Source organism: Streptomyces aureus (assembly GCF_001418135.1).
Taxonomy (GTDB): domain Bacteria; phylum Actinomycetota; class Actinomycetes; order Streptomycetales; family Streptomycetaceae; genus Streptomyces; species Streptomyces aureus_A.
On the sequence record NZ_LIPQ01000075.1, the window covers coordinates 1 to 49345 of the forward strand.

44 protein-coding genes, 1 tRNA gene and 5 pseudogenes are annotated in these 49345 nt (G+C 69.2%); 34 read left to right on the forward strand and 16 right to left on the reverse strand.

All coding sequences use genetic code 11. The features are described 5' to 3' along the window. A pseudogene (locus AOK00_RS08070) lies at window positions 1–208 on the reverse strand (hypothetical protein); the annotation flags it as partial. Window positions 209–1101: 893 nt separating this feature from the next. On the opposite strand from AOK00_RS08070, the gene AOK00_RS40060 reads away from it, so the two are divergent. The 4 genes from AOK00_RS40060 to AOK00_RS08090 all read left to right on the forward strand — a co-directional run bounded on the left by AOK00_RS40060 (window position 1102) and on the right by AOK00_RS08090 (window position 3357). Then, window positions 1102–1413, forward strand: coding sequence for a TrkA C-terminal domain-containing protein (locus tag AOK00_RS40060; protein WP_254047278.1), 312 nt, complete (start codon window positions 1102–1104; stop codon window positions 1411–1413). A 75-nt stretch (window positions 1414–1488) separates the two neighbouring features. Continuing rightward, window positions 1489–1785 (forward strand): hypothetical protein, encoded by a 297-nt coding sequence (locus AOK00_RS08080; RefSeq protein ID WP_055599631.1) that lies wholly within the window; start codon window positions 1489–1491, stop codon window positions 1783–1785. Beyond that, on the forward strand, window positions 1782–2093 hold the full coding sequence (locus AOK00_RS08085; RefSeq protein WP_055599632.1) for a hypothetical protein: 312 nt from the start codon (window positions 1782–1784) through the stop codon (window positions 2091–2093). Before AOK00_RS08080 ends, AOK00_RS08085 begins: the two co-directional genes overlap by 4 nt. Before the next feature lie 805 nt (window positions 2094–2898). After that, window positions 2899–3357 (forward strand): Imm21 family immunity protein, encoded by a 459-nt coding sequence (locus tag AOK00_RS08090; RefSeq protein ID WP_055599633.1) that lies wholly within the window; start codon window positions 2899–2901, stop codon window positions 3355–3357. 83 nt (window positions 3358–3440) lie between these two features. Here the strand turns inward: AOK00_RS08090 and AOK00_RS08095 are convergent, their stop codons facing one another. Beyond that, complete coding sequence (locus tag AOK00_RS08095) at window positions 3441–4502, reverse strand: PucR family transcriptional regulator (protein WP_055599634.1); 1062 nt, start codon at window positions 4500–4502, stop codon at window positions 3441–3443. Window positions 4503–4729: 227 nt separating this feature from the next. On the opposite strand from AOK00_RS08095, the gene AOK00_RS08100 reads away from it, so the two are divergent. From AOK00_RS08100 to nhaA, 8 genes are all read left to right on the forward strand, one after another. Next, on the forward strand, window positions 4730–5203 hold the full coding sequence (locus AOK00_RS08100) for a hypothetical protein (RefSeq protein ID WP_055599635.1): 474 nt from the start codon (window positions 4730–4732) through the stop codon (window positions 5201–5203). Between the two features lie 97 nt (window positions 5204–5300). Further along, window positions 5301–7325, forward strand: a complete 2025-nt coding sequence (locus AOK00_RS08105; RefSeq protein ID WP_079041892.1) for a hypothetical protein — start codon at window positions 5301–5303, stop codon at window positions 7323–7325. A gap of 97 nt (window positions 7326–7422) precedes the next feature. Continuing rightward, window positions 7423–12279, forward strand: a complete 4857-nt coding sequence (locus tag AOK00_RS08110) for a DNA repair ATPase (protein WP_055599636.1) — start codon at window positions 7423–7425, stop codon at window positions 12277–12279. Window positions 12280–12300: 21 nt separating this feature from the next. After that, the gene (locus AOK00_RS08115; RefSeq protein WP_055599637.1) at window positions 12301–12531 is read left to right on the forward strand and encodes a hypothetical protein; all 231 of its coding nucleotides are present in this window, start codon (window positions 12301–12303) and stop codon (window positions 12529–12531) included. Between the two features lie 104 nt (window positions 12532–12635). Further along, on the forward strand, window positions 12636–13067 hold the full coding sequence (locus tag AOK00_RS08120) for an NfeD family protein (RefSeq protein WP_055599638.1): 432 nt from the start codon (window positions 12636–12638) through the stop codon (window positions 13065–13067). 3 nt (window positions 13068–13070) lie between these two features. Further along, entirely contained in the window at window positions 13071–14129 is a 1059-nt protein-coding gene (locus AOK00_RS08125) for an SPFH domain-containing protein (RefSeq protein ID WP_055599639.1), read from the forward strand. 418 nt (window positions 14130–14547) lie between these two features. Continuing rightward, window positions 14548–16092: an alanine/glycine:cation symporter family protein gene (locus tag AOK00_RS08130; protein WP_055599640.1), complete on the forward strand. Its 1545-nt coding sequence runs from the start codon at window positions 14548–14550 to the stop codon at window positions 16090–16092. A 233-nt stretch (window positions 16093–16325) separates the two neighbouring features. Further along, window positions 16326–17624, forward strand: a complete 1299-nt coding sequence (nhaA, locus tag AOK00_RS08135) for a Na+/H+ antiporter NhaA (protein WP_055599641.1) — start codon at window positions 16326–16328, stop codon at window positions 17622–17624. Window positions 17625–18240: 616 nt separating this feature from the next. Here nhaA and AOK00_RS41335 read toward each other — a convergent pair. Further along, window positions 18241–18732 (reverse strand): STAS domain-containing protein, encoded by a 492-nt coding sequence (locus AOK00_RS41335; RefSeq protein ID WP_107097334.1) that lies wholly within the window; start codon window positions 18730–18732, stop codon window positions 18241–18243. 144 nt (window positions 18733–18876) lie between these two features. Here AOK00_RS41335 and AOK00_RS08150 point away from each other — a divergent pair, with 144 nt between their 5' ends. Both AOK00_RS08150 and AOK00_RS08155 read left to right on the forward strand, forming a co-directional pair. Next, on the forward strand, window positions 18877–20196 hold the full coding sequence (locus AOK00_RS08150; RefSeq protein ID WP_055599644.1) for a cation:proton antiporter: 1320 nt from the start codon (window positions 18877–18879) through the stop codon (window positions 20194–20196). Window positions 20197–20218: 22 nt separating this feature from the next. Continuing rightward, window positions 20219–20560 carry a hypothetical protein gene (locus AOK00_RS08155; protein WP_159041698.1) on the forward strand — a complete coding sequence of 114 codons (342 nt, stop codon included), beginning with the start codon at window positions 20219–20221 and terminating at the stop codon, window positions 20558–20560. A gap of 185 nt (window positions 20561–20745) precedes the next feature. Here AOK00_RS08155 and AOK00_RS40065 read toward each other — a convergent pair. Both AOK00_RS40065 and AOK00_RS08165 read right to left on the reverse strand, forming a co-directional pair. After that, window positions 20746–20847 (reverse strand): annotated as a pseudogene (locus AOK00_RS40065) (GlsB/YeaQ/YmgE family stress response membrane protein); the annotation flags it as partial. A 125-nt stretch (window positions 20848–20972) separates the two neighbouring features. Continuing rightward, window positions 20973–21383, reverse strand: a complete 411-nt coding sequence (locus AOK00_RS08165; protein WP_055599647.1) for an Imm10 family immunity protein — start codon at window positions 21381–21383, stop codon at window positions 20973–20975. A gap of 180 nt (window positions 21384–21563) precedes the next feature. Between AOK00_RS08165 and AOK00_RS08170 the strand changes: the two genes are divergently transcribed. The 3 genes from AOK00_RS08170 to AOK00_RS08180 all read left to right on the forward strand — a co-directional run bounded on the left by AOK00_RS08170 (window position 21564) and on the right by AOK00_RS08180 (window position 24127). Beyond that, entirely contained in the window at window positions 21564–23144 is a 1581-nt protein-coding gene (locus AOK00_RS08170) for an ISL3 family transposase (RefSeq protein WP_437441401.1), read from the forward strand. 184 nt (window positions 23145–23328) lie between these two features. Then, window positions 23329–23667 (forward strand): DUF6233 domain-containing protein, encoded by a 339-nt coding sequence (locus AOK00_RS08175; protein WP_055599648.1) that lies wholly within the window; start codon window positions 23329–23331, stop codon window positions 23665–23667. An 85-nt stretch (window positions 23668–23752) separates the two neighbouring features. After that, on the forward strand, window positions 23753–24127 hold the full coding sequence (locus AOK00_RS08180; RefSeq protein ID WP_063886558.1) for a hypothetical protein: 375 nt from the start codon (window positions 23753–23755) through the stop codon (window positions 24125–24127). 28 nt (window positions 24128–24155) lie between these two features. On the opposite strand, the gene AOK00_RS38940 is transcribed toward AOK00_RS08180, so the two are convergent. Further along, the gene (locus AOK00_RS38940) at window positions 24156–24347 is read right to left on the reverse strand and encodes a hypothetical protein (protein ID WP_159041699.1); all 192 of its coding nucleotides are present in this window, start codon (window positions 24345–24347) and stop codon (window positions 24156–24158) included. Window positions 24348–24862: 515 nt separating this feature from the next. On the opposite strand from AOK00_RS38940, the gene AOK00_RS08190 reads away from it, so the two are divergent. Beyond that, window positions 24863–24939: transfer RNA gene (locus tag AOK00_RS08190), tRNA-Met, on the forward strand. Window positions 24940–25037: 98 nt separating this feature from the next. Here the strand turns inward: AOK00_RS08190 and AOK00_RS38945 are convergent. Beyond that, on the reverse strand, window positions 25038–25865 hold the full coding sequence (locus tag AOK00_RS38945) for a hypothetical protein (protein ID WP_159041700.1): 828 nt from the start codon (window positions 25863–25865) through the stop codon (window positions 25038–25040). 455 nt (window positions 25866–26320) lie between these two features. Between AOK00_RS38945 and AOK00_RS08200 the strand changes: the two genes are divergently transcribed. Next, window positions 26321–26653: a DUF6233 domain-containing protein gene (locus AOK00_RS08200; protein WP_055599651.1), complete on the forward strand. Its 333-nt coding sequence runs from the start codon at window positions 26321–26323 to the stop codon at window positions 26651–26653. Here the strand turns inward: AOK00_RS08200 and AOK00_RS08205 are convergent. The 3 genes from AOK00_RS08205 to AOK00_RS36810 form a co-directional block, all read right to left on the reverse strand. After that, window positions 26650–26841 (reverse strand): hypothetical protein, encoded by a 192-nt coding sequence (locus tag AOK00_RS08205; protein ID WP_055599652.1) that lies wholly within the window; start codon window positions 26839–26841, stop codon window positions 26650–26652. The two genes, AOK00_RS08200 and AOK00_RS08205, sit on opposite strands and share 4 nt — an antisense overlap. Window positions 26842–26905: 64 nt before the next feature. Beyond that, window positions 26906–27823, reverse strand: a complete 918-nt coding sequence (locus tag AOK00_RS08210; protein WP_055599653.1) for a Ku protein — start codon at window positions 27821–27823, stop codon at window positions 26906–26908. Between the two features lie 411 nt (window positions 27824–28234). After that, window positions 28235–28411 carry a CsbD family protein gene (locus tag AOK00_RS36810; RefSeq protein ID WP_079041890.1) on the reverse strand — a complete coding sequence of 59 codons (177 nt, stop codon included), beginning with the start codon at window positions 28409–28411 and terminating at the stop codon, window positions 28235–28237. Between the two features lie 280 nt (window positions 28412–28691). On the opposite strand from AOK00_RS36810, the gene AOK00_RS08215 reads away from it, so the two are divergent. From AOK00_RS08215 to AOK00_RS08250, 8 genes and pseudogenes are all read left to right on the forward strand, one after another. Continuing rightward, complete coding sequence (locus tag AOK00_RS08215) at window positions 28692–28853, forward strand: hypothetical protein (RefSeq protein ID WP_055599654.1); 162 nt, start codon at window positions 28692–28694, stop codon at window positions 28851–28853. A 499-nt stretch (window positions 28854–29352) separates the two neighbouring features. Then, on the forward strand, window positions 29353–29565 hold the full coding sequence (locus tag AOK00_RS08220) for a hypothetical protein (RefSeq protein WP_055599655.1): 213 nt from the start codon (window positions 29353–29355) through the stop codon (window positions 29563–29565). Next, window positions 29565–29819 (forward strand): hypothetical protein, encoded by a 255-nt coding sequence (locus AOK00_RS08225; RefSeq protein ID WP_055599656.1) that lies wholly within the window; start codon window positions 29565–29567, stop codon window positions 29817–29819. Before AOK00_RS08220 ends, AOK00_RS08225 begins: the two co-directional genes overlap by 1 nt. 370 nt (window positions 29820–30189) lie before the next feature. Then, a pseudogene (locus AOK00_RS41340) lies at window positions 30190–30962 on the forward strand (IS5 family transposase); the annotation flags it as partial. Between the two features lie 505 nt (window positions 30963–31467). Next, the gene (locus AOK00_RS08235; protein ID WP_254047280.1) at window positions 31468–32385 is read left to right on the forward strand and encodes a helix-turn-helix transcriptional regulator; all 918 of its coding nucleotides are present in this window, start codon (window positions 31468–31470) and stop codon (window positions 32383–32385) included. A gap of 132 nt (window positions 32386–32517) precedes the next feature. Continuing rightward, window positions 32518–32886, forward strand: coding sequence for a hypothetical protein (locus AOK00_RS08240; RefSeq protein WP_030326431.1), 369 nt, complete (start codon window positions 32518–32520; stop codon window positions 32884–32886). Window positions 32887–33166: 280 nt separating this feature from the next. Beyond that, window positions 33167–33844: an ABC transporter ATP-binding protein gene (locus AOK00_RS08245; protein ID WP_437441400.1), complete on the forward strand. Its 678-nt coding sequence runs from the start codon at window positions 33167–33169 to the stop codon at window positions 33842–33844. Continuing rightward, complete coding sequence (locus AOK00_RS08250; RefSeq protein WP_055599658.1) at window positions 33841–36021, forward strand: hypothetical protein; 2181 nt, start codon at window positions 33841–33843, stop codon at window positions 36019–36021. Before AOK00_RS08245 ends, AOK00_RS08250 begins: the two co-directional genes overlap by 4 nt. Window positions 36022–36420: 399 nt before the next feature. Here AOK00_RS08250 and AOK00_RS08255 read toward each other — a convergent pair whose 3' ends face one another. After that, complete coding sequence (locus AOK00_RS08255; protein ID WP_079041891.1) at window positions 36421–36819, reverse strand: transposase; 399 nt, start codon at window positions 36817–36819, stop codon at window positions 36421–36423. A gap of 270 nt (window positions 36820–37089) precedes the next feature. Between AOK00_RS08255 and AOK00_RS08260 the strand changes: the two are divergent. From AOK00_RS08260 to AOK00_RS08285, 7 genes and pseudogenes are all read left to right on the forward strand, one after another. After that, window positions 37090–37383: pseudogene (locus tag AOK00_RS08260) on the forward strand (ATP-binding protein); the annotation flags it as partial. Between the two features lie 252 nt (window positions 37384–37635). Next, entirely contained in the window at window positions 37636–37953 is a 318-nt protein-coding gene (locus AOK00_RS40080; RefSeq protein WP_107097336.1) for a hypothetical protein, read from the forward strand. A gap of 141 nt (window positions 37954–38094) precedes the next feature. Then, window positions 38095–38310 (forward strand): hypothetical protein, encoded by a 216-nt coding sequence (locus AOK00_RS08265; RefSeq protein ID WP_159041701.1) that lies wholly within the window; start codon window positions 38095–38097, stop codon window positions 38308–38310. Beyond that, complete coding sequence (locus AOK00_RS08270; RefSeq protein ID WP_055599661.1) at window positions 38307–38828, forward strand: RNA polymerase sigma factor; 522 nt, start codon at window positions 38307–38309, stop codon at window positions 38826–38828. Before AOK00_RS08265 ends, AOK00_RS08270 begins: the two co-directional genes overlap by 4 nt. Before the next feature lie 2 nt (window positions 38829–38830). Next, a complete protein-coding gene (locus AOK00_RS08275; RefSeq protein ID WP_159041702.1) occupies window positions 38831–39610 on the forward strand; it encodes a hypothetical protein in 780 nt (259 codons plus the stop codon). A gap of 302 nt (window positions 39611–39912) precedes the next feature. After that, window positions 39913–40403 (forward strand): annotated as a pseudogene (tpg, locus tag AOK00_RS40085) (telomere-protecting terminal protein Tpg); the annotation flags it as partial. A gap of 731 nt (window positions 40404–41134) precedes the next feature. After that, window positions 41135–42049 carry a hypothetical protein gene (locus tag AOK00_RS08285; RefSeq protein ID WP_254047281.1) on the forward strand — a complete coding sequence of 305 codons (915 nt, stop codon included), beginning with the start codon at window positions 41135–41137 and terminating at the stop codon, window positions 42047–42049. 440 nt (window positions 42050–42489) lie between these two features. On the opposite strand, the gene AOK00_RS08290 is transcribed toward AOK00_RS08285, so the two are convergent. The 5 genes from AOK00_RS08290 to AOK00_RS08310 all read right to left on the reverse strand — a co-directional run bounded on the left by AOK00_RS08290 (window position 42490) and on the right by AOK00_RS08310 (window position 49162). Continuing rightward, window positions 42490–44226 (reverse strand): FG-GAP repeat domain-containing protein, encoded by a 1737-nt coding sequence (locus AOK00_RS08290; protein WP_055599664.1) that lies wholly within the window; start codon window positions 44224–44226, stop codon window positions 42490–42492. A 146-nt stretch (window positions 44227–44372) separates the two neighbouring features. Then, window positions 44373–45449 (reverse strand): hypothetical protein, encoded by a 1077-nt coding sequence (locus AOK00_RS08295; protein WP_216822238.1) that lies wholly within the window; start codon window positions 45447–45449, stop codon window positions 44373–44375. Continuing rightward, on the reverse strand, window positions 45424–45855 hold the full coding sequence (locus AOK00_RS08300; protein ID WP_055599666.1) for a DUF4259 domain-containing protein: 432 nt from the start codon (window positions 45853–45855) through the stop codon (window positions 45424–45426). The genes AOK00_RS08295 and AOK00_RS08300 overlap by 26 nt, the downstream gene beginning before the upstream one ends. A gap of 56 nt (window positions 45856–45911) precedes the next feature. Next, the gene (locus AOK00_RS08305; protein WP_055599667.1) at window positions 45912–47513 is read right to left on the reverse strand and encodes an ISL3 family transposase; all 1602 of its coding nucleotides are present in this window, start codon (window positions 47511–47513) and stop codon (window positions 45912–45914) included. 383 nt (window positions 47514–47896) lie between these two features. Next, window positions 47897–49162: a serine/threonine-protein kinase gene (locus AOK00_RS08310; protein ID WP_055599668.1), complete on the reverse strand. Its 1266-nt coding sequence runs from the start codon at window positions 49160–49162 to the stop codon at window positions 47897–47899. Window positions 49163–49345 lie beyond the last annotated feature (183 nt).

The following is a 49345-nucleotide window of genomic DNA, read 5'->3' on the forward strand; positions in this document are numbered from 1 at the left end:
CACGATCGCCCCCCGCGCCGGTGGTCCCGAGGACGATCGCTCCGGTGAAACCGAGCGCCGAGACGAACCCGGCGATCACCGGCAACGACAGAAACCCGTCAAGCCCCCCGCCGACCGGGTCGAGGGCCCCCTCCAGCATCCCGTCGAAGACCAGCGAGAGGACGAGCAGCACGAGACCCGCGATGCCGAGACCAAGAAACCAGCCCATGTGCGCCCCCTGCCCCGTGCCTTGCTTCTCCCGTTGTTCCAGGATGGTTCCACGGGGCGGCGGCGTTGTTCACTGCCTGGTTCCGGCAGTTTTTACGCGTTCTTAATGCCGCCTGCGCGCGTCCGCGAACTCGGCTACGAGGGCGGCGAGTCGCTCGGGGGACTCCTCCGGCAGGAGATGCCCGGTGCCGTCGAGACGCGCAGTACCGGTCCGTGCGGTGGCGGCGCGGGCGTTCACCGGCGCTGAGGCCGGGCTGGCCCGGGACGTCGAGGACGATCAGCGGGCCGATCCGCGACAGCGCTTCCGCGAAGCCCAGGGACACGGCCGCGTTCATGTTCGTCGGGTATCAGCACGATCGCCCCCCGCGCCGGCTCCGGGCCGGGCCCGGTCCGGACCACGCTCGTCAGGCCGGCGGACGTCTCGACCTGCCATCGGTCGTGAGGGACCGGCCAGGCGGCCAGGCGCGCCTCGCGCCAGTTCCGTACCCGTCCCGTGCGACCTGGCTGCGGTAGGTCGACGACGGCATGGTCGCATCGTAGGCACCCTGCCGCCCGGGCAGCAGAGGCGCGGGTAGGGGGGCGGCCGTTCTTGGCGTGTCGCTGACGCGTCACCGGCACAAGACGTGGCGTATCCACAGGAGAGGGGCGTCGAACCGTGGCCACCGTCGCAGGGCACCGTGCGCGCTCGTTCTTCTCGGCGCATCCGGCCCGCACCGTGGTCCTCGCCTTCGCCGGCGTCGTAGTGATCGGCACCGTCCTGTTGATGCTGCCGCTCGCCACCGCGACATCGAGGCGAGCATCCTCGTCAGCTCCAACATCCTCGAAGCCGGCGTTCCCAACATCTGGGCCAAGGCCATCAGCCGCCGCCACGGCAAGATCCTCGAACGCCTCGGCGTGCACCACGTCGTGCTTCCCGAGCACGAGGTGGGCGAACGCGTCGCCCACCTCGTCACCGGCCGCATGCTCGACTTCATCGAGTTCGACGACGACTACGCCCTCGTCAAGACCGTCGCCCCCAAGGCCGCCTCCGGACAGCCCCTCGGCCGGTCCAGGGTGCGTAGCGAGTACGGCGTCACCGGCGTCGGCATCAAGCGCCCCGGCGAGGACTTCACCTACGCCACCGCCGACACGGTCGTCGAGGAGGGCGACATCATCGTCGTCACCGGCAAGACCGGTGCCGTGGAGACCTTCACAGATCTGCCCTGACCACTAGGATCAGCCCATAGGTGAGCCGGGAAGCCTGGTCGGCACAGACTTTCGCCTGCCCTTGGAGCTCCGGCCATGCCCCTCACTCTTGTCGTGCTCGCCCTGTGGGCGATCGCTTTCCTCACGTTCGACACGGTCGTCAGCGTCCGGGTCTGGCGGATGAGGACGCTGCCGCGCCGGCGACGGGCCCTTCCCGGGCTTCTGCTGTGCGCCGGGCTCGCGGCCAGTGTCAGCCGGGCCACCGGAACCACCACCGTCGCCGAGACGCTCGCCTTCCCCCTCTTCGTGGCCACGGCGGCGATCGGCCGGTTCGAGCTACGCCGCCACCGGGTGCGTTCCTCCCGCCCCGATGATTCGGGCGCTCTGACGTGAGTACCTGGGCGAGCTGGACACTGCTGATCGGCGGCGCGGCGCTGCTCCTGGTGCCAAGCACCGCCATTCTCCTGGGCTGGAGGCCGAGCCGCCTCGCCCGGACGGGCGCGCCCACCCGCCTGCTGGGTGCCGCCGGCGTCACGCTGTACGGGGCCGTGCTCACCAACGAGGCGGCGCGGTTGGCCGAGGCGTCGAGCGGTGTGCTGGAGGCCTGTTCCTACATCGCGCTGGGCCTCGTCGGGTGCTCCCTCGTTCTTGTGATCGTCTATGACATCCTGGCAGGTCCCGCACGGCGTAGACGCCGCTGATCCGCCGGACGACTGGAGGACACGGAGACGAGGCAGCCCCTCAGCGTGGCGCCTTGCTGGAGGCCGCGACGGCGGCAGCGGACGCGATGCCCAGCGCTGTGATCCCGACAAGCGGAGACTGCAGCTGCGGAACGAGATACATAAAGCCTCCAGCCAGGGTGAGTACCGAACCGCTGGCGAGGAGCGGGGCGGACGGTCCGGGGTGTGGTCGGCGACGCTGGGGCCACGGCTTACGGCTCTCTCCTTCGGGAGAGAGCAAGGGTACAAAACCGTGCGTCCTCGGCCCGTGAACTCGACATGTGTGAACGCCGTGGCCTGGGCGCCCTTGCCCGCGAGGCGCCTTTCCCAGCCGTTCGGTGCCGTGCGTCGTACGGCTCACGCCAGGTGTCGATCAGCATGGCCATCCTCTTCTGTACCAAGGCGTAGAAGTCCTCCATCTCGTCGAGCCGCCGTCCGGCCAACTCGCGTCTCGACCGCGGTTCATATCGACGGCTGTGCGCGCCAACCACCGGGACTGCGTACCGCGGTCCGGTCAGCTTCGAGGGCCGTCCAAGCGAGCTGCCCGGCTGACCGAGGTGGAACGGGCGTTCAGCACCGCCGCTCCGAGCCCGTAGTCGTCGGGGCGCCCGCAGACTGCCTCCAGCCGCTGTCGAAGCGGCTGTGGACGTCCCGCGCGGGTTGGAGTTCGGCTGTCGTCCGGGTTCTCCCGGGACCCAAGGACGCAGTTGGGGCATGGGGGTGAGTACGGCGAAAATGGAACCGACGTGGCTCGAGTGCGCCATGTAGCGCGAGAGAGAGGCTACTGGTGAGGCGGCTCGAAACGGACTTCGGCCTGTATGCGCTGTGCCCGGATTCGTATGTGGCCGACTGGAACGGCACCGAGGCGGACGCGACGGCTGCCGATTCCGTTGGGAAGGTCGTTCTGCCTGGTCATGGCGAGGTCCTGACACTGGGAGGTGAGCCTCTCCCCATCGCTTTCCTCCAGGACATCATGACGTTCGTCCGGTGGGTGGCCGCTGATGACGATCAAGAGGTGGAGCGGGCGGTGGAGGCCGCCGCAGGATCGGTGGACTGGCAGGACCTATTCGAGATCGCCCTGGGTGGCCGGTACACCCTCCTGGATTCCGCGACGAACGGGAGCGAGGTCGAGGAGCCCGAGGTCTTCCACGTCGGTATCCCGGAGGGGCGGTACCGCGTGCAGTCCCTGGAGATCCCCCCGAGCGACGACGCGGGGTTCAAGTTCGACCGACTCGTGTCCGTCTGATTCGGTGCTGGGTGGACCCGGGACGGCCGGCCCCCGAATGCCTACCGGCAGACTGCCACAGCCTCGCCGCCCGCCCGTTCGGGTCACAGCGCCTGGTCGGGCCAGTCCAGGAGGCGGGCGCCGACGACGGCCGTCTGGAGGGTGTAGCGCTGGACCGGGTCGCCGGGGTCGGCTCCGGTGAGGCGGTGGATGCGCTCAAGCCGGTAGGTCATCGCCCGCACGCTGAGGCTGAGGCGACGGGCCGCCTGGGCGGTGACGCAGCCTGCGTCGAAGTACGCGGTGAGGGTGTCGAGGAGGGGCTTCGCGCCGCCGCGGGCCTCCTGGAGCGGGCCGAGGACGGTGCGGACGAGGTCGGCCATGGCCTGCCGGTCGCGGGTGAGGACCGGGTAGACCAGGAGGTCGGCGGCGTACAGGACGGGGTCGGTCAGGTTCATGCGGCCGGCGAGGTCGAGGGCGTTGAGGGCCTCCTCGTAGGAGTGGACGACGCCGCCGGCACCCGGGTGCGCGCGGCCGACGGCCACCTGGCCGCCGTCGGTGGCGGCGTACGCCTGCTTGGCGAAGTGGGCGAGCACGTCGGGCTGGTCGGCAGGGGCGACGCAGATCAGCCTGCCGTCCTTGGTGGTGAGCAGGATGCGGCGGTTGCCGAAGCGGGTGGCGAGGGAGGCTTCGACGGTACGGGTGACCTCGTAGCCGTCGCTGTACGGCTCCCGCCCCTGGGCGACGGCCACGGCGTGCGCGTGGGACAGCAGCAGCCCGAAACGTTCGGCACGTTCCGCCAGTCTGCCCAGATCGCTCCGGCCGTAGAGCAGGTCGTCGATGAACTCGCGCCGTGCGGCCTCCTCCTGCCGCACTGCCAGGCGCTGGGCGCGTTCGTGGCCCTCGGCGAACGCGTCGACGGCCTGCCCGACGGCGCTCAGGAGGTGGTCGGCGGCGGCCCTCGGAAGCCCGGGCCGCACCCGTTCGGCGGCGGAGAGATGCGCCCGGACGAGAGCCCGCAGCCCAAGACCGGCCTCCGCCGCCCGCTCCCCGCGAGAGCGCAGGGCGTCGCGTTCCTCGCGAGACAGGCCGCGGCCGGTCGCGCAGACGTCCGTCAGGATCGCTGCGTACCCGTCCAGGTACTCCTCACTCGGTTCCCTCTCCGTCACGGCCCCTCCCGGCTTCCTGACGCGTCTCTAACGAGTTCTTGACGCGAAGGGACCAAGCCTGGCACGTCCCCCGGGAGGGCTCGCCACCGGCATCAGGGAGACGTCAAAGACTTCCGGGTTACGGCAATGCGAAGGAAGGTGACTCTGCTTCAGGATGGCCGTCGGAAGGGCATGGGCCTTGGTCTGATGCCGGAAGACGGAAGCCGCGACACGTCAGGGGGAGAGCCATGGGGGAGTTCCTAAACGCCGCCGTCGGCTTCCCCTCGTTGTCGTTCAGTGCGGCCGTGGTCGCCGTGGCGGTGTTCTGGCTGCTGGTGTTGTGCGGTGCCGTGGAGCGCGACGGCTTCGACGGCGACGTGGATTCCGAAGCGCTGGGCCTCGGCCGGATGCCTGTCTCTGTGGCAGCTTCCCTGTTCATCGTGGGCGGCTGGATCCTGAGCGTCACCGGCTCCGTGCTCATCGGCCTCGCCGATGTGTCCCGACCCTTCTCTGCTCTCCTCTCGCTCGCCTTGCTGGTGCTCGCTCCCGTCGCCTCGTGGTGGGTGACCCGGCGCCTCGTGCGGCCGCTGGCGAAGCTCTTTCCCGACGAACCCGGGCCCCTCCGGGAGGACTCCGCGGACCCGGCAGAGTCTCCCGAACGGGACCGGACCGCCGCCGCCGGGCGGCACCATCTCCCCGCGCCCGCACGGCGACGCAGGTAGCAGTTCCTCGGGTAGCACCCATCATCCGGTGCTCGCCCTCCTGTCCCGCCGCCCGAGCCTGCGGCTTCCCTATTCCTTCATCGACACGGGGTTTCTCATGGATGCCATCACCGTGGGCGTCGGCGTGCTCGTCGCCGTTGTCCTGCTCGTCACCGTCGTCCTGTTGTTCGTGGTCAGCCGGCTGTTCCGCAAGGTGGAGCAGGGCAAGGCGCTGATCGTCTCGAAGATGCGGAAGGTCGACGTCACCTTCACCGGGCAGGTCGTCCTGCCCGTCCTGCACAAGGCCGAGGTCATGGACATCTCGGTGAAGACCATCGAGATCTCCCGGACCGGGCGCGACGGTCTGATCTGCCGGGACAACATCCGCGCCGACATCCGGATCTCGTTCTTCGTCCGCGTCAACAAGACGGTCGAGGACGTCATCAAGGTCGCCCAGGCCATCGGAACGGCCCGCGCCAGCGACAAGGAGACGCTGCAGGAGTTGTTCAACGCCAAGTTCTCCGAGGCGCTCAAGACCGTCGGCAAGCAGCTCGACTTCACCGACCTCTACACCAAGCGCGAGGAGCTGCGGTTCCGGATCATCGAGATCATCGGCATCGACCTCAACGGCTACAGCCTGGAGGACGCGGCCATCGACTACCTGGAGCAGACCCCGCTGTCCCAGCTCGACCCCGGCAACATCCTCGACGCCCAGGGCATCCGCAAGATCACCGAACTGACCGCGGTGGAGAACGTCCGGACGAACGAGTTCCGCCAGCACGAGCAGAAGGAGATCACCCGGCAGAACGTCGACGCCCGCGAAGCCATCCTGGAGCTGGAGCGGCGCCAGGCCGACGCCGAGATCAAGCAGAAGCGCGAGATCGACACCGTCCGGGCCCGGGAGGAGGCCGAGACCGCGAGGGTGGTGGAGGAGGAGCGGCTGCGGGCCCAGAGCGCCTTCCTGAAGACGGAGGAGCAGCTCGGCATCCAGCGGGAGAATCAGGCCCGCGAGGTGGCGGTGGCGCAGAAGAACCGCGAGCGGGTCATCGCCGTGGAGAACGAGCGGATCGAGAAGGACCGCCTCCTCGAAGTCATCGCCCGCGACCGGGAGACCGAACTGACCCGCATCTCCGCCGAGAAGGAGGTGGAGTCGGAGCGCCGGGACATCGCAGAGGTGATCCGCGAGCGGATCGCGGTGGACCGTACGGTCGCCGAGCAGGAGGAGTCGATCAAGCGGCTGCGGACGGTCGAGGAGGCCGAGCGCACCCGGCAGGCCGTCGTCATTGCCGCCGAGGCGGAAGCGCAGGAGAGGCTGGTCAAGGACATCAAGGCGGCCGAGGCCGCCGAGCAGGCCGCCGTCCACCGGGCCGCCGAACAGCTCACCCTCGCCGAGGCCCGCAACAAGGCCGCCGACATGGACGCCCGCGCCAAGATCCGCCTCGCCGAGGGCATCCAGGCCGAAGCCGCCGCCGAAGGCCTCGCGGCCGCGCAGGTACGGGAGAAAGAGGCCGACGCGATCCAGAAGACCGGCCGCGCCGAGGCCGAGGCGACCGAGGCACGCCTGCGTGCGGAGGCGGAGGGGCTGCGGGCCAAGGCGCTCGCGGAGGCCACCGCGATCGGCGAGAAGCTCAAGTCCGAGGCGGAGGGGCTGAACCAGAAGGCGATCGCCGTCGCCGCGTTCGACGAGGCGTCCCGCACCCACGAGGAGTACCGGCTGCGTCTGGAGGCGGAGAAGGAGATCCGTCTCGCCGGCCTCGACGTGCAGCGGCAGGTCGCGGAGGCGCAGGCCACCGTGCTCGCCACCGGCCTGGAGAACGCCGACATCAACATCGTCGGCGGGGAGTCGGTCTTCCTCGACCGGCTCGTGCAGTCCGTCGCGCTCGGCAAGTCCGTCGACGGCTTCATGGATCACTCGCAGACCGCGCAGGCGCTGGCCGGCCCGTGGCTCAACGGGGAGGGTTCCTTCATCGAGGACCTCACCCGGGTGCTCGGCTCGCTCTCCAGCGCCGACGTGCAGAACCTCAGCGTCTCCGCTCTGCTGGCGAAGGTCATGAAGTCCGGCGTGCTCGACGCGCGCGTCCCCGGCCCGGCCACCGCCGCCCCGGCCGAGACCGCCGCGCTGAACGGCGCGGCCACCAACTGACCGCCCCGGGGGGAGCGGTCACAGCGGGTCCGGTGCCGGCATACGGGGGTTGTCGGCGCCGGACCCGCATCCATCACGGGACAAGGAGCGGATCGACATGAGCACCGGAATCGACCAGGACACGTACGCGGTGCTGCGCGACCGCCTCTCGGCGCAGGCGGCAGAGCTGGCCGGGCGTGCCGAGGCGCTCAACACCGCCCGCACCACCGCCTTCGGTTCCGGTGGGCTGTCTCTCACCGGCACCGCCAGCGTCCGCACCGAGGGCGCCGGGGTACTGCTGGACGTCGCCGCCGTCGGGGACGACGTCCTGTTGTTCGGCTCCCACCCGGCCTCCGCGCAGAGCGCCGAGCCTTCGGTCGCCGACGTCTTCACCCTCCACGACCGGGACCTGAACCCGCTGTCCGAGGACGCGGTGCCCGGCCTCCTCGACGACCCCGGCTTCGTACGGGAGTTCTCGGCGCTGCACCGGTACTTCCGGGGCGCGCGCCTGCTCCGGCTGCGACGCGTGGAGAGCCGGCTCCTCGCCGTCTTCCGGACCGGGCAGAAGGCCGACGACATCCGCGTCCTGCGCTGGTCGGTCGGGCCGTCCGGCGAGACGCGGTTCCTCGACGCCCTGGGAGAACGCGACCACGTCTTTCCGCCCTCGCACGACGTCGATTGGGTGGACACGGCCCGCGACGACCACGTCCAGGGCCGGCGCCCGCACGTCTCACTCGGCGGCCGGCTCTTCGTCTCCACGGTCGGCGGGGCGCTGACGGTCAAGACGGAGAACGACGCCGAGACAGCCGAGGGCGTGTACGCCGAACCGGTCGACGAGCCGCTCCAGGCACTGGCCGACGCCGAGATCGCGTACGCGGTCGTAGGGGCCCTGACCCTGGTGCGTGTCCGCCCGTACAAAGAGGAGGTCGTCCGCCACCTCGTCTTCAACGGCCTCACCGCGAGCGTGGTCAGGCTCGACGGCATCGGTCAGTCGTGTATGCGGCTGCCCGAGGACGAGGGAATCGTCTTCCCCGGTGGCTACTGCCTCGCCTCCGGCGCGGTGAAGACCTTCGACACCGACACCTCGGACCTGGTCTTCGACCGGGCGATCCGTTCGCCCGACGGCGAGAACCTCCTCTTCGCCTTCCACACCCGGCCGGAGCGCCGCGGTCTCCTCCTGCCGTACAACCTGATCCGCAAGGAGATCGCCCACCCGGTGTCCTGCCGCGGATACGCGCTGCTCGACGACGGGACGATGATCGTGCTGCGCGACGAGACCGGAGAGCCCGGCCGGGTCCACCCCGTGCAGATCTGGCGGACCCCGTACGTCTCCGACACGCATGCGACCCCTGCCGTGGACGGTCCGCTGGCCCGCATCGGCAACGCGGATCTCGTCCGGGGGATCGCCGACACCCTGACGATCGCCCGTCAGGCCACCGAGCTGACCCCCGCCGCCGAGGTCTACGAGGCACTCGTCGCCGCATGCGTGCGCGCGGGCGACGTCCACCACTGGCTGGGAGACCCGGAGACCGGCGACCTGCGCAGCCCACTGACCGACCTCCGGGCCACCGCCGCGCAAGTCCTCGACGAGTTCGAGACGGTGACCACGCTCACCCGACAGGCGGCGGAGACTTTCGCGGACTCCGCCCAGCAGGTCGGCCGGCTGGTCCGGCGCGTCCGGGGCGAGGCGCCCGCCACGGCCGAGGAGTGGATCTCCCGGATCACCGAGCTCCGTCAAGCACAGGGCCACCTGGTGACCCTGAAGGACATGCGATACGCCGACACGGACGGCATCGACACCCTCGCCGGGGACGTCGAGGCCGACATCGCCTCGGCCGCCCAGCGGGCCGTCGCCTTCCTCCGGCGTGAGGACGCCTTCACCAGCCACCACGCCGAGGCGGAACGGCTCGCGACCCAGGCCGGCGCCGTCACCACCGTGGCGGGCGCGGGCCCGGTCGCCGACCTGCTCGACACGCACACCGCCGGCCTGCGGACGCTCAGCGAGATCATCGCCGGCCTCGACATCGGCGACGCCACCGTCCGCACCTCGATCCTGGAACGGATCGCCGACGTCCTGGGGGCGCTGAACCGCGCCCGGGCCCTCCTCGCCGCCCGCCGCGCCGAACTCCTCGACCAGGAGGGGCGGGCGGAGTTCGCCGCCGAGTTCGCCCTGCTCGGCCAGACCGCCACCGGCGCGCTGGCCGCCGCCGACACCCCCGACCGCTGCGACGACCAGCTCGGCCGGCTGCTGCTCCAGCTGGAGAACCTGGAGTCCCGCTTCGCCGAGCACGACGGCTTCCTCGGCGAGATCGCCGACAAGCGCGCCGAGCTGTACGACGCGTTCGCCGCGCGCAGGCAGTCCCTCCAGGACGCCCGCGCCCGCCGCGCCGAGCGCCTCGCGGCATCGGCCGGCCGCGCCCTGGAAACGGTCGCCCGGCGAGCCGGCACGCTGGCCGACCTGGACGAGGTGAACACGTACTTCGCCTCCGACCCCATGGTCGCCAAGATCCGGCGCACCGGCGCCGAGCTGCGGGAACTCGGCGAGGAGGCACGGGCGGAGGAACTGGAGAGCCGCCTCGGCGCCGCCCGGCAGGAAGCAGGTCGCTCGCTGCGGGACCGCAGCGAGCTCTTCGCCGACGGCGGCGGCACGATCCGGCTCGGCCGGCACCGCTTCGCCGTCAACCGGCAGGCCCCCGAGCTGACCCTCGTACCGCACGAGGACACCCTCGCCCTCAGCCTGACCGGAACCGACTACCGCGTGCCCCTCACCGACCCGGACTTCGCCGAGACCCGCCCGTTCTGGGACCGGACCCTGCCCTCGGAGTCGCCCGACGTCTACCGGTCCGAATACCTCGCCGCGCGCCTCCTCGCCGAGCACGGCGCCGGCACACTGGCGGGTGAGGACCTGGCCGCGCTCGCGCGACGGGCCGCCGAGGCCGCGTACGACGAGGGGTACGAGCGCGGCGTCCACGACCACGACGCAGCGGCGATCCTGCAGGCCCTCCTCCGGCTCCACGGAAGCATCGGACTGCTCAGGTACCCGGCTCCGGCACGCGCGGCCGCCCAGATCTTCTGGGCCCACACCGCCACCGCCGAGGTCCGCGACCAGTGGACTCGCCGCGCCGACGCCCTGACCCGGGCCCGCGACCTGTTCGGCGCGGAGACGGCCGTCGACGGCCTGCGGGACGAGCTGGCCGAGGAGATCGGCGACCCGGCGGCCGCCGCTTACCTCGTCGAGGAACTCGCCACCGTGCCAACGGGCTTCGCCGTCTCGGACGCGGCACGGACCCTGCTCGACAAGTTCCGCCGCGCCGTCGGCACCTCCGCCTACGACGACGCCCTCGCCTCCCTCACCGGACCGCACGCGCGGCGTCAGCTCGTCGAGGCCTGGCTCACCTCCTACGCGTCGGCGTCCGGAGAGCGGCTCGACGAGGGCGTGCTCGCCGAAGCCATAGCGGTCGAACTGTGCCCGGAGCTCGACCGCTACGAGATCGCCGCCCCCACCACGGAGACAGTCCCCGGGCTCCTGGGCAACCACCCCCGCCTGCGGGGGCGCGCCCTGGAGGTGCGGCTCGACGAGTTCCTGGCCAGGACGCGGGATTTCGCCGCCACCGACGTGCCGGCCTTCCGCGCGTACCAGGAGCGCAGGGCTCGGCTTGTCGCCACCGAGCGCAACCGGCTCCGCCTTGACGAGTACCGGCCCCGGGTCATGTCGTCCTTCGTCCGCAACCGGCTCGTCGACGAGGTCTACCTCCCTCTCATCGGCGACAACCTTGCCAAGCAGCTCGGCGCGGCCGGAGTCGGTCGGCGGAGCGACTCCCAGGGCCTGCTGCTGCTCCTGTCCCCGCCCGGCTATGGCAAGACCACACTGATCGAGTACGTCGCCGAACGCCTCGGCCTGCTCCTCGTCAAGGTCGACGGACCCGCTCTCGGACACCGGACGACCTCGCTCGACCCCGCCGAGGCGCCCGACGCGACCGCCCGCCGGGAGCTGGAGAAGATCGCCTTCGCCTTGGCGGCGGGCAGCAACGTCCTGCTGTACGTCGACGACATCCAGCACTGCTCGCCCGAGTTCCTGCAGAAGTTCATCCCGCTCTGCGACGCCACCCGAACCCTGAACGGCCACGACCTCCGCGGCAAGCGCTTCGCCGTCTGCATGGCCGGAAACCCCTACACGGAGTCCGGGCAGGCCTTCCGTGTCCCGGACATGCTCGCCAACCGGGCCGACGTGTGGAACCTCGGCGACGTCCTCACCGGCAAGGAGGAGGCCTTCGCATTCAGCTTCGTGGAGAACGCCCTCACGTCCCACCCGGTCCTGGCGCCCCTAGCGGGCCGTGACCGCTCCGACCTGGAGATGCTGACCCGGTTGGCGGCCGGCGACCCGACAGCTCGCCGTGACCGGCTCACCCACCCCTACGCCCCCGCCGAGCTCGACCAGGTCATCACCGCCCTCCGTCATCTCCTCAACGCCCGCGAGACCGTGCTCGCCGTCAACAAGGAGTACATCGCCTCCGCCGCCACCGCCGACGAGGCCCGCACCGAGCCGCCCTTCCGGCTCCAGGGGTCGTACCGCACCATGAACAAGATCGCCGCCCGAATCTCACCCGCGATGAACGACGCCGAGCTCAACGCGGTGATCGACGACCACTACACCGCCGAGGCCCAGACCCTCACCACCCAGGCCGAGGCCAACCTCCTCAAGCTCGCCGCGATCCGCGGCACCCTCACCCCGGCACAGACCGCCCGCTGGACCGAGATCACCGCCGCCCACGCCCGTACCCGAGCCCTCGGAGGATCCGCAGACGACCCCGTGGCCCGGGCGGTCGCCACACTCGGCCTGCTCGCCGACCGCATCACCGCCGTCGAGACCGCGATCACCCGGGCGACGGACCCCCGCCACCTCCTCGCGCGCCCCGCCGGACGGCACGCGTCACACTCCGCCGACGTCACCGCTTCCGACCACCGCCACAACTGACGCAGGAAGGGCTGAGACAGCATGGCCAAGCCCCTGTACGCGGCGATCGGAGAGCACCCGATCCTCTGCCTGATGTGCGGCAACGACACGTTCCGGAAGCGGGAGGTGCTGCTGAACAGCACGGGGATGGAGTTCTTCAACATGGCGTGGGCGAACGAGTCGGCGAACGGCCTGATCTGCTGGTCGTGTGGTCATGTGCACCTGTTCGTCAACCCCGCCCTCAGGACGTACCGACAGAAGCGGGAGCACTGAGGCACGCCCGCCTGAGCGTGCCACCTCGCAGAAAAGGGTAGAACCGACAAAAGGTGCACTTTTTGTTCGGTCCCTCATGGAGTCGCACCTGCCAGGAGAGCGCCATGGACCTATGGCTGGTCTGGTTGATCGCCGCAGGGGTGCTGGCGGTGGCGGAGATCTTCACCCTCACCGCCGCGCTCGGGATCCTCGGCGTCGCCGCGGCGGTCACTGCGGGAACCGCAGCCCTTGGGCTCCCGCCTCCCTTGCAGCTCGTCGTCTTCACCGCTCTGGCCGTGGTCAGCCTGTTGTTCGTGCGTCCCGTCGCCGTGCGCCATCTGAGGGGGCCACAGACCGAGCGATTCGGCACGGACGCGCTGGTGGGCCGCTCCGCCCATGTCGTGTCGGAGGTGACGGGCCTGGGCGGCAGGGTCCGCATCGGTGGCGAGGAGTGGACGGCCCGCGCCTACGACGAGACGCTGGTGATACCTCCGGGGGCGACCGTCGACGTCATGGAGATCGATGGCGCCACCGCCGTCGTCTACCCCCGGGAGTGAGTCATGGACGTGCCGGGACTGCTCATAGCCGGTCTGATCCTCGCGGCCCTCGCGGTGTTCACCGTGGTGCGGGCGGTACGCATCGTGCCGCAGGCACGGGCCCGCAACGTCGAACGCCTCGGCCGCTACCGGCGCACCCTGAGGCCGGGTCTCAACCTCGTCATCCCCTACGTCGACCGCGTCTATCCGGTGATCGACCTGAGGGAACAGGTCGTCTCGTTCCGGCCGCAGCCGGTCATCACCGAGGACAACCTGGTCGTCGAGATCGACACCGTGCTGTACTTCCAGGTCACCGACCCGCGAGCGGCCGCCTACGAGATCGCCGACTTCCTCCAGGGCGTCGAACAGCTCACCGTCACCACCCTGCGCAACGTCGTGGGCTCCATGGACCTGGAGAAGACCCTGACCTCCCGGGACACCATCAACAGCCAGCTCCGCGGCGTGCTCGACGAGGCGACGGGCAAGTGGGGGCTGAGAGTCAACCGCGTGGAGATCAAGGCCATCGACCCTCCGCAGTCCATCAAGGACGCCATGGAGAAGCAGATGCGCGCCGAGCGCGACAAACGGGCGGCGATCCTGGGAGCGGAGGGGCAGCGCCAGTCCCAGATCCTGACCGCCGAAGGGGACAAGCAGGCCGCCGTGCTCCGGGCGGAAGGTAACCGCACCGCCGAGATCCTCAAGGCCGAGGGGCAGTCCCGAGCCGTCGACGAGGTCTTCCAGGCCGTGCACCGCAACGACCCCGACCCGGGGCTCCTCGCCTACCAGTACATGCAGATGCTGCCGCAGCTCGCCCAGGGAGCGGGCAGCACCTTCTGGGTGATCCCCAGCGAGGTCACCTCCGCCCTCCAGGGGGTGTCCCGCGCCTTCAACGAGGTGCTGCCCAAATCCCCGGCCACCCGGGAGACGTCCGCGGAGGACAGGGCCGCCGCCCAGGCGGCCGACGACGCGGCGCAGGCGGCGGAAGCCGCCGCCGAGGCACTCGCCGACGCGGCCGAAGCCGACGCCGACATGCATCCCTTCACCGCCGGCCGTCAGGCGCCGCGGGGCCCGGAGGGCGGGTAGGAGCGGCCGGTGAAGCCGCTGCCACCTCCGGCACATCACGCCGATGATCGCCAGGAGTGTCCTGGTGCGATCTCCTGACCAGGGAAAATAAGTGCACGGTGAACGGATAGGCGTGTCCGGATAACGGTCACATCACGGTTCCTGCGCTTTTCATAGATCACCGTGAGTAAGGTGACATGCGTCACGTGGCGGGGACGGGTCGCCGTGGTAGGAATGCGCAACTCCGCAGGTGGCACCACCCCTCGCCCGTCCTGCGCGATGCCGGGCGCATCCCGGCAGTACGACCGAGGTGATCACGCTCCGAGTCCACGGACGTCGATCTCTCGGCTCGCCGACCGGACAACGGCTTTCGCTCACAGACCGCACCCCCACTGGCGCTGCCTCCCGCGCGCCGGTCCTGCGCACTGAGGTCCCCACCGTGTCACTCGATTCCTTCACCCAGTCCGTCGACGAAGCCGTCAGCGGCCTTTTCGAGCCGATAGCCAAGTGGCTCGGCGAGATCGTCTTCTACGCCGTGCCCGTGGGCGGCACCCAGCTTCCGCTGATCGTGGCCTGGCTCGTCGTCGCCGGTCTGGTCTTCACCGGCTGGTTCGGTTTCGTCCAGCTGCGCAAGTTCCGGCTCGCCGTGGACGTGGTGCGCGGCAAGTACGACGAGAAGGGATCGGCCGGCGAGGTCAACCACTTCCAGGCGCTGACCGCCGCCGTCTCCGGCACGGTCGGCCTCGGCAACATCGCCGGTGTGGCCGTCGCGGTCTCCATCGGCGGCCCGGGCGCCACGTTCTGGATGATCCTCTGTGGCCTGCTCGGCATGGCCACCAAGTTCGTCGAGGTCACCCTCGGCGTGAAGTACCGCGAGGTGCACGCCGACGGCACCGTCTCCGGCGGCCCCATGCACTACCTGCCCAAGGGCCTGGCCGAACGCTTCGGTAAGAACGGCAAGACCCTCGGCAAGGTCCTCGCCGTCCTCGCCTCCTTCATGATCCTGTTCTTCGGCCTCTTCGGCGGCAACCTCTTCCAGGTCAACCAGTCCTACGCGCAGCTCGTGTCCGTCACCGGCGGCGAAGACGGCGCCTTGGGCTCCTCCGCCGGCGCGCTGTTCTTCGGCATCCTGATCGCCGCCCTCGTCGGCATCGTGCTCCTCGGCGGCATCCGCTCCATCGCCTCCGTCACCAGCAAGCTCGTGCCCGCGATGGCCGGCATCTACATCGCCGCCTGCCTCGTCGTCATCGCCGTCAACGCCTCCGCCGTGCCCTCCGCGGTCTCCACGATCATCGAAGGCGCCTTCAACCCCGAGGGCGTCGCCGGCGGTGTCCTGGGTGCGCTCATCATCGGCTTCAAGCGGGCCGCGTTCTCCAACGAGGCCGGCCTGGGCTCCGCCCCGATCGCCCACTCCGCGGTGAAGACCAAGCACCCCGCGAGCGAGGGCCTGGTTGCCCTCCTGGAGCCGTTCATCGACACGGTCGTCATCTGCACCATGACCGCCCTGACCATCGTCATCGCCAACCCGGCCAGCTACGTCGAGCTCCGCAACGGCGGCGAGTCCATCGGCGGCGTCACCATCACCTCCGACGCCTTCGGAACGGTCATGCCCTGGTTCCCTTACATCCTCACGATCGCGGTGATGCTGTTCGCGATCTCCACGGTGCTGACCTGGGGCTACTACTGCATGAAGGCCTGGACCCACCTCTTCGGCCGCAGCAGGACCAGCGAGCTGACCTTCAAGGTCCTCTACACCCTCTTCGCGGTCGCGGGCTCCCTGCTCACCCTGCAGACGCTGATCGACATGGCCGACGCCGTGCTCTTCATGCTCGCCGTCATCAACATCATCGGCCTCTACCTCCTCGCCCCCGTCGTCAAGCGCGAGCTGAACACCTTCCTCGCCTTCGTCAAGAAGCGGGACGCCGGCCTCGACACCGACGGCGAGACCGACCCCGACCAGGAGCCGGTGAAGACCACCGTCTGACCGCCTCCCCGGCGGCCCGGCTTCCGAAGGGCCCTGCTTCTCACCTCGCGCCTTGGTGAGAAGCAGGGCCCTTCACCCCGTCTCGACAACTGACAGACGCCCTGGCGAGGCCCCGCAGCGCCCGATAGGGTGTGAAGAACGCGTCAATGCGATGCGCTGGTGTGCCGGGAAGTCTGGTCGGCGTCGAGGGGCCCTGTGCCCAACCGTCAACCCACCCCGGAGGCCACCCCCTCATGACGCAGTCACGCCCGCGCAAGGTGATCCTCGGCCTGCTGCCCTGGCCCGAACGCCAGGCCGTCGCCGAGGCCCTGCGCACCGAGACCGTCGGCGGACTCGTCCTGCTCGCCGCCGCCGTCATCGCGCTCGCCTGGGCGAACAGCCCGTGGAGCGGGGCGTACGAGGCAGTGCGCGACTTCCACTTCGGCATCCCCGCCCTCGGCCTGGACCTCTCGGTCGCCCACTGGACCGCCGACGGCCTCCTCGCCGTCTTCTTCCTCGTCGCCGGCATCGAGCTGAAACGCGAGTTCGTCGTCGGCGAGCTGCGCACCCCCGCCACCGCCGCCCTGCCCGTCGTCGCCGCGCTCTGCGGCATGGCCATACCCGCCGCCCTGTACGCCCTCACCGTCACCCTCGGCGACGGAAGCCTTGAGGGCTGGGCCGTACCGATGGCCACCGACATCGCCTTCGCACTCGCGGTCCTCGCCGTCATCAGCACCCACCTGCCGTCCGCGCTCCGCGCCTTCCTGCTGACCCTCGCGGTCGTCGACGACCTCGGCGCCATCCTCATCATCGCCGTCTTCTTCACCTCCGACCTCAACTTCTGGGCCCTGGGCGGGGCATTCGCCGGCCTGGTCCTCTTCTACGCCCTCCAGCGCCTGCGGGTACGCGGCTGGTGGTGGTACGTACCGCTCGGCGTCGCAACCTGGGCGCTGATGTACAACTCCGGGATCCACGCCACGGTCGCCGGCGTCGCCATCGGCCTGATCCTGCGCACCACCCGCGACCAAGGCGAGGAACGGTCCCCCGCCGCCCGGGTCTCCCACCTCGTGCACCCCTTCTCCGCCGGCGTAGCAGTCCCGCTGTTCGCCCTCTTCGCCGCCGGCGTCAGCGTCTCGGGCAGCGCCCTCGGCCACGTCTTCACCGATCCCGAGCCCCTCGGCGTCGTCATCGGCCTCGTCGTCGGCAAGGTCCTCGGCATCTTCCTCGGTACCTACCTCGCCGCACGCTTCACCCGCGCCGAACTCAACCCCGACCTCGCCTGGGCCGACGTTCTCGGCCTCGCCACCCTGGCCGGCATCGGCTTCACCGTCGCCCTCCTCATCGGCGAACTCGCCTTCCCCGTCCCGGCCACCGGCGAACACATCAAGGCCGCCGTCCTGGTCGGCTCCCTCATCGCCGCCGTCCTCGCCGCGCTGCTCCTGCGCCGCCGCAACCGGATCTACAAGGAGCTGTGGGAAGAGGAAGAACGCGACGACGACGCCGACGGCATCCCCGACATCTACCAGACCGGCAGTACACGGCACTCCGGATGAACGATCAGGGCACGGCGCCGGCCCTGCTCGGTGCGGCCGTCGTACTCGCGATCCTCGTCATCCCGGACCGCCGTACGCGAAATGAGGAAACCGGGCAGCGCCCGCGAGGAATGGACGTTCCTGGGGGAGCAGCGAGGGCTGCTCGTCTTCCTGGGGACGGCCTTGCTGCTAGCCACCGTGAGCTGGACGGTCTCCGGCCCGGCGCACCTGCCCTGGGTATGCCTCGCGGCGCTCCTCGTTGCCCGTATCTCCTCCAGAGATAGATGAAGGGACGTGTTCCACACTCTTCGTGATCTCGACGCTGGCGCTCGTGCCCCTCGGCGTGGCCTCGCTGCTTCGCCCTCTACGGAAGCTGCCTGACTCCGGCGATCCTGGGCCTTGCCGGAGTGCCGGGCGACGAACTGCTCCTGCTGCGGGTCGTGGCGGGACCCCTGCTGATGCTCGCGGCACTGGGTCTCGTGGTGAGGGCTTCACGCCGGGCCGACACCGGCACGCGCAGCGCATAGCTCCTGTGCCTCACAGAGAGCGGCAGACGCCGCCTGGGGATGTGGCGGACCTCGTTCCGTCCGGCGCGGCACTCGAGGCCTTGGCCGCGTACGGCTACCCGGCGGAGCCCTCACCCGTCAGGTAGCGTTCCAGGCCCACCCTGCGCATCACCATTCCCCACCTGCTCCGGGGCGCGGGTGACGCTGAACCGGGTTCCCTGCTCCCGGGCCCCTCGGGCGGCGAGGAACAGCGGCATGGCGCCGTCCGTGCTGAGGTGCGTCACGCGGGACACGTCCACCTCGAGGATCTGTGGCTCCTCGCGAAGAGCGGCGCGCAGGGTGCGGCCGGTGTCCCGCGCCGTGTCTGCGCCGAGGTCGCTCTTGAGGCGGACGACCAAAAGTTCCGGACGGGAACGGAAACGGCGGAGCAGACCTCGCGAGCGCCGACGGAGCCGTTCGGCCGGTGACATCGGTGGCATGACAGCTCCAGGGCACAGCTCCAGGGCAGGCGTCGACAGCTGCCGACCAGACTTCCCGGCGCACCTGACGCGGACGATACGTGCCGAAGCGCGCACCCGCTCCTCGGACACGGCCAGCAGGGCCGTCCCAGAACTGCCGGGCATCGGCAATGTCTAGGAGTTCTGGCTGCGCGTAAAGCACCTGTCAAAGTCACGTATGGAACGCGTAAGGTCCGTAGCGGTGTGCCGGGAAGTCTGGTCGGCGAACAAGGGACACATGTCTTCTTCTGCCGATCGGGGGACTTCTTCATGGTGCTCGTCGCCGTCTTCGGGACCGCGCTGCTCGTCGCGGTCCTGCTCTCCGGGCTCGCCGCCCGTACCGTCCTGTCGACCTCGCTGCTCTTCCTCGTGGGCGGGGCCCTGGTCAGCGACGGATTCCTCGGGCTGATCCACATCTCGCCCGAGAGCGAGATCGTGGCGGTCACCGCCGACCTCGCCCTGTTCGCCGTGCTGTTCACCGATGGCATGCACGTCTCCTTCGCCAAGCTGCGGGCCAACTGGCGCAATCCCGCCCGGGCTCTCGGCCTGGGCATGCCGCTGGCCTTCGTCGGCATGGCCCTGATCACCCACTACCTGGTGGGCCTGGACTGGACGACGTCGTTCCTCGTCGGCGCGGTCCTCGCACCGACCGACCCGGTGTTCGCCTCCGCGATCGTGGGCCGTAAAGAGGTTCCGGCCCGCCTGCGCGAGCTGCTGAACGTCGAGAGCGGCATCAACGACTGCCTCGCCCTGCCCGTCGTCCTGATCCTCATCGCCGCCGCCGGGCCGACCGCGGCCGGCGCAGAGGCGTCGTACGGAAGCATTGCCCTGGCGCTCGGCCTGGGCCTCGCCTTCGGCGTGCTGCTCCCGCTGCTCGTCAACGGGCTCGTACGCTTCCGGCTTCTGGGCGCGGAGCCCAAGCTCCAGCCGCTGCTTCCGCTGGCCACCGGCATCGTCCTGTACGCCGCCTGCCACCTCACCCACGCCAACCCCTACCTCGCCGCGTTCTCCGCGGGCGCGGTCCTCGCGGCGATTTCCCCGGAGTCGAAGAACGCCTTCGAGCCGCTGGGCGAGTCGCTGGCAGAACTCGCCAAGTTCGCCGCCCTCCTCGTCTTCGGCGCGCTGCTCACCCCGCAGCTCTTCGGTGACCTCTCCCTCGGCGGATACGTGGTCGTGGTCCTGGCGATCGTGCTGATCCGGCCGGGCTCGCTCCTGCTGTCGCTGTGGGGGACGCGTATCGACCGCCGGGAGAAGCTGGTCGCCGCGTGGTTCGGACCGAAGGGCTTCGCCTCGGTCGTCTACGGCCTGCTCGTCCTCCAGGCCGGCATCCCCCAGGGCCAGGAGGCGTACACCCTGATCGCCGTCTGCATCGCCTTCTCGATCATCGCCCACAGCAGCACCGACGTCCCCATCGCCCGCCTCTTCCACGTCGACGACCTCATCGAGGCCGGCACGACTCCTCGGGAAGGTACCGAGGCCCCTACGACGACCAAGGTCCTTCCCCATGCGCGCACGTGGTCTGGCCCGGCCCTGCACTCCGGTACATCTGAGCGCGGGGCTGCGGGAAGCCGCAGAACTGCTGGTCCGTGAACGGGCCCCGGCGCTCGTCGTGGTGAGCGGGGACGGACACCCCCTGACCGTCGTCCCCACGGAACGGATCCTGGCCGCCGTACTGCCCGAGCATGTACGGGAGGACCCGCTCCTTGCCGCAGTCGCGGGCGCGTCACTCGACGACGAGGCACGTGCGCGTGCGGCATCCCTTCGGCTCGCCGACGTGCTACCCAAGCGCCTGGTCACGCCGGCCGTCGTGAGCCCCGATGCCTCGCTCCTCCATATGGCCTCGCTTATGCAACGCACCAGCAGCCCCATCGTCCTGGTCGTCGACTACGCCGACGACCAGCCCCACCTGCTCGGCTTCGTCGACGCGGCCACCCTGCTCCCGTACTCCCTCTGACGGCCCGCAGGCCCCCACAGACCACGCTCCCGAAGGACAGCCATGAACACCAAACGCCGCGCCGCCACCCCCCTCGCCCTCGGCGGCCTCCTCCAGGCCACGATAGGCACTGTCTTCACCGTCGCCGAGAGCAAAGACTTCGGCGCACCGCTCTTCGGGGGTGGTGCGGTTCTTCAGGAGACCGCTCAGGCATGTCGTCGGTTGCCGGTGACGACGCGGTTGACGGCCGCGATCCAGGTGGACAGTTCAAAGAAGCCGTCGATGGAGTCGACGCCGAATATGACCTTGCTGTAGGCGTACACGTGAACGTGGCTCTGGCAAGAATTTCTTAGCCGAAGGTCATCGCGGTGACACGATCGGCCGGTCCGCATAGCGGGCTGCCGACGGTCACGCATTCCGCACAGATGGCGCGTCAGATATCTACGCGGGTGGGCACTGCGTCCGCACGCCCGTATCCGAGCACCTGAGCGAGGACTTCGCGGAACTGCCTGATGTCCTCGGCCGGCGCTTCGATGACGGCCTCGACCTCGGGGTCGGTCAGCCGCAGGTCTCCCAGCGCTTCGGGGTCGAGTGAGATGCGGAGAACGTTGTCCGTCAGGACAGCTTCCCGCACACAGCCGTATGCGGTGCCCTGTCCGGCCGTGACCAGGCAGTGTGTGTCCATCCCGAGGGCGACCTCCTGGTCATCGGGCTCCTCTTCTCCTGCCATGAACATCATGATGAAACCGCTTCCATCCTCACCTTCGGCAAGAGCGGCTTCGGTGAAGTAGCCGTCAGGGTCGATCTCGGTCCTGGCGGCGCGGGCGGTAAATCGGTATGTCATGACGGGGTTCTATCAGTGTGCTCGGCCCTGCCGTGACGCAGGGGCGAGCGCGATGTTCCATCGTCGCTGAGGTGGTGACCGCGACGCTACGCGGGAAATTACGTGGGAGTCCTCACGGGCAGCCTATGGCTGTGCTCTGTCGAACTTGCCAGTCTTCTACCACAGTTGGCCAACGTGCTGGTGTTCTCTGTCGATGTTTCCGATGCCGTCGTGGCGGTCCAAGCCCGCACGGGGTCCGCCGATCCAGCGGAATCCACGGGATGCGGCCAGCTCAGCGAGTGGTGCCACAGCCGCTACGTACGCCGCCTCGCCGACGTCCCTCTCGCAGGCAGGCATGTGCACATCGACTTGTCCTTACGCCGGCTGTACTGCGAAAATACGACGTGCCGGAAGGTGACCTTTGCCGAGCAGGTAGCGGGTCTGACCGTGCGCTACCAGCGGCGGACACCGCAGTTGCAGCGCCTGGTGGAGGACGTCGGCGTGGTGCTGGCGGGCAGGGGAGGTGCCCGGGTACTGCGGATCTTGAACATCCGGCTCTCGCGGTGCACCGTCCTGTCCCAGCTGATGCGGGTGCCTCTTCCACCGCCGGTGACACCCCGGGTGCTGGGGGTGGACGACTTCGCGCTCTACGGCGGCACCTACGGCACCCTCCTGGTCGACGCAACCACCCGGCTCCCGATCACCCTCTGGGAAGGACGCGACGCCGAACAGCTCAGTCGCTGGCTCCGCGAGCACCCTGGTGTCGAGGTCGCCTGCCGCGACGGCTCCCTCACCTACCGGCAGGGCATCGCGGGCGGCGCCCCCGATGCCGTGCAGGTCAGCGACCGTTTCCACCTCTGGCAGGGTCTCTCCCGCCGCGTCCAGGACATCACCTCCGCCCACCGCGGCTGCCTGCCCGCAGCACTGCCCCCGGTCGGCGAGACCGATCCCGCACCAGCCGAGGAGACCGCCGGGAACACTGCGGCGGACAGTCGGGCCGCACGCCACGCCCGCAGGCTGTTCGAGGCCGTGCAGGCCCTGACCCGCACCGGCCGGAGCCAGAGTTCTGTGGCCCGCGAGCTCGGCCCGGACCGCCGAACGGTCGGCAAATACGCCCGGGCCAACACCGGGCAGGAAGTGGTGCGCCGCCCGCCGCGCAAGCCCTCCAGCCTGGACCCCTACCTCGGCTACCTGCAACAACGCTGGGACGAGGGGCAGCGCAGCGCGAAGATCCTGCACGAGGAACTCCAGGCCAAGGGCTACCTCGGCCACTATCAGCGCGTGAAGATGGCCGTCGCACCCCTCCGGCGGGGCCTGCCCCTGGACGAGCCACGCGAGCGACCGCCCTCCCCGCGTGAAGCCGCCCGCTGGATCACCGCCCACCCGCACCGCCGGAACCTCCACATCAACGACCGCCTGCCCCGGCTCCTCGACCACTGCCCCGAACTCAGACAGACGCACGACCTGGTCCCACGGTTCGCCGCCATGCTCGACAACCGCGACGCCGCACTCCTCACGGGCTGGCTGGACGACCTTGCAGACAGCGGCCTGGCCCCTCTCGTCGGCCTCGCCGGAGCCCTCCGAGAAGACCGACACGCCGTCGCCCAGGGAATCACCACCCCTTACAACCCCGGCGTCAACGAAGGCCGCATCACCGACGTCAAGCTGCAGAAACGCCTGATGGTCGGACGCGCCGGCGTCCCACTCCTCCGCCACCGCGTCGTCCTGATCGCCCACCTCCGTCGCCGTTACGCGGACCGGCCGACCGTGTCACCGAGATGATCTTCGGCTACGAAATTCTTGCCAGAGCCACGTTCGGGTGTACGCCGAGAGCAGTGCCCGTGCATCGGCTTGACTTAGTGCAGAGAAGCCAGGCCCCCTGCCACCGGTACGGGTTCGGTGGCAACCCGCTGTGCCAGCAACATCAGCGAGGGGTGGCCGAGCAGCAGAAGCGCCCGGGTGCCTGATGTCCGACCTGCCGCCAGACCTTCCACGACTCCGGACCCTGGAGCACTGGCTTGTGCTGTCCCTGGAACGGGTCCGGCACCGGATAGCCGAGGTCGAGACCCGCGAGGCCGCACTGCGCCCCGTACGGCAGCTCCCGGAAGGCCCGGGCTGGGTTCTGTCCTTCCTGCGCGAGGGCGGGCGGCCGGTTCCGGACAGCGTCCACATCGGCGACTGTCGGCTCGCCGCGCGCCACCGGAAACCGCTCAGCCGCGACGAGGCCCGCCGGGCGCTGACCGACGGCGGGATCCGGGCGTGCGAAATCTGCCGGCCCGACTCCGAACTCGGCATCCTCGACTGACCCGACACCGAGGCTGGGTTCTTCTCGGACCTGTCCGCCCGATCAAGGTCGGGTTCCATCGGGCAGAATTCCCTGCGTGTTGACGATGGAGGATGCCCTCAAGACGGAGAACCCCTGGACGCCAGCTCATCAAGCGGTGGAGTTGAGCGACCACGCCACGCTCACGCGCATTCTCGATGAGGGAGCCGCCGCTGATGAGGTCTGCTGCCAGATGACCCTGCTGATGCACGCCATCGACACAGAGGTCGATGTCGCGAACCAGTCGGGGGAACCGAGGGACAGCGCACTGACCGCGATCCTCCTGGCATACGGTGCTGATCCACATCTCGCGGTCAACGGCGAATCTGCCTACGACTGGGCCCGCGAGCTCCGCCACGACATGGCGATCAGGCTGATGGACGGGTTCAGCACCCGCCCCACCAAGCTGGCAGCCCGATTTAGAAGGTTCCGCCGGCGGTAGCTCTTGCCGATGATCGGCCGGACGGGTCCTAGTCCGTGGGGAGCCGTCGGGCCAGGTTCGCGGCGAGCTGGCCGGCGGCCTGCCCGCGAGGTGTGAGGTCGAGCGTCTCCAGCAGCCGCATGTACCCGACAGCGTCCCGGGCCTCCGCCGCGGTCGGCAGGGGCAGGCGGGGCTCGTCGGCGTCCGGGTAGTCGCCGAGCATGGGCTCATCAGTCTCCACAGGGCGATCAACCCCTGGCGCGCTCCCAGGACACGATCCGAACGGGTCAGGCGGTTTTCCGGCGGGTCGTCTTCTTCGCCGCGGTCTTCTTGGCCGTGGCCTTCTTCGCGGCCGTCTTCTTCTTCGGCTTCGCGGGCATCTCGTGCACGGTCGCCTCTGCCGGCACTCTCGCCGCGGCGTTCGCGGCCGTCCGTAACGGACTTCTCCAGCGCGGCCATGAGGTCGACGACCGGCGCAGCCGCCTTCTCCTCACCCTCCGCGTGCCTCGGGGCCCGGTGCTCGGCCTTCGCGTCGATCACCTCGTGCAGCGCCTCGGTGTAGCGGTCGGTCACGGCCAGGTCGGCGAGCGAGGCCACGGTCATCGTCTCCATCAGCGTGAGCGCGCCCTCGATCTCCGACTCGCTGACGTCTGTCTCGGGCGGGGCGAGTTCGGCCGGGGAGTGAACGGGAGCGCCTCACCGGCCGGATACTCGGTCGGAAGCGTGGGGCCAGTGCCGTAGGGTGGTGTTCACCGACGCGGGGTGGAGCAGCTCGGTAGCTCGCTGGGCTCATAACCCAGAGGTCGCAGGTTCAAATCCTGTCCCCGCTACCAACGCAACAGCCCCCTCAACCACCAGGTCGAGGGGGCTGTTCGCATTCAACGCCCGCGTGTGCCGTGGAGACGGCCGAGTGCACGAGAATCGGACGGTTCTACTCGCCGGGCCGCACCTTCACGATCTTGATGTCCGTGGCGCCCTCCGCCTCGAGATCTGCCTTGCGGTGTTCGGCGCTGGGCTGGTCGTAGCTCACCGTGGACACCACGGTCTTGCCGTCGCGCGCGCGTACCCACTTCACCCGGTAGTTGACCATCGGTACGCTCCCTCGTCCGCTCCGCACTCGTCGGCCCGGATCAGGAGGCCATGTCTTTGCATCCGGTACGGACATCCGCCCGCCCCAGGTCGACCGGATCTCATCCAACAGCTTCGGGTAGTGCTCTCCGTGCGTGTTCAGCGCATGCCACACCGCATCCAGAGCTGCTTTGAGCGGGTCGGGATCGGCAGCAGCGAGTACGGCGGGGAGAGCGAAATGCGGCTGTGAGATGGGCCCACGGACCTGCGGTGTGCTGGCAGGGAACACGAGCTCGGTGAACACCATCGGTGCCTGGCTGCCCGGTAGCCGGTCGAGCTCGTAGCTCGTCTCCCCGTCGCTCTCTTCTGCGGTCTTGACCCACATCAACCCTACCGGCGGCTGGGGAAAGTACGGCCGCCGCTGGGGCGGTACTGCCCCGAGAACGTCCGGGCCCGGTTCGAGAGGGGTGGACCGCAGAGCCTCCCGCATCCGGGCCGCGTCGTCGAAAGGGGGCGGTAGCGGATGCCCCTGCGTCAGCACGGCGAGCGCGCCAGCGACCCACGGCACATCGGTCAGGCCTGCCACCTCGCAGGCCCGCTGAGCGGCGAGCACCGCCACGGCACGCTGGACGTCGGGATCCGCGGCGCCGAGGTCGTGGACCAGGTCACTGTCGAAGTCGAGCAGCCCCAAGACGTTGCTCTCGCGGACACGGCGCAGCGACTCACTCGGCAGTCTTCCGCCCCACCGCCACCTCTCGTAGTGCAGCTGCGGATCCTCCGTGCCCCCTACCCCATCTGAGACCAGCTTGTGCACAACGCCCCCCGTTCGGGACGGCCTCTGAAATCCCTATCGGATCTGCCGTCACGTCTCCCGCATCATGCCGCAGGCCACTGACACGCCCGGGACACGGGCCGGGGTGACGCGGCCGAGCGGTCGTTCATGTCCGGCCGCCGTGGCTCTCGCGTACGGTAACCGCCGTCCCTCTACTGGCGCCGACTGGCTACGACGCCGTTCAGATCGGCTCGCCTTGACTAGTGCAGAGAAGCCAGGCCCCCTGCCACCGATACGGCCTCGGCGGCAAGACGCTCTGCCAGACCCACCGCGCTCCAGAAGCCCAAGCACACTCTCGCTGCGGGGTGACCGCGATGTCCGAGCTGCCGCCGGACCTGCCACGACTGCGGACACTGGAGCACTGGCTCGTGCTCTCCCTGGCCCGGGTCCGAGCACGGATAGCCGAGATGGAGACCCGCGAGGCTCGCCCCGCACGCCGGCCCCCGGAAGGCCCCGGCTGGGTTCTGTCCTTCCTGCGGGAGGGCGGACGGCCGGTCGCGGACAGCATCCACATCGGCGACTGCTGGCTGGCCGCACGCCACCGGAAGCCGCTCAGCCGCCACGAGGCCCGCCGGGCACTGACCGACGGCGGCATCCGGGCGTGCGAAATCTGCCGACCCGACTCCGACCTGGGCATCCTCGATTAACCTGTCGCCGCCGGGACATCGGTGGGAAGCCGTCGGGCCAGGTCCGCTGCAAGCTGGTCGGCGGCCTGTCCACGGGGTGTGAGGTCGAGCGTCTCCAGCAGTCGCATGTAGCCGACCGCGTCCCGGGCCTCTGCCGCGGTCAGCAGGGGCAGGCGCGGTTCGTCCGCGTCCGGGTAGTCGCTGGTCACCGGCTCATACTCTCCACACGACGATCAACCGCCGGCAGCACTCCCAGGACACGCCCGGAACAGGTCAGGCCGTCTTCCGGCGGGTCGTCTTCTTCGCTGCGGTCTTCTTGGCGGGGGCCTTCTTCGCGGCCGCCTTCTTCTTCGGCTTCGCCGGCATCTCGTGCACGGTGGCCTCGCCCCCGCCGGAAGTCGCCCCGCGGCGCTCGCGGGCGTCGGCGACGGACTTCTCCAGCGCGGCCATGAGGTCGACGACCGGCGCGGCTTCCTTCGCCTCACCCTCGGCAGGCGCGGGCTCCCGTTGCTCAGCCTTCGCCTCGATGACCTCGTGGAGGGCCTCGGTGTAGTGGTCGGTGACGTCCAGGTCGCTGATCGACGTGACCGTCATGGTGTCCATCAACGTAAGGGCGCCCTTGATCTCGTCCTCGGTCAGCTCCGTCTCCGGCGGGGTGACCTCCTCGGAGGAGCGAATCTCGTCCCCCCAGTGCAGGCCGGACAAGAGCAGCGCGTCTTCGAGGGGCCGGAGCAGGCCGAGCCGCTCACGCCCGCGGAGGGCGAACTTCGCCACCGCCACCTTCTCGTTGCGCTCCAGCGCCTTGCGGAGCAGAACGTAGGGCTTGGCCGCGACGGGGCCGTCCGGGGCGATGAAGTACGAGCCGGCGCCGTACTGGACCGGGTCTACGGTGGCCCGGTCGATGAACGCGACGATCTCGATGGCTTTCGCGGTCGGCAGCGGCATGTCCGCCAGGTCCTGGTCCGTGATCGGGATGATGTGGTCCTTGCTGACCTCGTACCCCTTGCCGATCTCGTCCTCGGTCAGGACCTGGCCGTCGATATCGCACGTCTTGCGGTACCGGACCCGGCCGCCGTCCTCCACGTGCACCTGCCGCAGCGACACGTCGTGCTTCTCGGTCGCGTTCTCCAGCTTGCACGGCACCGTGACCAGGCCAAACGAGATCGCTCCAGACCACACAGGACGCGGCATGCGCACTCCTCACCAGGCCCCCTTACGTGCTTCCAGGCTAGGCAGCCCCGGCCGGTGATCGCACGCGCCTGCAGCTCGTCCGGTGACGCGGAGTTCGTATGCCGTTCGCCGCAGCGAGGTCGGCGACGGTGGAGCCGAGGAGCACGGCGCCCTGATCGCCGGCGCGGGTCCAGCAGCGAGTAGCCACCGCCCCGAGCCTCTCAGGCTCCCCGGTGGGTGCCCGAAGCCGGAGGTGTGCGTACCGCTCATGCAGGGGGGCGCGAGGACCACTGCACGGGCAGCCCGCTGGGCCTTGGCCCAGCGACGAGGATGTTCAGTGGGGTGGGCGGGAACGTCGCTGAGCCCCGACCCAGGGGGAGGGAGTCGGGGCCCAGCTGAGCCGCGAGCCGTGGCCGGCGGCGGGATGTGTGGTCAGCGGTGGCGGAGGGTGTCCTTGACGTCTTCCTTGGCCTGGCGGGCGTTGCCCTTGGCCTGGTCGGCGTGTCCTTCGGCGGTCATCCGCTCGTTGCCGAGTGCTCGGCCTGTCTTCTCCTTGGCCTTGCCCTTGGTCTGCTCGGCCTGGGCCTTGGCCTTCTCGGTGCCCGACATGGGGACCTCCTCGTGTAGTACCGGATTGGTCGTGACCACCGCCTGCTCAGGATTCCGAGGCCTAAACCCGCGCGGCTCGCTGGCGGCCGGCGTCAGATCTCTCCCGATTCCCCGAGGTGGTCAGTCGGCCCGAGGTGCGACGCAGCGGCAAAGGCAGTTAGTGGGGGAGTGAGAAGCCGGGCGCGCGCGTTATGCCCACCTGCGTCGATAAGAAACAGCTGGAATTCATATGCATGGGTGAGGGGTGGTAGGGCATCCGGTGCTCCGGAGGTTGACAACTATGGTTCCCCTGCTTCTTGTTCTTCTGCTCGCTCTGATCCTGTTCGGTGCCGGTTTCGCGGTGAAGATTCTCTGGTGGGTCGCGATCGCCGTCCTGGTGATCTGGCTGATCGGCTTCGTTGCCCGGCCGAAGAACAGCAGCGGCCGCTGGTACCGCTGGTAGCACGGCTGCTCCTGGCATACGACCGAAGGGGTGTGGACGGCCACCGGCATGCCGGTAAAGGGTTCGGCTCCTGCTTTCCGGTGAAATCGGATGCTGCGGGTAGCCGTATGCGGCCGGGGCGGCAGCCATGATGCAGCAGGGAACCTGCTTACCTCCACAGAACAGTTGCCGTCCCGGCCCAAACCGAATGCGGACGTGTGAATCACCGAACACGGGGCAGGCGGAGTTCAGGCCGGAACGCGAGTTTTGCTGCATACGTGATGTACCTGAAGAGGACCGGTCGAGAACTCGGAAGCCGTGACCGTGATCCACGCCGTGCGCTCCTCCAAAAGGAGTTCGGTGTTCGCCTGGGATTCTGCGCGACCTCGTCCGCGTGGTTCGCCGTACTACCGGGCGCCCCGCCCAGTACTGCGGACCGTGGTGTCCGTCCTGGTCCCTGAGAAGTGATGCTGCGCTAGCCTCGCTTTGTACCCGATCGACCCGATCGCCGGAGGACCCGATGGCGCACCTGATCTTCGACGAGGACGAGGCGCGGCAGCTCCGCGAGTCCGCCCGCGAACGCGCGGCTGCCGGCGAGGGCCTGCTGGCCTACACGCTGGAGCAGCTGGCGGCCGAAGGCATCGATTTGTCGAAGGCCACCGCGTACGCGGAGGTCCAGGCCCGCCACGGGCTTGGAGACGCGGACGCCGCCCGCACGGCCGGCGCCGCTTGATGGCACCGAAGCACGGCCCCTGGCGCGCCCACGTCGTCCTCCATGACGTCGCGGAACGGCAGATCGACGAGATGACCGATGCCGACCGCGAGGTGCTGGACGCTGCGATCGTCCGGCTGTCCCTGGATCACCGGATCGGTACCCGGGTTGAGGGGAAGCTGGAGTGGGAGTACCGCGACGGCCGAGTCCGGGTCGTGTACATCCCCACCGTCGTCGGAACGATCATCCTCGTCGCGTACGTCGAGGTCGACTGAGTCGTCGTCGACCCCGTCAAGGCCGTGCCACGCGTTGTCGTTCGTCCGGGTCACCGACATCCGGGATCGGCGGATCGGCGGCTGATGCCCGCTACGGTGATCGTGGGTGGCGAGCAGACTGGTCGTTGGAGCCTGTGTCCCCCCGTACCTCGGTCCGGGGGCACAGTGCGTTCCCGGTCTGGGGCACGGGGGGCGATCCTGCGGGCGCGGTCGCGCGGGGTCCGTCCGGGCGCTTGGCCGGGGAGTTCGGCAGACAACGATCTCGTCTGTGCGGCCCAGGCCCTGCCGTGACCTGACGGCTCTCCCCACGGACTAGGACTTTGTCCGGCCGATCATGTGACTGCTCCGTTCCCGAGTCGTTCCTGTGGGCATGGGGCGGGGTGATTTGAGTGATGCCGAGTGGGAACGGCTGCGCCCGTTCCTGCCGGTCAGCAACGGGCGTTGTGGCAGGTGGCGGGATCATCGGCAGGTGATCGACGGGATTCTGCACCGGGTGCGGACCGGGGTGCGGTGGCGTGATCTGCCCGAAAGGTTCGGACCGTGGAAGACCGTCTACGAACGCCACCGCCTGTGGTCGGCCGACGGTACCTGGGAACGTCTGCTCCAGCAGGTCCAGGCCGCGGCCGACGCCGCAGGCGAGATCGACTGGGACATCTCGGTCGACTCCACCATCGTCCGCGCGCATCAGCACGCGGCCGGCGCCCGCACCGACCCGCCGCCGGCCCCGGGATCAAAGGGGGCCGCAGGCAGGGAACACCAGACCGAGACGCCGTGGCAGAGCCTGGTCGCCCGCCTGGTGGAGGTGGTGCGGGAGGTGAGGGCTTGGGCCGCTCGCGCGGGGGGTTCACCAGCAAGCTCCACCTGAGCGCGGACGGCCGCTGCCGCCCGCCGCGCAAGAAGCCCGACAGCCTTGCGGCCGACAGGGCCTACAGCAACGGCCCCATTCGCGAGTACCTGCGACGGCGGGGCATCCGCCACACCATCCCGGAGAAAACCGACAGTCAGGCGGCCCGCCTGCGCAAGGGCTCACGCGGTGGACGGCTGCCCGGCTTCGACGAGGATCGCTACAAGAAGCGCAACACCATCGAGCGGGCGATCAACCGCCTGAAACAGGCCGGAGCGGTCGCCACTCGATACGACAAGCGCGGCTACGTCTCCCTCGGCACCGCTACCGCGGCGTCCCGCCACATTGCCCAGGACGCGCGAACACTTCCTTTGGAGGCTGGATTCCTGATGCGGTGGTCCTGCTGCCGGAAAGCGGAACCGCTGGGCCGGTGCCGTGACAGGGCCAGGCGTGGGTGCACACCCGGCGTTTTATGATGTTTTCGGTTAAGGCGAGAGCGGGGGATCAGCCGGGCGAATCGGCGCTTATATGTGCGCCTTGGTGATCGCTGCAGGGTCATCCGGAAAAGCATATTCCATGGCGTTGTCTCGGTGTGTCCGCTGGAACGTGGTATCCGGAAGGTGATCAAGGGGTGTGTAGCGCCGGCCCTGCTGTTCTGGCCCTGCCCGGGATCCGCTCGGGGCCGCCAGGGTCACTTGCGCCTGCTGTTCGTGTCGCTGTAAACCCTTGGCCATGTTGCCCGAGAGATCGTTCCGCAGTGAAGAATTGGCACCCGGTGACCGATTCGACTGTTTCGCGGCCCTCATGGCCGAGACGCACGCACCGATGGAAATGGAAAGCGACTATGCCACTGAATTCCAAGTGAACCAGCGCGTCATTTCTCTGGGGGAGGTGGCGGTCTACCCAGCGGAATGCCAGCCCCTTGTCTTCCGTCGCACTGCGAAGCTCATCCGGAAGGCTGATCCCGAGGCGTACCACCTTTCCCTCATCCAGCGCGGGGAAGGACACGTCACCCTCGGCAAAGAGACCCGTACGCACCGCGCGTACGACCTGCACACCAGCGACACTTCCAGGGTCTGGGAGATCCAAACCGGCCGTGAGCCCCTCCGCTTCATCGGCGTGGAGATACCCAAGGCGGTGCTGCCCCTGCCCGCGCGGGAAGCCGACCGCGTGATCGGTGGGAGGTTGTCGGCACGAGAGGGGACGGGGGCGCTGCTGGCGCAGTTCCTGACCCGGATGGTGGCGGACAGCAGGTCGTACCGGCCATCTGAGGCACCCCGGTTACGGACCGTACTGGCCGATCTGGTCGCCGCGGTCTTCGCCGGTGCCCTCGACGCAGAGCGCAGTCTGCCGTACGAGACGCACCGGCGGACACTGGCTCTCAGCATCAGGACCTTCATCCGGGAGAACTCCGACGACTCCCGGCTGGATGTCCCCTCGATTGCCGCCGCGCACCACATCTCGGTCAGCTACCTCCACCGGCTGTTCCAGCAGGAGGGGGACGGCACCACGGTGGGGAGGGCCCTGCTGCGTCAGCGCCTGGAGCACGCGCGTCGTGACCTGCTCGACCCGCTGCTGCGGGAAATGCCCGTGCACGTGATCGCCGCACGCCGTGGCTTCAGCCACGCGGCTGCCTTCAGCCGCGCATTCCGCGACGCCTACGCGATGACCCCCACCGCCTACCGCCAGACGACGCCCACGACCACCGGGGGCGGCGAGTAGACGGATCGTCAAGGCACTGTCGACTCCTGGCCAACGACTCGGCCGGCTCCGCTTCACAGAATGATTCACGTTCGAGCGGGGCCCGCCGAGTCCGGTATGGATCCCTGTGTCAGTCAAGGAAATGGAGCTCCCATGAAGATGGGCATGCGTCGTGCCGCTGTTGGTCTCTTCGCTCTCGCGGCGATCGCCGGTTCGTCCCCGGCCTTCGCCTGGTCGCAGACGCACTACGGGGCCAAGGCGTGGACCGAACAGTCCGACACGGTCATGAACATCCGCGACCTGGAGGCGGACGGCAACTCCGTGAAGGCCGAGTACTACCGCAACGCCCACCCGGCCGACAAGCTCACGCTGTGGAACAAGGCCGGCGCTGAGGGCCCGGCCGACAACGACGGCAACCCGGGCACGGTGGAGAGCGGCAAGCACTCCACCATCTTCCGCGGCCAGGCCTGCGAGGTCCGCAACAACCTGCCCGACCTCTGCGGCGGTATGGAGTCCTTCTGAGCCGGCCGCCCTGCGGCCCCGTGAACGCCCGTGCCCTACCGGGGCGTCACCCCGCAGGACCTGACAACCGCTCGTCGCGCGCCGGGAGGCGACCTCTCTCACAGGCCGCCTCCCGGCGCCGACGTGCAGTGTATGCAGCCGCCATCGAGAAGAACGGGGAGACCGCGCAGTGCAAGGCCAAGACGACCCACCGGTACTCGACATCCAGAGGCTGACCTGCCACGTGCCAGGCCGGACGCTCTTCGAGGACGTCACCCTGAGCATCGGGGCAGGTGAGTCCGTGGCTGTCACCGGACCAAGCGGCAGCGGCAAGAGCACGCTCCTGATGAGCATCCTCGGCCTCATCCGCCCGGCCGAGGGCACCGTACGAGTCGCGGGCGCCGACCTCGGCGCGATGTCCTCACGTGCGCTCGCCCGGCACCGGCGCCGCAACATGGGCATGGTCTTCCAGTTCGGTGAACTCCTCCCCGAACTATCCCCGTTGGAGAACGTGGCACTGGCCGGCCTGCTCGGCGGCATGCGGCCCAAGGAGGCCGACCGCCGCGCGACGGATCTGCTGGGCGAGCTCGGCGTCCACCCGGTGGACGGACCCGTGGACACCTTGTCCGGCGGCGAGCGCCAGCGCACCGCGGTCGCCCGCGCTCTGATGAACGAACCGGCACTGCTGCTGGCCGACGAACCCACCGGCTCGCTCGACCCCGCCCACCGCCACGCCGTCACAGAACTCCTCCACACCCTCCCCGCCACCCGAGGGTGCGCCCTGCTGCTCGTCACCCACGACGAGGCAGTAGCCCGGCGCGCCGACCGGCGCGTCACCCTCGATGCCGGGCGCCTGGTGCCGCAAGACGCCACCGCCACACCGCAACCACCCGACACCTCCACCGGCCGACAACGCACCGCTCCGCTCAACTGGCTGCCCGGCGCTCGCTCCACCTCCCGTTCCAGGGCCCGCTCATGACCACAGGCAGGCTCGCGTCGCAGCTGTGGAGGATCGGTGCGTCGACCGCACACCGTGCGGAAGCCGGCCGCATCCGCTCCTGGGCCCTGGCCCTGGCCACTGCCCTGCTCACCCTCGCCGTCGGCGGGCTGGCGGTCACCGACGCCTCCTTCGACGGCCGCACACAACGCACTCTGGAACGCTCTCCCCGTCTGACCGCGGCCTACCCCGACGAGCCGGTGCGAGCCCTGTGGAGATGGGATCCCGCCGAGGCCGACGGCCTGGCCTACGACGTCATCCACCTCGAGCCGCTCATGGACCGGCTGACGCCCCCACCCGGCCTGCCACGCTGGCCCCTGCCCGGTGAATCCTTCGTATCCCGGGCACTGCTCGACGCCTCCGGCGAAGACGCGGTGGCCGCGCAGTACGGCCGCCTCGCCGGTGTGATCGAGCCCGCCGGTCTGGAAGCCCCCGGCGAGTTCCTGGTCTACACCCGGCCCACCGCAGCCATGCTGGACCGCTCTGTGATGCAAGGAATCAGCGGCTTCGGCGAGACGACCGGTACCGGCGTCCTGGGCGAGCACCTGCACTACTTCGGGAAGGCCGAGTTCCTCGCCGCCTACGCCGGGTTCGTGCTCCTGCCCGTGGCCCTGCTCGTCGCCATTGCCGTCCGCACGGGAGCCACTGCCCGGGACCGCAGGACCATGCTGCTCGCGGCACTCGGCAGCAGTCGGTTCGCGCGTGCCTGCTGCACAGCCGGCGAGGCGGCCCGACCGGTTGCACTGGGCGCGGCCGCAGGAGCGGTCGCCACGCTGCCCGCCCTCATCATCGACGTCCCCCTCCCTTCCACCACATTCATCCTGGCCGCCCGGGACGTACGTGCGGCAGCCCCGCTGCTGGCAGGCATCCTGGTAGCCGTCCCGGCCGCCATCCTCCTCGTGACTGCCCTCGCGCAACCGCGCCGCCGCGCGCGGGCCACCCGCCCGACGGCAGTCCGCACCCGCAGAGCCACCTGGAGCCTGTGGCTGTTCCCCATCGCGCTGCTCTTCACGGTCCGGGTCGTCGACCTAGCGCCTCCCGACACAGTCGTGGTCCTTTACGCCACCGGGTACCTGCTCGTCCTGGTCACCCTCCCCAGCGCCATCGGCACGTGCGTCAGCCTGCTGGGACCGCATCTCGCGACCCTCGGCTACCGCAGGGGCGCCGCCGGCCTGCTACTCGCCGGGCGGCGGATGGCGGCGGCGCCCCACACGGTCACTCGCCTGGTCGCCGCCCTCGTCATCGCCATCGGCATCGCCGTTCAGATCCAGGTGTGGACGGCGTCCCTGACCGCGGCAGGCCAGGGAGCGGTCGACTCGCGCGAGCGGCTGGGCACCAGTGTGCTGCGGGTCGCCCCGTACGCAGAACCCGCCAAGGTGCAAGCGTTCCACGACGCGCTACCGCCGGAAGTGCACGCACTCGCGGTGCAGGTGCACGCAGAAGGCAAGGGCCAGGTTGAACTCGTCGGCGACTGTCCCGCGCTGCGCGAGCTGCGCATATCCTGCAACGAGCGTCCGCAGCCGATCAGCTTCGCAACATCCGAGTCACGGCTGCGGGAGTACCTCGGCGGTGTCGGCGCAGCCGACGGCATGGAGGTCGTGGTGCGATCTGGCGACATCGCGCAGCTAGCTGCGGCGGCCGATGCCGGACGCGAGCTGGTTCTCTTCGGCACCGGCGGCCAGCAACTTCCGCTGGCCACGCTGAACGGGGTTGCCCACCGCCACCTCGCCATGACCGCCAGAGTCGACTACGTGCTCAACGGTGGCGGCCTGGGCAAACTGACCATCGCGGCGGGCTGGCTGCGTCTACTGTCCACGGCCGGCATCACCATCGTCTGTCTGAGCGCGGGCATCGGCGCGATAACGGACTTCCTGCGCTTCGGACGCGAACTCGCGCCACTGTCCGTGATAGCGCCCGGAAGGCGGCTCTACGGTGCGGTCGCGGGCTGGTCGCTCCTGCTCCCGGCAGCCCTGGCCTCGCTCGCCGGGGTCGGCTTGGCCTGGTGGCTGGCCGCGCCGGTCAGGAGCGTCGCCCCCAGCGACCCCCTGGGCCTGGCGTCCCTCACCTCGGGCGCGCTGGTGTGCGCCCTCGCGCTCACGGTGTGGGGGGCAGCCACGGCGCTACGGGCAGCAACCGGGTGGCGGCCGGGCGGCGACTGAACCCCGCCACCGACCCGGGCGGTGATGTCCACCCACCGCAACGCGTCCGAGGGACTACGGTCGGCCGTGGCGACTTGAAGATCAGCTCGGCCGCCTCACCGGCCTGGCCGACTTCGACGCCGCCAGCTGCCCGGAAACCGAGGTAGCCACCGATCGCGACAAGGGCCCCCTTTGCTTGCCGCCGCTCAGTCAAAGGTGATGATGCGCCCCGGCGTCTTGGAATCGAAGGCTCAGGTGGGCTCCTGTCGCAGAACGTCGGAGGTTAGTGCGGCTGTTGGGCATGCGGCCGGGCCCCGATCCAAGACGGAGGTCCGCCAAGTCCGACCCGACCCGGGCACCCCATGCCCCGGGTCACGCTGAAGCGCTGCCCTGAGGTCCCCGACTGGTGAGGCCAGGCTCCTACAGATACTCGGTGGCCGTCCCCGGCCGCCACCGGATCGGGCGACGCGGCTGGCGCCGGACACAGGGGAGTTTGGCCCGGCCGAACATCTGGCGCTTGATCATCTTGATGTGGTTGACCCGGCCTTCCACCGGACCGGAGTTCCAGCAGGTAGTCAAGCCCTGGACGACCGCGTCCCAGTCCTTCTCCAGGCCGGTGGCAAATGTGTGGAGTCCTGGCAGATCGTCGGCGCGGGTGGCAGTGACCCAGTCTTTGAGGTGCTGGCCGGAGCGGGTGGTGAGGATCTCGGCGAAGGTGCGGACGTGTCCATGGAGGGCGGTCGGTTCCGGGCACCGGGCGAGGACGGCGGTGAAGCGCTGGCCTTCTTCGTCGCCCAAGTGCTCAGGATGTCGCATCATCCACCCAGTCCTGTCGGACGCCCGGAGGTGCAGGCGCGACCACGCGGATGCGACGGCGGCGCCTCGCTCGCAGGTAGTCACTGATCGTCTGGTAGCTGCCGCGGTAGCCGAGGTCTTGGAGCTCGGCCTGCAGCTGGATTGCGTTGGTGAATCCTTCTGCCGAGCGTTTATTCAGGTGAGGCTTGTGGGTGCGATCTCTCGGTTTTGTGACAGTGGGGTGAGAGACCGTGAGTTCTGGGTGTGTTGTTGCTGGTCAGGGGTTGTTCCCGCACCTACCTCCGTCCAGGCGTCCTCGTCGTCGATGAAGTGGGCTATCAGCCGCTGGAACGGGCTGAGGCGAACCTGGTGTTTCCGGTGATCTCAAAGCGCTACGAAAAGGGCTCGATCATCCTGACCTCGAACAAATCCTTCAGCGAATGGGGGCAGGTGTTCGGTGACGAAGTCCTCGCCACCGCCATCCTCGACCGGCTCCTGCACCACTGCGACGTCGTGTCTGTCAACGGTCCGAGTTACCGGCTGAAGAACCGGCTCGCTGCCATCGAGCGCGACACCAACGTCGCTTGATCAAACACCCAGCTCGAGCACTCAGGCCGCCCACGCCTCAGCACGCCAGCCCGCCATAATCCCACCCCTCAAGAGGAGAGGTTGGACGGCAGGCGGCGAACGTCTTTCCGGGGCGCCAACATGTCCCCTGACACCCGAGCAAGCGGTCCAGGCCGCGCTGGTCCATGCGCTGACGCTATCTCTCGTGAACATTCCGAGGCCCAGTGATCACCAACTGACGCCCAAACCGGCAGACAAACGCTGCTGCTGAACATGAGCAAAGCCACCCTCACCGACGTGTTCCAGGACCGCCGCAACTACGTGTGGGACAACCGCTCCGACACCGCGACGCTGCGCGACGACCGCAACCGCGTCGTCGAGACCGAGTCCGGGGCCACCGCCACCACCGCCGCTGACCCCAACCGCCGGGGCCCCGTCTTCCACGCTCACAGTGGAAGGCGGGGCACCGGCACGTCATCGTCCGACACGGCAGAAGCCTGCGGGCGCGGGCTGGTCATGATCGGCAGGCCGCGGACCGCATCAGCACTCAGAGGCCATGGCAGAGGCGGACAACCGGAAAGAATCTGGTGAACGGACCCAACCCTTTCCCTCGCCTGACCCATATAGCTGTCAATGGTCCACCTGAGGGAGCGGAGGGGTAGCGACATGATGGAAGCGGCGGCAGCGGTCCGGGGGGCGTTGAGGGGCATTCGCGGCCTGGGGGGTGCGTGGGTGTACCTCACTGAGCGGGTCCGTGCCCGGACCGCTGTGGAGCTCGAACGCGAACGCAACAAGGCGAGCGTGGACCTGGTTACGCAGGTCAAGGACGGCATGGACTTCTTCGAGTCGGAACCGGGCGGGCGCACGAGGGTCATCCGCCGGACGTCGAGTCCGGCGCCGCTCGAGCCCAGCCGGCAGAGCCCCACGGCGGGGGAGATCACTTCGTGAGCGACGAGGAGTTCGACGGCGAGGTTATCGCTCTCTTCGCCCTGCACGGTGATTCCATGCACCGCAGACTGTTGACATCCGGGGTCCCGGCGGACGAGGCCGAGACGATCTTGCAGGACGCGTTCCTCGCTGTCCGGCGCCAGTGGGCGCGGAGTCGTGATGAGCACCCCGAGGCCTACGCGCGCAAGGTCACCTGGTACCTGCGTCAGGCCTACTGGAAGACGGTCTACCAGGACAGGGAACTGGCCCAGAAGTTGGCGCGCGAGTACGAGGAGGCGAGAGTGTCGGCCGACGAGGAGGTGATCGCCTCCATCGTTGTCCACGAGGCACTGCAGATGCTGCCCGAACGTCAAGCCTCCGTCGTCAAGCTCCGCCACCTGCACCAGTTGAGCGTCGCAGAGGTCAGCACGACCCTGGGCATCGCGGAAGGCACCGTCAAACGCCACTGCCACGACGGACTGAGGGCGCTACGACGAGCGCTCGAGCAAGAGCCCGACGGGCGAGGAGGTGACCAGTGACCATGGACGAAGCACAGGAGCGGAACACCGCTGGCGCCGAAACGCTGGAGCGGGAGAGGATCCGGCGCTTCGGGCTCGCCCTGGACAAGCTCGCCATCGACCCCGACGAAACAGCACGCATCGACATGCTGAACGACGTGGTGCACGACGCTGGGCTCCTCGCTCGTCCGGCCCTCGATGACGACCTCGGCGAGCCGGGTCCTGAAGAGCGTGAGAGGCTCACCGACGACACCAGCGGGGCGTCCTACACTGCGCCTCCGAGTTCCCCCGAGGAGCGCCTCACCCCCGAGATGGTGGCGCTGAGGAAAGAAGAGCTGAGGCACTACGAGCGGCGTGAGATGTGGGCCCGGGAGGACGAGAGGGAGCGCACACGCCAGGGTTTCCAGGACCAGGCAGAGCATCGGGAAACGGAACTGGAGCTCCGTCGGTTGCAGTTGGCCGAGGTCGCCGTTCACAGATCGATCGAAGCCGGGGGTGTCACGCCGATCAGTCTGCGGCTGGGCAACTCCATCTCCGTAGACATCCCCTCCCCTCAGGTGGCAGCTGAGCCCCCGCACTCTCGGCGGCTCACCTGGATCGGCAACGAGACCGTCGCGCTCATCGTGGTCATCCTCAACACCCTGCTGGTACTGGCGGGAATGCTGACCGGATCCCCCCTCACGCTGGCGCTGGTGGCGAGCTTCATCCTCAACGGAACCGTGCTCACCCTCATGGGCGTCGTGCGCTCCCTGTGGAAGACCCGCCGGTCGCGCCTGCGGGACGCCGAACGAGCTGAACCGTAAGGGATACGGGGACGCGACACATCAGAGTCTCCATTGATGCGTGCGTAAGAGATTATGGCGTTCATGCCAGACACCGGGGTCCGCTAATCGATTAGCGGACCCCGGTGGTGCCCGGGCTGGCACTGTTGCGCGTGTCCCTCACGTCTCTCGGCCTGGCCCAGAGTGCCAGCGGATATGGGCGCGGGCTGGTCACGATCGGGAGGCTTCGGACGGCATCAGCACTCAGAAGCCACGGCCGCGATACGCGCCGCGCGCTCCTGCAGGAGAAGCTTGGCGTTCGCCTGGGACTCTGCGCGATCCTGTCCGGCGCTCAGGTTCGCTATCTCGTTAAGCAGCACCAGGGCAGCACTCGTGACGTCGCGCAGCTGCTGCTCGGTGTTTCTCAGTGCACTGTGGAGCGGTATGTGCGTGATCAGATCAGGAAGCCGCGGGCTGAGCTTGCGGAGAGGATGGGTGCTGAGGTTCGGCGGCGGTGGCAGCCGCAGGTGAGGCCAGGGCGCGCAGGGCTGCGGCGACGTCGGCTGGTCTGATGGTGGACGTCCGTGCCCGGTTCGGGTTCACCGCGGCGCCGGGTACCACCGACGACGCGCGCATGCGCAACCTCACCCTCGCCCTCCCGCCCGCACAGGCCGCCCGCGTCCTCGATGCCCAGGAGCAAGGGGCCACCGACCGCGAACTTCAGCAGGCCACCGCCGACGCCCTGAGCGAGGTGTACTTCCGTGACGGCGGCCGCCGCGCCGCTGACCTCCTGGTCGAGCTGACCGACATCGAACAGATCCAGTTCGAGCTGTAGGTCCGGTGGCGCTGGTTCGAGCCGGGCACGATGTGACTGATTCTCGAGATGGGCATCAGCCGGCCTTGCCCAGGCCGGGCCCGCCGCGCCCCGGCGGGGCGTTAGGGTCGTAGGCAGTCCGCGCCGACATGGGTGCGCGGGTCAGGACCGGTGCCCAGCGCGCTCTGGGGCAGTACGACCGGACCGTCTTCGGCCCCGGCACTCCGGCAACGGATCGCTGGGGCCGCGCCGTGTGCGGGGCCACGGGCATGCGCCATCGAGCGGTCCGGCGATTGATGGCGCAGAGCGTTGCAGGGTCCGGTCACGCCAGTGTCGTGCGAGTTGCCCGCGAGCGTGCAGCAGATCGGCATGCCGGTGACCGCGGCGGGGGATCCGCCACAGCATCCCGGAGAAGGCCGACAGTCAGGCCGTCCGCCTGGGGGTGTCGTGCCGGTCAGACGGGATGCGATGTGAGGGCGCGATCCCTCTGACCTCGCCATATCGTTGCCCTGAGCTATTGCAGGGAGTGATCGCTTCGGGAATGATTCCCCGCCGTGACCATCTCCGGCGCCGTTGCACTCGGCGTGCTCCTCATCGTGCTCTATCGCGTCGTCAGCACCCCTCGCCACGTCGACGGCAGGGCCGCAGACCACTTTGTCGCGTCCTCCTACGGCCTCCCGCCCCGTGAGCAGCTCGACTCTCGGCGCCCCGGGCCGCCCCCGCCGGTGTACCGGACGAAGGAACGGCAGGCCGTGGCCGACGCAGCATGGGAAGGGGACTGGGAGACCGCCGAGCGGTACGTCAGTGCGGCGGGGGAGGACTGGGACGAACGCTGGGCCCGCCTGGAACTGCTGCAGCACGTCGCCCGGGAGGACGACGCCTGGCTTGAAGCCTGGCACGCTGCCGAGCCTGGAAACTGCGACGCGGCAACCCTCCGCGCGAGCCTGATGGTCCACCGTGCCTGGGAAGTCCGGGGCAGCGGGTACGCCCACGAGGTCCTGTCCTCGGACATGGACCGCTTCCGCGCGATGCTCCCCGCCGCCATCGAGGAGGCACAGCGGGCCGCGCTGCTCGACCCAGCGAACCCAGGCCCCTGGGTCGTCATGATCACGGCAGCGCGTGGAGCCAAGTACAGGCGGGCGCGTTTCAAGCCGCTCTGGGAGGAACTCGTCGCCCGCGCGCCCCACCACTACGAGGGGCACTGGCAGGCCCTCCAGTACTGGTGCGCCAAGTGGTACGGCAGTGACCGGCGGATGATGCGCTTCGCCCGCCAGACGGTCCGAAAGGCCCCGCCCGGCAGCCCACTCGCCGGGATCTACCTGCACGCACTCAACGAGCTCACCGAACGCCACCTCGTCGTTGCGATGCCCTTCACGCCGCTGACCAGGAAGACACTGAAGCAGGTCGCCGCGTCCTTCGAACAGGTCCCGCCCGACGACGAGCGCCTGCCGGCCCTGCGCCACCTGCTCGCGCACTACATGCTTCAGTCGATGCTCTACACGGCCGCCCTGGAGCAGTTCCGTCTGATCGGGCCGTGGTGCGGAGCCCAGCCCTGGTTCAAGTACGAGCACGCGGCCATCGCCTTCGAGATAGCCCGCGCCACGGCCGTGAAGCGCTCCCGAACCCGCCCCGTCTCCAACCCGCCGGTATACGGAATGAGCCGCTAGAACTGCCCCATTGCCCGTGACGGACGAGCCTGACGAAAAGTCAGCCTTTTGTGCGGCTGTGGGTGCTGAGGCGTCGTAGAGCTGGGAGAGACCTGCGGGGGTGCCGGCGGTGAGCAGGACGACGCTGAAGAGCAGGTCGGCGAGGAACGCGATGAGGTGGGTCCGCTTGCGGGGGGTGTGCGGCGGGATCACCGCGGACCGCGATTGAGCTCTGTCGTGCCGCCGGCGGCAGCTCGTTCGGCGGTCGCAAGGGGTCTGGCCGCCGACGACGCGCTCGCCTCTGTCGACGGCCTGGCAGGAGCGTTCGGCGAGGCAGTCGGGAGAACGCCGAGGTGCTTCGTACCGGTGGTACGCCTGTGGGCCGACCACATCGATTCAGGCCGGATCCTGGTCGGTCCTCGCCTTGTCCGATCGCGCGGTCCGCCCCGGGGCGTTGTCGGTCAGAAGACGAGGTTGTACGTCCCCCAGCCGGTGCCGATTTTGACGCGGCCTACGAACGGTGTGGTCGTCTTGCCTGTGCCCTGGTACAGCCACAGGAGGCCGGTGGTGTCGCGGGCGACGGCGTCCGCCTTGCCGTCGTCGGTGAGGTCTCCGGCGACGACGAGTTGGTTGTAGGCGTTCCAGCCCGCGCCGACCCTGGTGCGAGTCGTGTACGGGGACGTTCCACTCCCCGAACCCTGGTAGAGCCACAGGATCCCGGCCCTGTCCCGGGCCAGCAGGTCGGATCGGCCGTCACCGGTCACGTCGGCCCCGCCCGAGAGCTGGTTGTAGCCACCCCAGCCACCGCCGACCTTCACCCGGTCCTTGAACCGCGCCCCGGTGAAACTGCCCGTGCCCTTGTACAGCCACAGCGCTCCGGTCTTGTCCCGGGCCAGGAGGTCCATGCTTCCGTTGCGGTCGAGGTCTCCGGCGCCGGTGATCCGGTCGTAGATGTTCCAGCCGGTGCCTGCCTTGACGCGGGGCGCGAAATCGCCGCCGCTGTTGCCGGTCTGGCGATGATAGTACCAGAGGGTGCCGCCCGTGTCACGGGCGACGAGGTCGCCGAGACCGCGGGTGGCGGCAGACGGGGCGACCACGTTCCGGGAGTAGGGGCCTTGTCTGTAGGGGGAGAGGGAGGTGACGGCGGTGTAGGCCTGCCAGCCGGGGCCGGTCCCGGTGCGCTCGTGCAGGGGGGCGGTGGCGCGGCGGGTGCCGCCGTACTCCCAGAGCGTGCCGGTGGTGTCGCGGGCGTGCAGGCCGTGCCAGGGCAGGATGGTGCGGCCTTGGACTGCAAACGGCCGGCTGCTCTGCTTGACGTCTGATTCGTCCCAGACACCCAGGTCGTAGATGTCGTAGCGGGTGTGCGCCTGCAAGCTCTGGGCGTACTGGCCCGGATCGCCGGCCAGGTCGTAGCCGATGACATGGTCTCCGGCCTCGAGGTCGCAGGCCAGGTTGGGAACGCTGCCGATCAAAGTCGCGTAGCGGATTTCGCAGGTTGCGCCGGAGTCGGTGGTGACACGGCCTATCCGGACGGGCGGCGCGTTTCGCGTGAGCTGCCCCTGGGCGTGGTCGAAGCGGAGGGTCAGCTGTCCGGCGTCGTTGGCGTGGACGCGTAGTTGCTGGTGGGCGGTGCCTCCGTCGGGGACGGATTCGGCGTCGAAGCCGATCGTGTTCAGCAGCGCGTGAGCGCGGGACGTGACGTTGACCTGTCCCGTGCCGTGCCGGCCGTCGGCCGGGCGCGCACCGGCGGTGCGCGCCGCCTCCACGGCAGCCTTCAGGTCGCCGCCGGCCGAGAGGTGGGCGAAGCCCCAGTAAAGGGTCGCGTCGCTCGCGTCGGCGGGGACGAGGGCGTCGGGTTGCTGATACGGCGCGCCGTCGCAGACGAAGACGCCGATGTATCCGGCGGGCTGCTCGCACTCGTTGCCGCGGGCGCGGTATCCCTGGGGGAAGCCTGCGCCGTCGCCGGCAGGGTCGGTCATCGGCTTCGTGCCGACGGCGATGACCACCTTGCCGGAGACCGGCCCGGATTGCACGACGGGGAAGAAGCGGGGTGCCGAACCCGGCGCAGCGACGACGTCGTACCCCGCCAGCCGCAGTTCGGCGGCGGCGGTTGCGGAGTACGGGGCGAGAAGCGTCGCGGCGGTGAGCAGGCCGGCGGCCGCGCTCAGCGCGGCCGCGTGACGGGTGATGTCTCTCATGAGTCCTTCACAGGGAGTGCGTGTGACGACGGGCCCGGGACACTGCGGGGCTGCACGGTGGTGCCAGGGTGACAGATGGCGGCGGGGTGCGCCGTGCCTCCCGAGAGGCATGGCACACCCGGCCTTCACGGTGGGGCGGTGACTGGTTAGAAGATGCCGGTGATCAGGGTGGCCCATCCGCCGGTGCCCGCCAAACGCGGTGAGCCATGGCCGGTGGGCGTGCCGGGGTAGGTGAGGAGGCAGCCGGTGGGGCAGAGCACGCTCGTCCAGTTGCCCGCCGAGTCCACGTACCCGACGGGAGTATCCGGGTCAGCGGGCGTGGTGGCCCAGATGTCGCCGTGCTCCTGGCCGGCCGTCGGTATGAACCGCTTGAAGTTGTGGGTGACAGGCTGGTTCTGGGGGTCGTCGGGCGGAAGGTCAGGCGACGGCAGTGTGGTGACTGTGTCGTTCAGCAGCGCACCCTGCGTGTTGCCTGGGGAAGTGAGATAGGGCCGCTGGGACCAGCCGCCGGTTCCGTAGACACTACGCTCGAGCAGCTTGTATCCGCTGTTGGGGCAGTCTTTCGCGTCGTTGATGCAGCCGGGATAGAGGTAGAGCTTGCCATTGTCGGGGTCGCGAGCGATGAGGTCGGCGTAAGCGTCACCATTGACGTCACTGACCGCGAGGCTGGAGAGGTCACGCCAGCCGCCGGTTCCCAGGACGACCGGGTTGGCCCAGTCGAATGGCTTCGTCTGGTCCTGGCCGCCGCCGCCGATGACGAGGCCGCTGTAGAGGAGAAGACGGGCGTTGTAGCAGTTGCCCGATCCGTCGTAGACGCACTCGACGGTGATGAGGTCGTTGCCCAGCTTTCCGTCGATGTTGCCGGGAAGGAGCATCTGCCGCAGGCCGAGCCAGTCAGAGCCCTGGGAAGGGTGGGCGAGTGGCTTCCGGGTGTATACCCACGGGGAGCCGACACCGTTGCCGGGGTAGACGTAGAGCCTGTTGTCGGGCAGGCGGACGAGGAAGTCCTCGTAGCCGTCGGGGGCCGAGTCGCGGGATGACATGCCCTTCAGGTCCCCGCGGTGGGCGATGAGGGCGCCGGTCCAGCCTCCGGTTCCGACGTTCTGCCGGGCTGCTGGGGCGCCAAGGTTGCCGTTGCCGCCGTAGAACCAGAGCTTGCCGGGTTCTGGCTCAGCTTCCGTGCTGAGTGACGCTCCGTTACTGCTGGACGTCGAAGAGAGCAATGGACGGGGGTGGCGGGGCAAGCACTGCGCGAAGGCGCGTCAGTATGGCTCGCCACTGCTTCCAGTCCTCCGGGTCGACCCAGTTTGAGGCTGGCCCATCCTCGTCGTCGACGATGCGGGCGAGGGCCTCGTCGGCGAGTGCCCGAAGGTCGGAAGGGAAGACGGGCATTGGTGTTTCCGGGCCGTAGGACATGTCGACAGGTTCGCCTCCCGGGCATTGCGCCGCGATCAAAGCGGCGGCGGCCACCGCCTCTTCCGCTTCCGTGAGATAGCCGGTTGCGTCGATCGTCCGGATGAGGACGCCTCGGATCAGGGCTTCACGTGCCTTGGGCTCGGCGTCGTCGAGCGCGTTGGCGAAGTCCGCGGCTGTGTCGTTGTCGAAGGGACCGGTATCCCAGGTGCCCATGCTGATCTCCTTGCGTATGGTCGCCCGGATCTTCGCATCAGGAACTGACAACACGACTACGGGGCGAGCAGGACCCGTTTGCGGAGCAGTGCGAAGCCTGCGCGGCCGAACATCTGTCGCTTGAGCATCTTGATCCGGTTGACGTGTCCTTCGACGACGCCGGAGTTCCAGGGCAGTGTCAGGCCGGCGATGACCGCGTCGCGGTCTCGGTCGATGCCGGCCGCGAGAGTGTGGAGGCTGGGCAGGTCGTCCTGGCGGACGGCGTCGAGCCACTGAGGGAGTCGTTCCCCCTGCCGCTCGGTGAGCATGTGGGCGAAGGCCCGGACGTGACCGGTCAGAGCGTCGAGTTCGGGGCAGTTGGTCAGGACGGCCTTGAGCCGGAGCTGTTCGATCTCGGTCAGCGTCTCGGGTCGGCTGAGGATCCATCGCGTCACCACGCGGGGTGCCGGCGGTTGCGCGGTGACCGGCCGTGGCGAGGTGCGCTTCTCTCGCAGGTAGGCGCTGACCCGGCCGTAGCTGCCTCGATAGCCCAAGGGAACGATCTCCTCCCAGAGCTTCCAGACGTTGGTGCAGCCCTCATCCCAGCGCTGGTCCAGGTAGGGCTTGTACTCGTCGAGGACGGAGGTCCGGTTGTGCTGCCACTGGCCGCGGAAGAGGTCTTCCGGCTTCGCAGCGTCGGCGAGGCTCTTGACGGTGCGGTGGGTCATCTCGAGCTGACGCCCGATGGAGCGGCGGCTGTGGCCCGCTTCCAGCAGCGCGTGGACCGTGGCGTGCCGGGCTCGGACGCGGTTGGCGAACCGCTCGCTCCGCCATGGCGAGCCCGTCTCCTCCTCGGGCGGCGCCGGTTCGTCGGCCTTCGCCACGGGATCGGGGACCAGAACCCGAAGGCACTGGCGGTGGCGGGCGACCGCCCGCTCAGCGGCTTCCCCCAGGTTGTGCCACAAGTGCCAGCGGTCGGCGACCTGCGTCGCCTGGGGTGCCCCGGCGGTGGCGCCTTCCGCGAAGAACGGCGCACGGTCCCGGCAGATGACCTCGATCCCTGGCCGCTGGGCGAGCCAGGCGGCCAGGCTTGATGCCTCCCGGTCGGGCAGGAGATCGATCGGACGACGGGTCTCGACGTCCACCAGGACAGTGCCGTAACGGTGGCCCTTACGGGTGGCGTACTCATCGACGCCGACCACCCGAGGCATCGGCACCTCCGGCTCGGGCAGCGCCTCGACCAGGCGCAGGACCGTGCTCCGGCTGATGGACATGCCGAGCACGGCAGCCAGGCGGGCGCCGGCGCGACCAGCCAGGGCGAGGCCGACTGCGGTCAGGATGGAACGCAGTCGTTCGGTGCGCTGTCCGTGCCTGCGGGTGAGACCGGATATCTGCTCCACGAACGTCCGACGTGGGCACTTGGTGTTCCCGCACCGGAGCCGCCGGACCCGCAGCTGGAGTACGACGCTTCGTCCGGCGCTCGGGACATCAGCGAGAAACCGCAGGTAGGAGCTGTGAACTCGGGTCGAGCAGACTCCGCATCCCGGGCAGGCGGCGCCGGCCGTGGTGCACTGCGCGTCAAGGCGCACGTTCTCGATATCCACGTCCACCGACCCCACCGCGATGTCCGCGATCGCCGGGAACAACAACTTCTTCAGCTGGAGTGCAACGTCTTCCACGGCCCGGACTGTCAGCCCAGCTGCACTGACCACCGTCCATTTTCGGGCGACTTCGCATACCGTCCGGAGACGCTCAGCCGTCACTCACCGTGGCCACTGCACGAAAGCTGAGCCAGAACCCAAACTCGCGCACAAAGCCAGCCCTCAATGTCCTTTGTCATCCAATCGAGGCTTTTGACAGCGAACCCAACTGTTTCGGCTTCTCTGACGGTGAATCTAGTCGTGAGCGGGGAGCACGCTGGGGGTGTCGCGTGTTTGAGGGCGTACGCGGGTGTCGGCGGCGGCATCCGTGGCTGGAATGTGGGACGGCCAGGTTCGAGGACTCGGTTCCGGTGCGGCCGCTGCCTGAAGTCCATCACTGGCCGACTCTGCACGGCCGTGGACTACGGCTGCGTGCTCACCCGGCGGGCACGGACATCGTGGTAGACGTACATGGCGATGGTCACCGCCGTCACCAAATAGAAGAGCCACAGGCCATAGCCGACTTGAGTGTAATAGCCGCCGCCGAAATAGGGCAGATCGACCATCGTCTGCCAGCCGAGGCACACCACGGTGAGCACTGCCGCGCCATAGCCCGCCAGCCTCGTCGGCACCCGAGAGCTCAGGACGAGCAGTATGACCGCCACCAGCAGAGTCGCCACCCCGACGCCGGCTCCGACGGTAGTTAGGGCTCTCCCAGCTCGTAAATTCCACTCGAAGAAGTCCTCTTCCTCCGCAAAGACGATCTGTTTGCCGAACGATTTGACAACGCTGTCGTTCCCGCCTCCAGCTGCCCTGTATGCGGGCTGGAACAGGACGATCGCGTGCAGCGCCAGTAGTACCGTCGGCTCAACCAGCCGTTGCCGCCACTCCTTCCTCGTGGACGGCACGTGCCGCGATGTCATGGGTGCCTCGGACGCGCGCAGCAGCGAAGCGCACTCGATGGCGGAGGGCCGCTGCTCGGGACGTGCAGCGGTCATCCGGGCAAGCAGGGACAGTACGGGCTCGCGGATGGAGGATTGGACCTGGGGCATGAGCTGCGTGACGGGCAGTCGGTGGCCGGTGAGCTTCTCGACCAGGACGATCCCTAGGGCGTAGACGTCCGAAGCAGGTGTGGCGGCACGGCCTTGGAGCTGTTCGGGGGCCATGTAGCCGGGGGTTCCGAAGTATTTTCCGGTGGTGGTGGCTGTGCGGGTGAGCGAGGCGTCGTCCCGGGCTATACCGAAGTCCATCAGCACGGTGCGCCCGTCGGCACAGATCATGATGTTGGCGGGCTTGATGTCCCGGTGCACAACCTTCGCCGCGTGAACGTGCGCGAGAACGTCCGCCAAGCGCGCCCCGGTCTCCACGATCGAGTCCACGTGCGAGAACTCCCAGGTGGCGCCGTCCAGTAACTCCATCACGAGGTAGGGCAGAGACTGACCGTCGTGGTCGGCCGTTCCGGCGTCGTGAACGGTCACGACGCTGCCGTGGCGGAGCGAGGCGAGCGTGCGGGCCTCACGCGCGAACCGCTGAGCCGCCTCTGGGTACTGCATGACGCCGGTGACGAACTTGATGGCGACCCGCCGGTCGAGGGTGCGGTCCGTCGCTTCCCAGACCTCGCCCAAGCCGCCTCTGCCCAGGAGGCGTTCCACGCGGTAGCGGCTCCCGACGGCCATGCCCTCGTGCACCCAATCCCCCTGGCGTCACCCGAGTCGATGAGACGACCAATTTAGAGCAGGTCGCCACGACTGCGTAGGGACTGAAGGCCACCAGCTGCCCACTCACGACTAGATGCTCCGCCATATTGATCAGAAACGGTTTGGGTTCTGGGTCGTTGGTGGGGTGTGAGTGATCTGGTGGGGGATGCGCGG

Excerpts from the sequence above, each read along its gene's own strand:
- AOK00_RS08125 (WP_055599639.1), top strand. The coding sequence starts at position 13,071 with ATGGACGTGCCGGGACTGCTCATAGCCGGTCTGATCCTCGCGGCCCTC.
- AOK00_RS08110 (WP_055599636.1), top strand. The coding sequence starts at position 7,423 with ATGAGCACCGGAATCGACCAGGACACGTACGCGGTGCTGCGCGACCGC.
- AOK00_RS08225 (WP_055599656.1), top strand. The coding sequence starts at position 29,565 with ATGGCACCGAAGCACGGCCCCTGGCGCGCCCACGTCGTCCTCCATGAC.
- AOK00_RS08215 (WP_055599654.1), top strand. The coding sequence starts at position 28,692 with ATGGTTCCCCTGCTTCTTGTTCTTCTGCTCGCTCTGATCCTGTTCGGT.
- nhaA (WP_055599641.1), top strand. The coding sequence starts at position 16,326 with ATGACGCAGTCACGCCCGCGCAAGGTGATCCTCGGCCTGCTGCCCTGG.
- AOK00_RS08175 (WP_055599648.1), top strand. The coding sequence starts at position 23,329 with ATGTCCGACCTGCCGCCAGACCTTCCACGACTCCGGACCCTGGAGCAC.
- AOK00_RS08150 (WP_055599644.1), top strand. The coding sequence starts at position 18,877 with ATGGTGCTCGTCGCCGTCTTCGGGACCGCGCTGCTCGTCGCGGTCCTG.
- AOK00_RS36810 (WP_079041890.1), bottom strand. The coding sequence starts at position 28,411 with ATGTCGGGCACCGAGAAGGCCAAGGCCCAGGCCGAGCAGACCAAGGGC.
- AOK00_RS08080 (WP_055599631.1), top strand. The coding sequence starts at position 1,489 with ATGCCCCTCACTCTTGTCGTGCTCGCCCTGTGGGCGATCGCTTTCCTC.
- AOK00_RS08300 (WP_055599666.1), bottom strand. The coding sequence starts at position 45,855 with ATGGGCACCTGGGATACCGGTCCCTTCGACAACGACACAGCCGCGGAC.
- AOK00_RS08240 (WP_030326431.1), top strand. The coding sequence starts at position 32,518 with ATGAAGATGGGCATGCGTCGTGCCGCTGTTGGTCTCTTCGCTCTCGCG.
- AOK00_RS40080 (WP_107097336.1), top strand. The coding sequence starts at position 37,636 with ATGAGCAAAGCCACCCTCACCGACGTGTTCCAGGACCGCCGCAACTAC.
- AOK00_RS41335 (WP_107097334.1), bottom strand. The coding sequence starts at position 18,732 with ATGCCCGGCAGTTCTGGGACGGCCCTGCTGGCCGTGTCCGAGGAGCGG.
- AOK00_RS08220 (WP_055599655.1), top strand. The coding sequence starts at position 29,353 with ATGGCGCACCTGATCTTCGACGAGGACGAGGCGCGGCAGCTCCGCGAG.
- AOK00_RS08100 (WP_055599635.1), top strand. The coding sequence starts at position 4,730 with ATGGGGGAGTTCCTAAACGCCGCCGTCGGCTTCCCCTCGTTGTCGTTC.
- AOK00_RS08210 (WP_055599653.1), bottom strand. The coding sequence starts at position 27,823 with ATGCCGCGTCCTGTGTGGTCTGGAGCGATCTCGTTTGGCCTGGTCACG.
- AOK00_RS08105 (WP_079041892.1), top strand. The coding sequence starts at position 5,301 with ATGGATGCCATCACCGTGGGCGTCGGCGTGCTCGTCGCCGTTGTCCTG.
- AOK00_RS08235 (WP_254047280.1), top strand. The coding sequence starts at position 31,468 with ATGGCCGAGACGCACGCACCGATGGAAATGGAAAGCGACTATGCCACT.
- AOK00_RS08115 (WP_055599637.1), top strand. The coding sequence starts at position 12,301 with ATGGCCAAGCCCCTGTACGCGGCGATCGGAGAGCACCCGATCCTCTGC.
- AOK00_RS08120 (WP_055599638.1), top strand. The coding sequence starts at position 12,636 with ATGGACCTATGGCTGGTCTGGTTGATCGCCGCAGGGGTGCTGGCGGTG.
- AOK00_RS08290 (WP_055599664.1), bottom strand. The coding sequence starts at position 44,226 with ATGAGAGACATCACCCGTCACGCGGCCGCGCTGAGCGCGGCCGCCGGC.
- AOK00_RS08180 (WP_063886558.1), top strand. The coding sequence starts at position 23,753 with ATGGAGGATGCCCTCAAGACGGAGAACCCCTGGACGCCAGCTCATCAA.
- AOK00_RS08200 (WP_055599651.1), top strand. The coding sequence starts at position 26,321 with ATGTCCGAGCTGCCGCCGGACCTGCCACGACTGCGGACACTGGAGCAC.
- AOK00_RS08250 (WP_055599658.1), top strand. The coding sequence starts at position 33,841 with ATGACCACAGGCAGGCTCGCGTCGCAGCTGTGGAGGATCGGTGCGTCG.
- AOK00_RS08255 (WP_079041891.1), bottom strand. The coding sequence starts at position 36,819 with ATGATGCGACATCCTGAGCACTTGGGCGACGAAGAAGGCCAGCGCTTC.
- AOK00_RS08165 (WP_055599647.1), bottom strand. The coding sequence starts at position 21,383 with ATGACATACCGATTTACCGCCCGCGCCGCCAGGACCGAGATCGACCCT.
- AOK00_RS08275 (WP_159041702.1), top strand. The coding sequence starts at position 38,831 with ATGGACGAAGCACAGGAGCGGAACACCGCTGGCGCCGAAACGCTGGAG.